Origin of the sequence: Paracoccus sp. SJTW-4 (assembly GCF_047716885.1) — a bacterium.
In the GTDB taxonomy this organism is placed as follows: domain Bacteria; phylum Pseudomonadota; class Alphaproteobacteria; order Rhodobacterales; family Rhodobacteraceae; genus Paracoccus; species Paracoccus solventivorans.
In genome coordinates this window covers 2,874,015-2,927,863 of the sequence record NZ_CP136681.1, presented here as the reverse complement: position 1 = coordinate 2,927,863, position 53,849 = coordinate 2,874,015, and the positions used below count along the sequence as shown (strand labels likewise).

Below are 53,849 nucleotides of genomic sequence, written 5' to 3'. Positions count from 1 at the left end.
GGAAGGCTTGTATGCCGTGGTATACATTTATGCCGCAGCCCGTCGTGGCATGGCCCGTGCAGGCGGGCGGCGCAACCTTGGGCTGCGCCGCCGCCGGTCGTCAGCGGGTGGTCTCGGTCAGCCGCCGCCGCACATAGGCCTGCACCGAATCGATCATCGGCTTCATGTGCGCCTCATCGTCACGGAAGAAATGATCGGCGCCCTCGATGGTCTCGTGGGTGATGGTGATGCCCTTCTGCTCGCGCAGCTTGCCGACCAGCCCCTCGGTGTCCTTGGGGGGCGCCACCCGGTCGGCGGTGCCATGGATGATCAGCCCCGAGGCCGGGCACGGCGCCAGGAAGCTGAAATCATACATGTTCGCCGGCGGCGCCACGCTGATGAACCCGGTGATCTCGGGGCGCCGCATCAGCAGCTGCATCCCGATCCAGGCGCCGAAGCTGAACCCCGCCACCCAGCAGTGTTTCGAGTTCGGGTTCATCGCCTGCAGGTAATCCAGCGCCGAGGCGGCATCGGACAGCTCGCCCACGCCCTGGTCGAATTCCCCCTGGCTGCGGCCCACGCCGCGGAAGTTGAAGCGCAGCACGGTGAAGCCCATGCGGTGAAAGGCATAGTGCAGGTTGTAGACCACCCGGTTGTTCATCGTGCCCCCGAACTGCGGGTGCGGATGCAGCACGATGGCCAGCGGCGCATCGGGCTTGGGTTGCGGATGGTAACGGCCTTCCAGCCGACCCTCGGGACCGGGAAAGATAAGCTCGGGCATGACACTCCTAATCGGCTGGTCGCCGCGTGGACGGGGTGCGATCCGCGACCCGCCCGGTTTCCTTGACGCAGCAGAACGCAATCATTAGACCGCAATCTGGTGTGCGCGACCGGTTTTCGCAAGAAACGGCCCCAAGGGCTTAGCGCAGGCTCCGCGCAGGCGTCAACGCCCGCCCCCGGCCTGCGGCGGGGATCGGTCGGGCGGGGACTGGCAGTCGAGGGGGCGCCGATGAAGCTTTCCACAAAAGGCCGCTATGCCATGGTCGCGCTGGTGGATCTGGCCACCAGCCCGGGTAATCTGACGACCCTGGCCGAGATCTCGCGGCGGCAGAACATCTCGCTGCCCTATCTCGAACAGCTGTTCGTGCGGCTGCGCCGGGCGGGGCTGGTCGAAAGCGTGCGCGGCCCGGGCGGCGGCTACCGGCTGGCGCGCGCGCCTGAATCCATCCGCATCGCCGATGTGCTGGGCGCGGTGGACGAAACCGTCAGCGCGCTGCATGTCGGCGCCGGGGCCTCGGGCGGCAGCAGCGGGACGCGGGCACAATCGCTGAGCAACCGGCTGTGGGAAGGGCTGTCGGCGCATGTCTACGTGTTCCTGCACAGCAACACCCTGGCCGATGTGGCGGGCAACACGCTGCTGCCCTGCCCGGCCGTGCCCGCAATCCTGTCGGTCGAGGACGAGGCCGACGCCCCCGCCTGACCGCGCGCCCGGCCGGGGGTGCAAGGATGCCACGCCCCGGCCGCAAGCGCGCCGGATCACGCAATCCTGCATTTGAAGCCTGGCGCGCAGCCCGATAATCGGGCGGAAGTTTCAAGGACGGATGCACCAAGATGACCAAGCTGACCCTTGCCGCCGGCATCGCGCTGATGATGACGCTGTCGGCCTGCGCCATCGCGCCCCCGCCCCAGATCGGCCCGGACGGCCAGCCGATCCCGACCGCCTATCGCATCACCCCGATGGACCAGGCGCAGATCCCGAACCGGGTGCTGACCCAGATCAACCTGCTGCGCAGCCAGCAGGGGATGCAGCCGCTGACCCTGAACCCGCAGCTGGCCGCCGCCGCCATGGCCCATTCCCGCGACATGTCGGCGCAGAACCGGGCCTGGCATTTCGGCTCGGACGGGTCGTCGCCGCTGGACCGGGTACGGCGGCAGGGCTACGCCGGCTCGTTGCTGGGCGAGGATATTTCCGAGACCTACGAGAACGAGATCGCCACCCTGAACGCCTGGATGCAGACCCGCGACACCCGCGACCTGATCATGGACCCGGCCGCGCGCGAACTGGGGATGGGCTGGTTCCAGGAGCCGTCGAACAAGATCTGGTGGACGATGCTGATCGGGGCCTGAGCCGCCCCGCTTATGGCGGCGCCGGACCCCGGGATATTTGGGCAAGGAAGAAGCGCGAAGCGTCAGGCGTTGCCCTTGCGGCGGCGGGTTTCCCAGCCTTTCTTCGCGGCTTTCGAGCGTTCCTCATGCGTGGACGAGCGGCCCGAGCCGGATTTCTTGCCGCCGCCGTCCTGCTTGTTGACCGTGGCCCAGGCAATCTCCTCGGCCCGTTTCTCGGACGCGCCGCGGTCCTCGTAGCTTTCGGCGATATGCTCGGCCTTGCGCTTCTGCTTGTCGGTATAGGCGTCCTTGTCTCCGCGTGGCATGGATGGTTCCTCCTGCTGCGGGCGGCATCTGCCGCCTGCGGGGGAAACCATCCGCCCGGGGGCGCGGTTCCGGCCTAGATGGTGACGTTCAGCGCGCCGCCGTCCAGCAGCAGGTTCTGCCCCACGATGAACCGCGCCTGCTGCGAACACAGGAAGGCGCAGGCAGCGCCGAAATCCTCGGCCCTTCCATAGTCACGGGTCGGGATGGTGGCCTCGCGCCGGGCACGGGCCTCGGCCGGGGTGATCCCCTGCGCATCGGCCACCCCCTGATCCAGCGAGGTGGCGCGGTCGGTGTCGTGGATGCCGGGCAGCAGGTTGTTCACGCAGACGCCCTTTTCCGCCACCTGCCGCGACATCCCCGCGACAAAGCCGGTCAGCCCGGTGCGCGCGGTGTTCGACAGCCCCAGCTGCCCGATGGGCGAGCGCACCGCGGCCGAGGTGATGTTGACCACCCTGCCCCAGCCGCGATCCATCATCCCCGGCACCAGCGCCTGCATCAGCGCGATCGCCGACAGCATGTTGGCGTCGATGGCGCGGATGAAATCCTCGCGCGACCAGTCGGTCCAGTGGCCGGGCGGCGGGCCGCCGGCGTTGGTCACCAGGATGTCGGCCTGCCTGCCCAGCGCCTCGAGCACCTGCGCGCGGCCCTCGGGGGTGGTGATGTCGGCGGCGACCGGGGTCACTCGCACGCCATGCGCCGCGGCGATCTCCTGCGCGGTGCGGGCCAGGTCCTCGGCGCCGCGGGCGTTGATGACCAGCTCGACCCCCTCGGCCGCCAGCGCCTCGGCGCAGCCGCGGCCCAGCCCCCTGGACGCCGCGCAGACGAGCGCCTTCCTGCCCCTGATCCCCAGATCCATCGCCGGTTCCCCCTTGTTGCGGTCGGTGGCACCCAAGCGCCGCGCCTTGCCGGGGTCAAGCCCCGGGCGGGGGCGGCGTCAGAAACAGAGGATCTCGGCCTCGGCCTCGGCCCGGTGCAGCTCGGCCACCAGCGCCTCCATCACCGGGCTGCCGCGGAACATGGCGCTGCGCTCGCCGGTGGTCTGGCGCATCCGCAGCACGGTTTCCGCCTGCACGTAGGAATCATACGGTAGCACATCGGCAATGGCGTCGATGGCGCAGGAACAGCGGCGCAGCGATTCGGGGGTTTCGCCGTTCACCGCCATGCAGGCCAGCGCGTATTCCACGCGCGTCTCGGTCGGGTAGTCGTTGACCGCCTGCGCGTAGGCGGGCAGCACGGGCCAAAACCCCGGCGCGGCCAGCAGGCAGGCGAAAAGCAGGTTGCGCATCATCATTCCAGCACCATGGCGTGGCGATAGGGGGCGGGGGCGATCGGCTGCGGCGCCATCCCCTCGGGCGGGACCGCGGCGACCGGACCGTCGGTTTCGGCCACCAGCTCGCGGATCGGGTCGGAGGGGTCGTCGCCAAGGCGGAACCGCAGCCGCAGCGTCTCGAACCCCTTCATGCGGTCGCTGGCGGGATCGCCGTCAAAGGGGCGCAGCTCGACCGAGATCCCGTCGTCGCCACTTGTCGGCGGCCCGGCCTTGGCCAGCGCGTCCTTGATGCGGTTGCGGATATAGAACGGGCTGCCCCCGGTCAGCGTCGCCATGTCGCGGGCGGTGTTTTCCAGGAAGATCACCACCACCGGATCGGCCATCGAGACCGGGAACCGCCCCAGCAGCCGCGATTCCTCTCCCGCGGTCTGGCGGACTTCCAGCAGCTTCTGCCCGTCGGCGGGGTCGGTGGTCTCGGCCAGCGTGACCCGCCCGTCGCTGATCTGCTGAAAGGCGGGCGACTCGGGGCCCTGATGGTCCAGCCGCCAGTTCAGCTCTTGCGTGCCCAGCGCCCAGGGGCCGCGGTCGGTAAAGATCAGCTCGGCCGATTCGCCGGCCGCAGCCGGCGTCAGCGGCAGGGCCGCGCCCAGCGCCAGCACCAGCGCCAGCCGCCGGGCAATCCGCAGCGTCCCGCCGGCAATTGGGCCGGATGCGGGAACATTCCGAAGTCGTGTCATCCGCTCTCCTCTCTTTGCGGCAGCATGGGCGGGGCGGCGGCGCCTGCCAACCCCGGGCCGCCCCGCCTCGGCCATCAGGATGAGATGGCGCGCAGCAGGATCGCGCCCAGCTCGTCGGCACGCACCGGCTTTTCGACCAGCGGCACCCCCAGCGCGGCGCTGGCGCGGGCCGGGCCGGGGCCGCGCTGCGCGGTCACCATCACCGCCGGGATATGCTGGCCGGCGGCGGCACGCAGCGCCTCGATGGCGCCGATGCCGGTGTCGCCGTTGTCCAGGTTGTAATCGGCCAGGATCACGTCGGGCGGGTCGTCCTGCCCCATCGCCGCCAGCGCCTCGGCAATGCCGCCGGCAGCGCGCACCACCATGCCCAGCCGGTCGCCCAGCATCAGCTCATACCCCCGCCGCATCGCCGCGTCGTTTTCGACGATCAGCGCCACGCGGGCACGCAGTCCGTGCAGCGCCACCTGGCGAAAGCCGTTCTCGGCCCCGCCCGGCGCCGCCGGGGCCAGCCCGACGCGGAACACCGTACCGCCGCGGGGCCGGGCCGCGACCTCGAGCGGGTGGCCCAGCTTGGCGCAGGCGCGGCGCACGATGGACAGGCCCAGCCCCATCCCCTGCGGCCCGCCCTCGCGCACGGCGCGCTGGAACTCGTCGAAGATACGGGCGCGGTCGGATTCGCCGATGCCGACGCCGCTGTCGTGGATTTCCAGCCAGACCAGCCCGGCACGGCGGCGTACCCCCACCACCACCCCACCGGTCTCGGTATATTTGATCGCGTTCGAGACCAGGTTCTGCGCAATCCGGCGCAGAAAGGTCGGGTCACTGTCCACCACCGCCGAGGTCGGCACAAAGCTCAGCCGCAGCCCCGCGGCCTCGGCCATGGGCGCATATTCCGCGCCCAGCCGCCGGAACAGCGCGTCCAGCTCGACCGGCTTGCGGTGGAACTCGATGCGCTGGCTGTCCAGCCGGCTGATGTCGAGCACCGCGTGCATCAGTTCCTCGACCGATTCGAAGGCGCCGGCCAGCCGCCCGGCCAGTTCCTGCTGCAACGGGTCCAGGTCCGTGTCCGACAGCGCCGACAGGAACAGCCGCGCCGCCGACAGCGGTTGCAGCAGGTCATGGCTGGCCGCGCGCAGGAAGCGGGTCTTCGAGCGGTTGGCCTCTTCAGCGGCGGCGCGGGCCACGGCCAGGTCGCGGTTCTTTTCCGACAGGTCGGCCAGCGCCTGTTCCAGGTCGCGGGTGCGGGCCAGCGCCTCTTGTTCCAGCGCGACGGCGGCCTGGAACATCGACCAGGCCGAGCCGCGCCGTTCTTCCAGCCGGTCCACCCGGTCGATCAGCACCGAGACGATGCGTTCCAGCCTTGCGGCGCGGCGGGCGGGGTCTTCGTCGCGGGTCAGCATCAGGCGGCAGGGTCCGGTTCCATCAGCGCCAGCCCGACGAAGGTCTGGTTCACATGCATCGCGCCCAGCTGCTCGCCGAAGGTGTTGAAGCCGAAAATGCGGTAGCGGTCGAACAGCTCGGCCATGGCGCCGGTCATGCCGGCCTGCTCGACCGCCAGCCGGCGCAGGATGCAGTCGAAGCCCAGCACCATCAGCGGCAGCCGCGGCAGCGCGTCCAGCGTGTCGGCGAAACCGGCGGTCACGTCGCCGGCCTGCCCCAGCGTCAGCACCGCGCCGGTTTCCACCGCCGACATCAGCTGCAGCGCGCCGCCCTGTCCCACGCCGCTGATCGCGCGGACATGGTGGCGGCGCCCCGTCTTCAGCAGAAGCGGATGGCGGGCGAAATCGGCCCGGTCCAGCCGCGCCGGGTCCAGCCCCGCCAGCCGCGCATATTCCTGCGCCGCCGGCTCGGCGTTCAGTTCGTGGATCACCCGCCCGCCGGGGTCGGCGCTGGTGACCACCGCGCGTTTCTCGGTGGGGGTGAAATGGGCAAAGCTGACCTCGGACACCGCGAGGCTGGTTTCCACCAGCACGAAGATCGCGGCGCCGGGGATCACCGCCCCGTCGAGGATCTGGCAGCTCTGCCCGAAATCCACCCCCTCGCCGGCCGAGCCGCCGACCACCGGCACATCCGGCAGCGCAGCATCCAGCGCGGTGACCAGAACATCCTCCTGGCTGGCGCTGCCGTCGGCCAGCAGGATGCCGAATTGCGACCAGCCGGGGCGCGGCGGAAGCTCGTCGCGCAGCTGGCGCAGCTGCGACAGCCAGGCCGACACCGGGATCAGCCGCTGGTTGCGCAGCGCCACCGCGCCCACCCGGAACGAGCTGCGCGGAAACCCGACGGCGACCACGGTGTCGCGCTGATACCCCGCGGCGCCGATCTCTCCGGCCGAGGAACAGCCGGCGATCCGCACCCCCGCCAGCCGGTCGCCCAGCCGCTGCGCAATCGGCCCCAGCGCGGCGCGGGGCGAGCCGAACAGCAGCACCAACGCCGGATCGCATTCCGCCAGCCCCGCGACCAGCGTGTCGGCGCCGGCGGCGTCCTCCGCCGCCACGCTCAGCGCCACCGGCGCCTGCGACCCGCCCGACCCCGCGCCCGGCCCTGCGTCGTCCAACGAGGTTTGCGCCACGTCAGCCCGGCTCGAACAGGCGGGCGCTGTTGGCCAGCAGCACCGCCTGGGTGCGGCGGCGGGCGTTGATCTTGGACATGATCGCGGTGATGTGGGTCTTGACCGTAGCCTCGGCGATGGACAGCTCGTAGCTGATTTCCTTGTTCGCCTTGCCCTGGCAGATCAGCCGCAGGATCTTCATCTGCTGCGGCGTCAGCGTGGCAAAGCGGCGGGCCAGCTCGGCGCGGGCGTCCTCTTCGGAACCGGCGGCCTCGGGCTCGTAGCCCTCGGGGGTAACGCGCTCGCCCTCCCACATGCGGCGCAGGCTGTCGACCAGCGCCTCGCGGCCCAGCGACTTGGCGATATAGCCCTGCGCCCCCGCCGCCATCGCGGCCGAGATCATCGCGTTTTCCAGATCGGCCGAGATCATGGTGATCGGCACGCCCGGCAGCTGCCGGCGCAGGGTCACGATGCCCTCGGCCCCGCGGGCGTCGGGCAGGTTCAGGTCCAGGATCACCGCGTCGGGGGCGCCGTGGGTGCGGATCTGCTCGATCGCGGCGGCCAGGCTGCGGGCGGTGCGCACGGTCTTGCGCCCGAAACTGATCTTGAGCGTCAGCGCCAGCGCGTCGCACATCAGCGGGTGGTCGTCCACGATCAGGATGTCCTGCACCTGATCGGCGGAACGGCGCGGCGCGGCTGGGGTTACGGCGGGCTCGGCGCCTTCGGCCCCGGCCGCCGGTGCCCGGATGGGTGTGGTCATGATGTCGTCCTCCCACCAAAGATGCGACACCGGGCCGCATCCTGGTGCCCCCAGTCTACGACCAAAGCCCCGTCGCGCAAGCCGCTTGCCGGTATAGACTGCCCCGGTGATTGCCAGCCCGGCGGGATGCTGCCACGCTGGTCCCGCCGCCACCCGCCGGAGGTTCCGCCATGATCCCGCTGCGCCGCATCGCCCTGTCCGCCTGCCTGGCCCTGGGGTTTTCGCTGCCCGCCACTGCGCAGGAAACGCTACCCGAACTCACCGTCGGCACGCTGGAAGGCGGCACCGTGACATGGGAGCTGGAAACCATCCGCACCCACGGGCTGGACCGCGCCCACGGGTTTTCGCTGAAGCTGCTGGCGCTGGCGGGGAACCCCGCGACCCATGTGGCGATGCACGGGGGCGAGGTGGACAGCATCGTTTCCGACTGGCTGTGGGTGGCGCAGCAGCGGGCGGCGGGGGCGGATTACGTGTTCCTGCCCTATTCCACCGCGGTCGGCGGGCTGATGGTGCCCGGCGACAGCGCGGTGCAAAGCCTCGCCGATCTCGAAGGCCAGACCATCGGCGTCGGCGGCAGCCCGGTCGACAAGAGCTGGCTGATCCTGCGCGCCTGGTCGATGAGCGAGCACGGCCGGAACGGCGGCCGCGACCTGGCCGACACCACCCGCCAGCTGTTCGGCGCCGCGCCGATCATCCTCAACGCCTTTGAATCGGGCGAGGTCGCGGCGGCGGTGAACCTGTGGCATTTCCAAGCCAAGATGGAGGCGAGGGGCGCGCGCGAACTGGTCGACGTGGTGACCGCGGCCCGCGATCTGGGGCTGGACCCCGACACGCCGCTGCTGGGCTATGTGCTGCGCGAAAGCTGGATTCAGGCGAACCCGCAGGCCGCGCGCGGGCTGGCGGAAGCCTCGGCCGAGGCCAAGCGCATCCTGGCCACCGACGATTCCGCGTGGGAGGCGCTGCGCCCGATCATGAACGCCGAGGGTGACGCCGAGTTTACGGCGCTGCGTGAGCGCTGGCGCGCCGGCATCCCCTCGGGCCGCGGCGTCGACCCCAAGGCGGCGCAGCAGATGTTCGCGGTCATGGCCGAGCTGGGCGGCGAAGAGCTGACCGGCGGGCTGACCGAGCTGCCCGAGGGGCTGTTCTGGACGCCGGACCCTGAGTCTGGGTCTGAGCCCCTGCCCGAACCCGAAGCGAACCCCGACGCCAAGCCTTGAGCGACCGCCCGCCACCTGCCCCGACCGCCCCCGCCCGGCGCCCGCGCTGGGCGGCGCTGGCCCCCGGGCTGGTCTCGGCCGCGCTGGTGCTGGGGCTTTGGGCGGCGCTGGCCGCAATCGGCGACGATCCGCGGCGCCTGCCCTCGCCCATGGTGGTGCTGGAACGGCTGTGGGCGCTGGCCGCCAGCGGCGAGCTGTGGTTCCACACCGGCATGACGCTGGCGCGGGTGCTGGCGGCCTTTGCCGTGGCGATGGTGGCCGGGGGCGCGCTGGGGCTGTGGATGGGACGTTCCGCCACCGCCGACCGCTGGCTGAACCCGACGCTGGTGGTGCTGCTGAACCTGCCGGCGCTGGTGGTGATCGTGCTGTGCTATATCTGGATCGGCCTGAACGAGACCGCCGCGATCCTGTCGGTCGCGCTGAACAAGATCCCGGTGGTGGCGGTGCTGCTGCGCGAGGCCGGGCGGGCGCTGTCGCCCGATCTGGACGACATGGCGCGGGTGTTCGGGATGCGGCCGCTTTCGCGGCTGCGCCATGTGGTGCTGCCGCAGCTGGCCCCTGCCATCGCCGCCGCCGCCCGTTCGGGCATCGCGCTGATCTGGAAGATCGTGCTGGTGGTCGAGTTCCTGGGCCGCTCGAACGGGGTCGGCTTCAAGCTGCACATGCATTTTTCCAATTTCGACGTGGCGCGGGTGCTGGCCTGGGCGCTGGCCTTCGTCGTGGTGATGCTGCTGATCGACCTGATGATCCTGCGCCCCTGGCAGGACAGCGCCAACCGCTGGAGGCAGGATGCGGCTTGAGCTTGCCGGAAAGCAGTTCGACGGCCGCCCGGTGCTGGGGCCGATGACGCTGGAGCTGACGCCCGCGCAGCGGGTGGCTCTGCTGGGGCCATCCGGCGTCGGCAAGACCACGCTCATGCGGATCATCGCCGGGCTGGACACGCGGTTTCAGGGCCGGCGGCAGGTGCCGGAACGGCTGGCGATGGTGTTCCAGGAACCCAACCTGCTGCCCTGGCGCACGGCGCTGCAGAACATCACCCTGCCGACCGGGGCGACGCCCCAGGCCGCGCGGGCGCTGCTTGCGGAAGTGGGTCTGGCCGGGCGCGATGCCGCCTGGCCCCGGCAGCTGTCGCTGGGCCAGCAGCGGCGGCTGGCGCTGGCCCGCGCCTTTGCCACGCGCCCGCAGATCCTGCTGATGGACGAGCCCTTCGCCTCGCTGGATGCGGACACCGCCGGGCGGATGCTGGAGCTGACCGCCCGGCTGCTGGACGACAGCGGCGCCGGGCTGGTGCTGGTCACCCACGACCCGGCCGAGGCCGCGTTCCTGCGCGCGCAGCCACTGCTGCTGCGCGGCAATCCGGCGACGCTGGGCGCGGACGAGGCGGGGACGCCACCCCCGCACCCCCGGGATATTTGAGCACCAAAGACCGGGCATGGCGGCACGGTTTCGCCGCCCGTCGCCGGCGGGTCAGAGCGCGGTCCAGCCGCCGTCCACGGAAATCGTGGTGCCGGTGATCTGGGCAGCGGCCTCCGAGCACAGGAACACCGCGGTGCCGCCGATCTGTTCGACCGTCGCGAACTCGCCCGAGGGCTGGCGCTGCAGCATCACCTTGGCGATGACCTCCTCGCGGCTCATGTTGTGGGTCTTCATCTGGTCGGGGATCTGCTTTTCCACGATCGGGGTCAGCACATAGCCCGGGCAGATGGCGTTGCAGGTGATCGGGTCGGTGGCGGTTTCCAGCGCCGTGACCTTGGTCAGCCCCACCACCCCGTGCTTGGCCGCCACATAGGCGGATTTATAGGGCGAGGCCGTCAGCCCGTGCGCCGAGGCGATGTTGACCACCCGCCCCCAGCCCGCCTGGCGCATCATCGGCAGCGCCACAGCGGTGGTGTGAAACGCGCTGCTGAGGTTGATGGCGATGATGGCGTCCCATTTCTCGGCCGGGAAATCCTCCAGCGGCGCGACATGCTGGATGCCGGCGTTGTTCACCAGGATATCGCAGCGCCCGGCCTGCTCGATCAGACGGCGGCAGTCGGCGGGCTTGCTCATGTCGGCCTGGATATAGCGCACGGCGACGCCGTGGTCGCGGGCCAGGCTTTCGGCCAGCGCGTGATCCTCGGGCGTGTCGGTGAAGCTGTTGATCACCAGATCCGCCCCGGCCGCGGCCAGCGCCTGCGCCACCCCCAGCCCGATGCCGCTGTTCGATCCGGTCACCACCGCCGTCTTGCCGGCCAGGATTTTCTCGGCCATCTGCACGCCCCCTTCGTGTTGCTGCGGGGGCAGGATAGCGCGGCGCCCGCGGCTGCGCCAGAAATCGGCGGGCCTGCGCCTGCGGGCAAAAAAAAGGCGCCCGCACAAGGCGGGCGCAAGTCATGAGGCAGGTTTCATACAGGCAAGAAACCTATCGAGCAGTGCCTTTGGTATACGCCCAAGCCGCCACGAGTCCAAGGGCCGAGTTTGCGTCAGGGTGAACGCATGGGTAGTCTTTTGCGACAGAACCGGGCCTGAACCCGGACGAAGCAGGACAGGCGCCCCCATGCGAATCTTCAAAATCGTTAACGATTCCGCGATTACGACCATGCTGCGCGTGATCTTTCTGGGGGCCGCGACTGTTGCAGGGATGCCGCTGACAAGTGCGGCGGAACCCTCTCATGCCCTTGCAATGTTTGGAAAACCCGCCCTTCCGGCGGACGCGGCACAGCTGCCCTACACCAATCCCGATGCCCCCAAGGGGGGGATGATTCGCTTTGCCGAGCCGGGCAGCTTCGATTCGCTCAAACCCTGGGTGCTCAAGGGCAACCCAGTTTGGGCAGTAGGGGTCCATATTGCCGAACCGCTGATGCTCAGATCGCTCGACGAGCCGTTCACGCTTTATTGTCTGTTGTGCGAATCCGTCGAGACCGACGCGGACCGCAACTGGGTCGCCTTTACCCTGCGGCCCGAGGCGCGGTTTTCCGACGGCACCCCGGTCACGGTCGAAGATGTGATCTGGTCGTTCGAGACACTGGGGACCCAGGGCCACCCCCGCTACGCCGGCGCCTGGGGCAAGGTCGCCTCGATCACCCGGACCGGCGAGCGCGCGCTGCGCATCGAGTTTTCCGAGCCCGACCGCGAGCTGCCGCTGCTGATGGGGCTGCGCCCGGTGCTGAAGAAGGCGCAGTGGGAGGGCAAGGATTTCCGCGCCTCGGGGCTCGAGGTGCCGATCGGCTCCGGCGCCTATGTGGTCGATCGGGTCGACCCCGGCCGCTCGATCAGCTTCCGCCGCAATCCCGATTACTGGGGCCGCGACCTTCCGCTGCTGCGGGGCGTCTATAATTTCGACGTGATCCGCTATGATTATTTCGCTGACACCAACGCCATGTTCCAGGCGTTCAAGGCCGGCGAGGTCGATATCTGGCGCGAGACCAGCGCGGTGAAATGGGCCACCGAATACGATTTCCCGGCCATCACCGCGGGGCGGGTGGTCAAGTCGGAAATCCCGCATCGCCGGCCGTCGGGGATCATGGGGCTGGTGATGAACACCCGCTCGCCGCTGTTTCGCGACTGGCGGGTGCGCGAGGCGATGATCCTCGCCTTCAACCACCAGTTCATCAATGCCACCCTGACCGGTGGCACCGACCCGCGGATCACCAGCTATTTCGCCAACTCGGAGCTGGCGATGCGCCCCGGCCCGGCGACCGGGATCGAGGCCGAGCTGCTGGCCCCCTTTGCCGACCAGCTGCTGCCCGGCACGCTGGACGGCTACGCCCTGCCCGAGGGGGCCGCGAAGATGCTGGACCGCGATTCGCTGCGCCGGGCGGTGGCGCTGCTGGAAGAGGCCGGCTGGACCGTGCAGGAGGGCGTGCTGCGCAACGCCGATGGCGCGGCCTTCGCGCCGGAAATCCTGCTCAACCAGTCCGGAAGCGCCATGCGCGCGGGCAGCGAGATGCAGCAGATCGTCGATATCTATGTGCAGGCGCTGCGGCCGCTGGGGGTGGTGCCGCGGGTGACGGTGCTGGACAGTGCGCAATACGTCCAGCGCACCAACCGCTTTGCCTTTGACATGACCTGGTATGAACGCGGGCTGTCGCTGTCGCCGGGCAACGAACAGGCGCTGTACTGGGGCAGCGCCAGCGCCGGGCAAGAGGGGTCGCGCAACTGGATGGGGGTGCGCGAGCCGGCGGTGGACGCGATGATCGCGGCGGCGGTGAACGCGCCCGATGATCAGACCCATGTCGCGGCAGTGCGGGCGCTGGACCGGCTGCTGACGGCAGGGCGCTATGTGATCCCGGTCAGCTATTCGCCGCTCAGCCGCATCGCCCATTCCGCCAGGCTGCATTACCCCGACACGCCCACCGCCTACGGCGACTGGCCGGGGTTCCTGCCCGATCTGTGGTGGGAGGAGGCGCCGCGCCCCGACTAGACCCGGCCCAGATTGTCGCCGTCGTCGGGATAATCGTCATCATCCCCGAAGCGGGCATCGTCGGCGTATTCGTCCTCGCCCTCGGAGACGTATTTCCCCGACAGCGCGATCGAGTGGTTGTCATGCGCCGGGTCCATCACGACATCGGCGGGGATCTCGCCGGCGAGCCATTCCTTGATCTCGTCGCGGGCCTCCGAGATGTCCTGCTCGGTCACTTCGGCGATATAGCGGACAAAGGCGCGCTGGTCGCCGTCGATCTCGTCCAGCATCGCCTCGTCGACATCTTCCCATTTTTCCTGGATCGCCTCGTAGAAGGCGCTCCAGTTCGCCTGGACATGTGACCATTTCATGTTGCCGTCTCCTGCATCGCGAGCCTCTGGCCTATTCTACTGCCTCAAGCGACCGGCAGGGAACAGGGTTCCGATGACGCAGGCGACTTCGGCGGGCTTGCGTCAGACCGGCCGGATCAGCTTGCGCTCCAGCACGCGCAGCACCACCGCCAGATCATGGCCGCGGCGCAGGATCTGCCCGTCCATGCCGACCACCGCATACATGCCCTGCGCATTGCGCAGCCGCGGCCGCTTTTCGATGCGGTAGAGCGGATGTTCCGCCGCGCGGCGGAACACCGAAAACACCGCCATGTCGCGCAGAAAGGACATGCCGTAGTCGCGCCACTCTCCGGCCGCGACCATGCGCCCGTAAAGCGACAGGATCACCGCCAACTCGCGCCGGTCGAAGGCGACGACATCGGGGGCGGGAAACGGCGGGGCGGCGGGCTGGATCGTCATGGGGCCAGCGTGACACCAGCCAGGCGCCCGATCAACGGGCAAAACGCAGAGATGGGGACGCCGCCCCCGCCGCGCTGCGCGCGGCTCCCCCGGGGTATTTTCCAGAAAGAAGCGCGCCCGCGGAACGCTGCGTGGGGGCTTCTTTCTGGTCCAAATACCCATGCGGCAGCGACGCCGGGCGGGCGCGGGCAGTTCATGCGCCGCCCGGAAGCGGGTCGATCAGTAGCAGGCGACCCGGGCGATATTGCCGTCGGCGCCGATCTCGATGTTCAGCCGGTCGCGGCGCAGGTCGCGGGCCACCGGATCGCCGGGGTTGATGATCCGCGTGCCCGCCGGCAACTGCATGGTTCTGGCGACCTCGGCCGGCTGGCCGACCAGACCCGCCAGCGCCGCGGCGCCACAGAGATCCTCATCGTCGGCGGCCGGCGCGGGCGCCGTCTCGATACAGGCGGCCAGCGCCAGCATGGGCAGGGCGCGCAGCGCAACTCGGGGAAGCTTGGTCATGGGGCGGTCCTTGGTCCGGCGGGCCCGCGCCTTCCCGAGCCTTGCCGGGAAGGGGCGCGGGAATCGCGTCAGTAGCAGCCGATCTTGGCGATGCGGCCGTCGGTGCCGATCTCGATGTTCATCCGGTCGGGGCGGAAATCCATCGTCACCGCGTCGCCGGGGTTGATCACCCTTGTGCCCGCGGGCAGCAGCATCGTCTTCAGCACGGTCGAGGGCTGCCCGATCAGCCCCGACAGGGACGAGGCGTTGCAGGCATCGGCGTCGGGCGCCGGGGTCACCGGCTCGGGCTGGACGCAGGCGGTCAGCGCCACCAGCGGCAGCGCGGCCAGGGCGAGTTTCGCAGAGATGGTCATGGCAGGCGGTCCCTTTCGATCAGCCGCAGTCGATGTTCTGGATGTTGCCCGCCGCATCCAGCCGGAACACGATCCGCAGCGGGTCGTATTCCTGCGGCTCGATTCCGCGGTATTCCACCACGCGATAGTCCCGCGTCACGCCCAGCGAGGGGATGACCGTGCCCGGCTGCCCCAGCGCGTGGCGATAGCTGCCGGCGTGGCAGGCGTCCGGCTCCCGCGACTGCAACCCGGCGATGCCGGTCACCTGCGCCGGCGCCGGATCGAACACCGGGGCGGCGGCGGTCTGCGCCACGGGCGCGGTCTGCAGCGGGATCGCCATGCAGGCGCCAAGCGCCAGCGTGGACAGGGCAAGTGCGGTCAGTCTGATCATCGGGCAACCGTTCTTGAATCGAATGTCCTTCAGCGGGCACGGGGTTCCGCGCGCCTGAACTGGCCGCATCATAGGCCCGGCCGGCGCGCACGGAAAGCCGTCGCCGCATTGAAGCGCAAGCCCGGGGAAATGTCACCGCGCCACGGGCGCCCCGGCGATCACGTTCCCGCCAAGCCGCTGAAACCCCGCGACTTGTCCGGGTGCAGCAGCCCCTCGCTCGCGATCAGCGCAGGATCGGGACCGGCATGTCCTTGCGCGACCGCGGGCGCGGCGCGGCGGGCGCATCCTCGGCCGGGGCTTCCGGCGCGTGTTCCCAGGCCGCCATCGGCTGCATCCCCAGCCGCGCCAGCAGCTGCATGTCCCGGTCCTCCGAGGGGTTGGCCGCGGTCAGCAGCGTATCGCCCATGAAGATCGAGTTCGCGCCGGCAAAGAAGCACAGCGCCTGCATCTCGTCCGACATCCCGGTGCGGCCCGCCGACAGCCGCACATGGCTTTGCGGCATCATGATCCGGGCCAGCGCGATGGTGCGCACGAAGTCGATGGGATCGACCGGGGCCGCCCCTTCCAGCGGGGTGCCGGGAATCGCGATCAGCATGTTGATCGGCACGGAATCGGGCGGCTCGGGCAGATTGGCCAGCGTCACCAGCATCTCGACCCGGTCCTGCTGCCCCTCGCCCAGCCCCAGGATGCCGCCGGAACAGACCTTGATGCCGCTGCCCCGCACCACCGCCAGCGTGTCCAGCCGGTCGGCATAGCTGCGCGTGGTCACGACGCTGGAATAATGCGATTCCGAGGTGTCGACGTTGTGGTTGTAGTAGTCCAGCCCCGCGTCCTTCAGCCGCCGCGCCTGCCCCGCGTCCAGCATCCCCAGCGTCATGCAGGTTTCCATGCCCAGCGCCTTGACGCCCTCGACCATGGCGATCACCGCGTCCATGTCGCGTTCCTTCGGGCTGCGCCAGGCGGCGCCCATGCAATAGCGGGTGGCCCCGGCCTCCTTGGCCTTTTTCGCCTCGGCGATCACCCGCTCGACTTCCAGCAGCTTCGAGGCCGACAGGCCCGAGCCATAACGGGCGGACTGGCTGCAATAGCTGCAATCCTCGGGGCAGCCGCCGGTCTTGATCGACAGCAGCCGCGACAGCTGGATGCGGTTGGGGTCGAAGTTCTGCCGGTGCACCGACTGCGCCAGATACAGCAGCTCCATGAACGGCAGTTCCATCACCTTGCGGGCCTCGTCGGCGGTCCAGCGGATGCGGCCGGTCGCGGCGGCAGGGTCGAGGTCTTTCATGGCGGTCTCTCAGCTCAGGATGTTGCCGGGCGAGTTTGCAACGGCGGTTAGCAGCGTTGCAACCGCCTGTCCACGCACGGCCCCGGCGCCGCCCGCCCGGCCGGGCCGCACTTGGGCGGCAAATACCCGCCCTTTCCGGCAATCCGCCGCGCAAACCGGGCAAACCCGCAAAATCTTGTGGTTTGCCGTGACATTGCCCGGGCGGCGCTCTATATGATGCGCATCAATCGCAGGATACCAAGACGTATGAGCGCAGCCACCGCGCAGCCGGTCGAATACGGCGCCGACTCCATCAAGGTTCTCAAGGGCCTCGAAGCCGTCCGCAAGCGGCCCGGTATGTATATCGGCGACACCGACGACGGATCGGGTCTGCACCACATGGTGTATGAGGTCGTGGACAACGGCATCGACGAGGCGCTGGCCGGTCATGCCGATTACGTCCGCGTCACCATCCATTCCGACAGCAGCGTCTCGGTGCGCGACAACGGCCGCGGCATCCCGGTGGACATGCACCCGACCGAGGGCGTGTCCGCGGCCGAGGTCATCATGACCCAGCTGCATGCGGGCGGAAAGTTCGATTCCAACAGCTACAAGGTCTCGGGCGGTCTGCACGGGGTCGGGGTGTCGGTGGTCAACGCGCTCAGCGACTGGCTCGAGCTGCGGATCTGGCGCAACGGCAAGGAACATTTCGTCCGCTTCGAAGGCGGCGAGACGGTCGAGCATCTGCGCGTGGTCGGCGACGCCGAGCCGGGCGAAAAGGGCACCGAGGTGCGGTTCCTGGCCTCGAGCCGCGCCGATGGCGGCACGGGGACGTTTTCGAACCTCGACTATCAGTTCAAGACGCTGGAAAACCGGCTGCGCGAGCTGGCGTTCCTGAACTCGGGCGTGCGCATCCTGCTCGAGGACGAGCGCCATGCCGAGCCGCTGCGCACCGAGCTGTTCTACGAAGGCGGGGTGCGCGAGTTCGTGCGCTTCCTCGACCGCTCGAAATCGGCGCTGATCCCCGAGCCGATCTTCATGACCGGCGAACGCGGCGGCATCGGGGTCGAGGTCGCGATGTGGTGGAACGACAGCTACCATGAAAACGTGCTGCCGTTCACCAACAACATCCCGCAGCGCGACGGCGGCACCCATCTGGCCGGCTTCCGCGGCGCGCTGACCCGCGTGATCACCAAATACGCGCAGGACAGCGGCATCGCCAAAAAGGAAAAGGTCGATTTCACCGGCGACGACGCGCGCGAGGGGCTGACCTGCGTGCTGTCGGTCAAGGTGCCGGACCCCAAGTTCTCCAGCCAGACCAAGGACAAGCTGGTGTCCAGCGAAGTCCGCCCGGCGGTGGAAAACCTGGTGGGCGAGAAGCTGGCCGAGTGGTTCGAGGAAAACCCGGCCGAGGCAAGGATCATCGTCGGCAAGATCGTCGAGGCGGCGCTGGCGCGCGAGGCCGCGCGCAAGGCCCGCGAGCTGACCCGCCGCAAGACCGCGATGGACGTGGCCTCGCTGCCCGGCAAGCTGGCGGATTGCCAGGAAAAGGACCCGGCGCTGGCCGAGCTGTTCATCGTCGAGGGTGATTCGGCCGGCGGCTCTGCCAAGCAGGGGCGGGCGCGGCAGAACCAGGCGGTGCTGCCGCTGCGCGGCAAGATCCTGAACGTGGAACGCGCGCGTTTCGACCGGATGCTGTCCTCGGACATGATCGGCACGCTGATCACCGCGCTGGGGACCGGCATCGGGCGGGACGAGTTCAACCTGTCGAAGCTGCGCTACCACAAGATCATCATCATGACCGATGCCGACGTGGACGGCGCGCATATCCGCACGCTGCTGCTGACCTTCTTCTTCCGTCAGATGCCGGATCTGATCGAGGCCGGGCATCTCTATATCGCGCAGCCGCCGCTGTACAAGGTCGCGCGCGGGCGCTCCGAGGTCTATCTCAAGGACCAGGCCGCGCTTGAGGACTACCTGATCCAGCAAGGGGTCGAGGGCACCACGCTGCGGCTCGGCTCGGGCGAAGAGATCACCGGCGCCGACCTGGCCCGGGTGGTGGAAGAGGCGCGGCTGGCCCGGCGCATCATCCAAGCCTATCCCACCCATTACCCGCCCCATATCACCGAACAGGCGGCGATCGCCGGGGCGCTGCTTCCCGGTGCCGTCGATGCCGATGCGGCCGGGGTCGGTGCGGCGGTGGCGCAGCGGCTGGACCTGATCGCCGCGGAATACGAACGCGGCTGGACCGCCCGCCCCACCCAGGACGGCGGCATCCGCCTGTCGCGGGTGCTGCGCGGGGTCGAGGAATCGCGGCTGCTGGACGGGCCGATGCTGCGGTCGGCCGAAAGCCGGCGGCTTGGGCAGATGACCGACGCCCTGCGCGAAATCTATGCCGGCCGCACCCTGCTAGTGCGCCGCGACCGCGAACAGCCGGTCTCGGGCCCGCTGGCGCTGCTGGAGGCGATCTTTGCCGAGGGCGAAAAGGGCCTGTCGCTGCAGCGCTACAAGGGCCTGGGCGAGATGAACCCCGAACAGCTGTGGGAAACCACGCTGGACCCCGATGCCCGCACCCTGCTGCAGGTCAGGGTCGAGGATGTGGCCGAGGCCGACGACATCTTCACCAAGCTGATGGGCGACGTGGTGGAACCGCGCCGCGACTTCATCCAGCAGAACGCGCTGAGCGTCGAAAACCTCGACGCGTGACATTCCGGCAACAGGAACGTTTCCGCGGATAAGGGAAATTTACCTGCGGAAAATCAATCTGTTGCCGGAAATCGCGCGACTATTTCCCCTTGAAGCCGGCCAAACGCCCGCTCCTGACCGTCTTGTCCGCAAGGCGGGCGGCGGCTTTGTCGCCGCATGTGCGCCGCCGCCGTTGTGAAATCGCGATTTCTGTGCAATTTTATATTTGTTAACAGGCAGAAGCCTGAAAACACCTGCATTTCTCGACTCGAGGTCCAACGTGCGTATCCAGTTCATCGCAGCCGCTGCCGCTGCCACCGTTTTCACGATTTCCGCGGCCCATGCCGGCGGCTATGTCGCCCCGATGATCGAGGTCGAGCCGCTGGTCACCGCCGCCCCCTCTTGGCAGGGCGCCTATGTCGGCGCGACGCTGGGCTATGCGTTCGGCGGCGACGACCGCATCGGCAACCGCCCGCCGGGCGCGGATCTGGGCAAGGCCGAGCTGTCGGGCGCCAATCTCGGGCTGCGGCTGGGCTATGCCTGGCAGCGCGGCCGCTGGGTCTACGGGCCGGAACTGGGCATCACTGGCGGCAGCATCAAGGATTCCTTCGATTTCGGCAGCTACCGCTTTGAATCCAAGGTCAACCACATGCTCGCGCTGCGGCTCAAGGCCGGCTATCTGGTTCAGGACGACCTGCTGGTTTACGGGATCGCCGGCTGGCAGCGGGGCGATTTCACCTATGATGTCGGCGGAACCGACGTCGATTACGACGCCGACGGCTATGTCATCGGGCTGGGCGTGGAAAAGCGCCTGTCCGAGCGCTGGTCGGTCACCGGCGAATATGAATACGCCAATTTTGGCAAGACCGACGTGACTCTGCCCACGACGACCGTGCCCTCTGGCGGGGTCTCGGTTGCGACGCCCGAGCATTCCAACATCAAGCTGGGCATGAACTACCGCTTCTGACGCGGGCTGTCCGCGTTGCCATGGGCCGTCGGGACCATTCCGGCGGCCCGTTTCGCGTCCGGGTTCAGCCGCCGGAGGTCACCGGAATAGCCTCGGTCCGCGGCACCCGCGCCAGCTGCACCATCAGGATCCCCGCCGCCACCACGGCCGAGCCGATCACGTCCGACCAGCCGAAGCTTTCCCCCAGCCACAGCGCCGCGATGGCGACGCCCAGCGGCGGCGACAGGAAATGGAACGCCGCCGCCCGCACCGCCCCGATGCGGGTGACCAGCCGGAACCAGATGAAGGTGGCGAAAATCCCCGGCACCAGCACCGAATAGGCCAGCGCACCGATCAGCCGCCCGCTCCATTCCCACGGCCGGCCCCATTCCAGCACGGCCGAGGGCAGCGCCAGCGCCGCCGCCCCCACCGCCATCTGCAGCCCCACGATCATCAGCACATTCGCGCCGCCGCCGGCGTTGCGCACCGCCATCGTGGCCACCGCCAGCGCCACCACCGCCGCCAGGCACATCAGCAGCCCGACCAGATGCATCCCCTGCGACAGCCGCACGCTCATGATGATGACGACGCCGATCACGCCGACCACCAGCCCCAGCGCCGCCTGCCGGCGCAGCGGCTCGCCCAGCACCGCCCAGCCGGCAAAGGCCACCATCAGCGGCATCATCGAGGCGATGATCGAGGCGGCCGAGGCCTCGACCCACTGCATCGCGGTCCAGTTGAGCCCCAGATAAAGCGCGTTCTGGCACAGGCCGAACACGATCACCGTGCGCCACTCGGCCCGGCTCAGCCGCAGCGACTGCCCCATCGCCCAGGCCAGCCCCATCGCGATCACGGCCGAGGCGCCGAAGCGGATCACCAGCGCCAGCAGCGGCGGCATCTCGATCACCGCGATCCGCGTCGAGGTGAAGGCCGAGGCCCAGATCGCCGCAAAGCCCAGGCCCATCAGGGCGGATTTCAGGTCCATCACCGGGCTTTCGTCATCAATTTGGGGTCACGGTGTGCCCGCCAGCATCGCACGGGCGGTTTCCAGATCGGCGGGGGTGTTGATGTTGAAGAACGGGTCCGCGCCGTCGGGTTCCGCCGGGAACTCGACCCGCGCCGCGCCCTGCACGTCCATCCAACCGCGCATCCGCCGCGTCCCCGCCAGCAGCGCCGCGCGCAGATCCTCGCGCAGGTTCACGTCCCAGGCGGCAAAGGCGGGGTGGTCCTGCCCGCCGCAGGTCGCCATCGCCACCGGCGCCTGCGTCCCCGCCAGCCGCGCGGCCAGGTCGGGCGGGAAAAACGGCGTGTCGGCGGCGGCGGTGACGATGCGCGCGATGCCCCGCGCCGCCGCCCAGTCCATCCCCGCCAGCACCCCGGCCAGCGGCCCGGGCCAGTCCGCGATGCTGTCGGGCAGCACCGCAAGCCCGAACCCCGCATAGCGCGCCGGATCGCCATTGGCGCTGATTGCCCGCGCGCAGCCCAGACGCGCGATCACGTGGCCGATCAGCGGCTGCCCGCCAAGGTCCAGCAGCCCCTTGTCGCCGCCGCCCATCCGGCGCGACTGCCCCCCGGCCAGCACGATTCCCGCAATATTCCCGTCCATGCGCGGCACTCTGCGCCGGGGCCGCGGGGGCTGCAAGCGGCTGCGGCCTCGCGTCCGCTTGCCGTGCCGCCGGGCGGGCCGTAGGATCGCCGCCATGCTGGGCTATGTGATCCATGACGAGACCGACGGCAGCGACCGCATGGCCGCTCTTGCCCGCCTGCTGGCCGCGCGCGGGCTGCGGCTGGGCGGCGCGGTGCAGGTCAACAGCGGCACCGGCGACTGCACCTGCGACATGGAGCTGTCGGTGATGGGCGCGGAGACGGCCCCGATCCGCATCTCGCAGGCGCTGGGGCCGGGGTCGCGCGGCTGCCGGCTGGACCCGGACGCGCTGGAACGCGCGGTCGCACTGGCGCTGTCGGCGCTGGCGGGCGCGGATCTGGTGCTGGTCAACAAGTTCGGCAAGCAGGAATCGCTGGGCCGCGGCTTTCGCGAGCTGATCGCCGAATCGCTGGGCCAGGGCATCCCGGTGCTGACCGCGGTTGCCCCCGACTACCTGCCCGCCTTCCTTGAGTTCACCGGCGGCGAGGCCACCCTGCTCGACTGGGACACCGCCGCCGACTGGTGCCTGCGCCCCCGCGACGCGGCGGCCTGAGCCCCCATGCCCGCCCCTGATCCTGTGACGACCCCCGGACCGGTGGCCGAGATCGACGCCCGCCACCTGCTCTGCCCGCTGCCGGTGCTGCGGCTGCGCCGGGCGCTGCAAGGCGCCGCCCCGGGCGCAGTGGTGGCGCTTGAGGCGACCGACCCGGCGGCGGTGCTGGACGTGCCGCATTTCTGCGCCGAAGCAGGGCACCAGCTGCTGTCCTCGGCCCCCCTGCCCGACGGCGCCCGCCGCTATCTGGTCCGCCGCGGCTGATCTTGCACCCGCGCGCGGGGAATGGTTCTGTGCGCCACCAAGTGACGGCCGAGGCGAAGGAGGGAACGCCATGCTGGCGATCTTTCTGCAGACCCTGCCGTTCTTTGCGCTGATCGGCACCGGCTGGGCCGCGGGCCGGATCGGGATGTTTTCCGAACCCGCCACCGCGGCGCTGACCCGTTTCGTGTTCTATTTCGCGCTGTCGGCGATGCTGTTCGGCTTTGCCGCGCAGCTGGACATCGCGGCGCTGTTCGACCTGCGATTCGCGCTGGCCTATGTGGGCGGCTCGGCCGCGGTGTGGCTGCTGGTGGCGGCGATCGCCCGCAACCGCGGTGCGGGCCCGGCGGAATCGGCGATGCTGGCCCATACCGGGATGATCGGGAACACCGGCTTTCTGGGGGTGCCGATGCTGGTGGTGCTGCTGGGGCCGGCGGCGGTCGGGCCGGTGCTGATGGTGCTGACGCTGGACCTGGTGGTGTTCTCGACCCTCATCACCCTGATCGTCGCCGTCGCGCGGCACGGGCGGATCGGGGTGGGGATGCTGCTGCCGGTGCTGCGCGGCATCGCCGGCAACCCGATGATCGTGGCGATGGCGGCGGGGCTGGCCTGGTCGGGGCTGCGCCTGCCGCTGCCAGAGCCGGCGGCGCAATACATGTCGCTGCTGGGGGCGGCGGCGACGCCGGGGGCGCTGTTCGCCATCGGCGCCTCGCTCGCGCATCGCCCGGCGCGGCGGGTCGGCCCGGCCGCGTGGCTCAGCGCCGCCAAGCTGGTGCTGCACCCGGTCATGGTGGCTCTGGCCGCCTGGGCGCTGGCGGTGGATCCGATCGCCGCGGGGGTGATGGTCGCCGCCGCCGCGCTGCCGGTGGCGGGCAACGTCTATATCCTCGCCCATCACTTCCAGCTGGCCGAGCAGCGGGTCTCGGCCGCGATCCTGATCTCGACCGCGGTCAGCATCCTGACCATTCCCTATGTCATCCACCTGATTCCGAAAGGCTGAAACCATGCGCAACCTGTCCGATCTCAAGCTTGAAAACCTGGCTGTCGCGGTGGACGACGACGGTATCGCCACGGTGTCGCTGAACCGCCCGACCAAGCGCAACGCCCTGGACGCCGCCACCATCGAGGAACTGGTGGACGTGTTCTCGCTGCTGCCCCGCGCCGGGGTGCGCGCCTGCGTGCTGCGCGGCGAGGGCACGCATTTCAGCGCCGGGCTGGATCTGGTGGAACACTACCACGCCGACCGCAGCGCCGCGGATTTCATGCATGTCTGCATGCGCTGGCACGAGGCATTCAACAAGATGGAATACGGCGGCGTGCCGGTGATCGCGGCGCTCAAGGGCGCGGTCGTCGGCGGCGGGCTGGAACTGGCGTCCTCGGCCCATATCCGGGTCGCGGACCAGACCACCTATTTCGGCCTGCCCGAGGGCCAGCGCGGGCTGTTCACCGGCGGCGGCGCCACCATCCGCGTGGCCGACCTGATCGGCAAGGCAAGGATGATCGACATGATGCTGTCGGGCCGGCTCTACCGCGGGCAAGAGGCGGTGGACGTGGGCCTTGCGCAATATCTGGTCGAGGATTCCGAGGCGAAAGCCTATGAGATCGCCCGCGCCGCCGCCCAGAACCCGCCGCTGTCAAACTTTGCCATCTGCTCGGCCATCAGCCACATGCAGAACATGAGCGCGCTGGACGCCGCCTATGCCGAGGCCGTGGTCGCGGGCGTGGTCAACACGCAAGAGGCCGCCAAGGCCCGGCTGGAGGCATTCGCCAAGGGCACCGCCGCCAAGGTCAAGCCGGAATGAGCGGCCGCGAACCCGGCGTCGCGCAGATCGCCGACTGGGACGACGCCTATGCCAATATCGCCCATATCGCGGGCGGCGCGGGGTTTCCCGATGCCTGGGCGCAGGCGGCCGCGGATTTCCGGGAACGGCAGCGTGGAACCGGGGGCCAGCCCCCGGGCCCCCGGGATATTTTCGGACAGAAGAAAGAGCATCGTGATGCCGAGTTCTACCTGCCCGCCGGCCAGCCGCGCGGGCTGATGGTGTTCGTCCATGGCGGCTACTGGATGAAGTTCGGCCCCTCGTGGTTTTCGCATCTGGCGGCAGGCGCGCTGGCGCTTGGCTGGGCGGTGCTGCTGCCCTCTTATCCGCTGGCGCCCGGCGCCGGCCTGCGCGAGATGCGCGACCGCATCGCCGCGCAGGTGGCGGCAGCGGCGGGCGAGGTTTCCGGGCCCATCGCGCTTTGCGGCCACTCCGCGGGCGGGCATCTGGCGGCGCGGCTGGTCTGCGACGACAGCCCCCTGCCGGCGCCGGTTCTGGCGCGGGTGGCGCGCTGCCTGCCGATTTCCGGGCTGTTCGATCTGCGCCCCCTGCAGCTGACCGCGATGCGCGGCGATCTGGGGTTGGATGATGCGGTGGTCCGCACGGAAAGCCCGCTGTTCCACCTGCCGGCTGCGGGGTGCGAACTGCATCTGTGGGTCGGCGGCGATGAGCGGCCGGTGTTCATCCGGCAGTCGCAGCTGCTGCAGGCCGCATGGGCCGGGATTCCCCGCCGAACGACCCTGACCGTCGAGCCCGGGCGCCACCATCTGGACGTGATCGCCGGGCTGGCCGACCCCGCACATCCGCTGACCGAGGCGCTGCTGGGCGGGTTGTGATCGGGGGCGCCACGGCGCCCCCCTTTTCGCCCCTGGCTTAGCCGCGGGCGGCGCGGATCGAATCTTCGAGAATCCCCAGCGCCTCGTCGAACACCGCGTCGGGCACGGTCAGCGGCGGCAGAAAGCGGATGACGTTGCCGTAGACCCCGCAGGTCAGCAGGATCAGCCCCCGCTCAAGCGCCTCTTCCCGCACCCGGTTGGTCATCTCGGGGTTCGGGCGGTCGCTGCCGGCCACATTGAACTCGACCGCGTTCATCAGCCCCGGGCCGCGGATGTCCACGATTTCCGGCACGTCGTCGCGCAAGCTCGCCAGCCGCTGCTTGAGCCGCTGGCCCAGCCGCTCGGCCCGGTCGCACAGGCCCTCCTCCTCGATGATGTCCAGCACCGCATGGGCCGCGGCCACCCCCAGCGGGTTGCCGGCATAGGTGCCGCCCAGCCCCCCGGGGTTCGGTGCGTCCATGATCTCGGCCCGCCCGGTCACCGCCGAGATCGGCAGCCCGCCGCCCAGCCCCTTGGCCATGGTGGTGATGTCGGCGGCCACGCCGTGCAGCTCCATCGCGAACAGCCGGCCGGTGCGGGCAAAGCCGGTCTGCACCTCGTCGGCGATCAGCAGGATGCCGTTGTCGTCGCAAAGCGCCCGCAGCTTCTGCATGAAGCCCGAGGGCACCGGATAGAACCCGCCCTCGCCCTGCACCGGCTCGACGATGATCGCGGCGACGCGGGCGGGGTCGACATCGGCCTTGAACAGCTTGTCGAGCGCCGCCAGCGCGTCGTCCTGGCTGACGCCGTGCAGCTCGTTGGGGAACGGCAGGTGGAACACGTCGGGCATCATCGCCCCGAAGCCCGCCTTGTAGGGCTGGACCTTGCCGGTCAGCGTCATCCCCATGAAGGTGCGGCCGTGGAACGCGCCGGTAAAGGCGATGATCGCGCTGCGCCCGGTGGCAAAGCGCGCGATCTTGACCGCGTTTTCCACCGCCTCGGCGCCGGTGGTGGCGAAGATGGTCTTTTTCTCGAAATCGCCGGGGACCAGATCGTTCAGCCGCTCGGCCAGGGCCACGTAGTTTTCATAGGGCACGACCTGGTGGCAGGTGTGGGTAAAGCGGTCGAGCTGGTCCTTGACCGCCTGCACCACCTTGGGATGGCGGTGGCCGGTGTTCACCACCGCGATCCCGGCGGCAAAGTCGATGTAGCGCCGGCCCTCGCGGTCCCAGATCTCGGCGTTTTCGGCGCGTTCGGCATAGATCTGGGTGGTCATTCCCACCCCCCGCGAAATCGCGGCGTTCTTGCGGTCGGTCATGGTGGTCATGGCGGCTCGGCCCTCCTCCGGCTGGGGTTCACGCGCCATGTGTAGAACACCTGCCGGGTTGCACAACAGCCCCGTGCCGTGACACTCAGGCGCAGCGCCGCCCGGACCCCGCAGCACCATGTTCCCGATCCGCGACCACAACCCTTCGCAAACCCGGCCGGTGGTCACCATCGCGCTGATCCTGGCGAATGTCGCGATATTCCTGCTGACCCTGCCGCTGGACGAGGCCGGGGCCCGGCTGTGGACCCAGCTGGCGCTTTACCCCGCCGCGGTCGCGCAGGGAGAGCTGCTGTGGGGGCTGCTGACCCATATGTTCCTGCACGCCGGGCTGCTGCACCTGGCCGGGAACATGCTGTTCCTGTGGATCTTCGGCGACAATCTCGAGGATCAGTTCGGACGGCTGGGGTTCCTGCTGTTCTATCTTGCCTGCGGGCTGGCGGCGGCAGCGGCGCAGATCGCGGCCGAGCCCGATCCCGGCGTGCCGATGGTCGGCGCCTCGGGGGCGATTGCCGGGGTGATGGGCGGCTATCTGCTGCTGTTTCCGCGGGCGCGGGTGGATGTGCTGGTCATCGTGGTGGTGCTGGTGCGGGTGGTCACCCTGCCCGCCTGGCTGATGCTGGGCATGTGGTTCCTGCTGCAGCTGGCCTCGGGCTATGCCATGGCCGGGGTGGGACCGGGCGTCGCCTATTGGGCCCATGCCGGCGGGTTCGCCGCCGGGGTGGCGCTGACGCTGGCGCGGTTCCTGTGGCTGGGCGGCCCGGGCTACTGGCGCCGCACCCACGGGCACCCGCCGCATCCGCCCAGCCAGTTCGCGCCCAGCCGCATTCCGCCGGTGCGCCGCCCCTAGCGCAGGATGCCGCGGCTCATGTGGCGCTTGCCGGCAAAGCCGGGGCTGCGCGCAACCTCGAACCCCGCGGCCGCCAGCGCCCGGCGGACATGGCCGGCGGCGGTATAGGTTGCGAAACTGCCGCCCGGCGCGGTGTGGCGGCCGATTTCGGCCAGCAGCGCATCCGACCACAGCTCGGGGTTGCGGGCGGGCGAGAACCCGTCAAGGAACCACGCATCGGCACGCCCCGGCCACGCAGGCAGGGTTTCGCGCGCATCGCCCAGGATAACCTCGGCCGTGACCTGCCCGACCTGCAGCCCCGCCGCACCCCAGCCGGCACGCAGCCGCGCCGACAGCCCGGCAAGCTCGGGGAAGGCCGCATGGGCACGGGCCAGCTCCTCCACCCCCAGCGGAAAGGCCTCGAAACTGGTGAAGCGCACCGGCACCTCGGCCACCTGCGCCAGCGCCAGCAGGTTCAGCCCGGTGCCGAAGCCGGTCTCGGCCACGTGGAACCCCGGGCGCAGCCGCTGCGGCAGATCGTTGCCGGCCAGGAACACATGCCGCGTTTCCGCCAGCCCCCCGGCCAGGCTGAAATACGGGTCGTCGAAGCGGTTCGAGACCGGGACCGCGCCCCGCCATTCGATCCCGCTTTCACGGGGCATCTTTTCGTCGCCGCCCATAAGCGTTACCCCCTCGTGCCGACAAATCCTGATGACGGGGGACGACGGCCATGGCAAGACATCTGACGGTGGTCGGCGCCGGCATCTTCGGGCTGTGCTGCGGCTGGGAACTGGCGCGGCGCGGGGCGCGGGTGACGGTGATCGAGGCCGAGCGTATCGGCGCGGGCCCCAGCGGCGGCACGGTCGGCGCGCTGGCCCCCCATGCGCCGGGGGCGTGGAACCCCAAGAAGCAGACCCAACTGGACGCACTGATCGCGGCGGAAAGCTGGTGGCAGTCGGTGGGCGATGCCGGCGGCGCCGATCCCGGCTATGCCCGCAACGGACGGCTGCAACCCGTGGCCCCGGGCGCCGAGGATCAGGCACGCGCCCGTGTTGAGGCGGCGGCGCAGGACTGGCCCGCGCCCTTCCGCATGACGCTGACCGATGCACCGACGGGGGCGCTGGTGCCCGACAGTGCCTCGGGGCTGTGGCTTGCCGACAACCTCACCGCCCGGCTGTCGCCCCGCGCGGCCGGCGCTGCGCTGGCTGCCGCGATCCGCGCCAGCGGTGGCGAGATCATCGAATCCGCCGGCCGCCAGCGCCCCGAGGATCTGCCGCAGGGCGCGATCTGGGCCACCGGCGTGCAAGGGCTGGCGGATCTGGGCCGCGACCTCGGTCACAAGGCCGGCGACGGGGTCAAGGGCCAGTCGGCGCTGCTTGCCCACGCCGCCCCCGACGCGCCGCAGGTGTTCGCCGAGGGGCTGCATGTGGTCCCGCACGCCGACGGCACCACCGCCATCGGCTCGACCAGCGAGCCGGGGCGCGAGGATACCGCCACCGACGAGCAGCTGGATACGCTGATCGCCCGCGCCCGCGCGCTGTGCCCGCAACTGGCGGGGGCCGAGGTGCTGGAACGCTGGGCCGGCATCCGCCCCCGCGCCGCCAGCCGCGCGCCGCTGGTCGGCCCCTGGCCCGGCCGCCCCGGTCATTTCGTCGCCAACGGAGGCTTCAAGATCGGCTTCGCCATGGCCCCTGCCGTTGCCGCGATGCTGGCCGATCTCATCCTCGACGGCACCGACCGCATCCCGACAGGCTTCCGCCCCGGCTGATCCGGCAAGGGCTTCTTTCTGGCCCAAATACCCGACTTGGGGCACCGCACGGGCCGCCCGGCACCACCGCCGGGCCCCCGCACGAATGGGCCTCACATCGCCCGCAACTGCTCCAGCGCCGCGCGGGTGCGGGCGATTTCCTCGTCCAGCGCCGCCAGCTTGCCGCGGGTTTCCTCGATCACCTCGGCGTCGGCGTTTTCCACGAAACGCGGATTGTCCAGACGACCGCGCAGGCCGCCGGCGTCCTTTTCGCTGCGCGCCAGCGATTTTTCCAGCCGCGCCGCCTCGGCCGCGACGTCGATCACCTCGCCGATGGGCAGCGCAAAGGACGCGCCCGGCGCCGCCACCGCGATCATCCCGCGCCCGGCCGTGCCGTCCACGGGCGCATTCACCCGCGCCAGCCGCTCGATCAGCGGCGCGTTCGCCGCCAGCGCCTCGCGCGCGGCCGCATCCGCCTGGGTCACGATCAGGTCGAGCCGTGCCGCCGCCGGAACCCCCATCTGCGCGCGGGCCGAGCGGATGTCCTCGATCAGCCCGATCACCCAGTTCATCTGCCGGTCGGCACCGGCGTCGATCAGCTCGGCGCCGTATTCGGGCCAGTCGCCATGCACCAGCATCCGGTCGCGGGTGCCGGTCAGCGCCCAGATTTCCTCGGTCACGAACGGCATCACCGGATGCGCCATGGTGATTGCCTGCTCGATTACCCAGCGCATGGTGGCACGGGTTTCCTCGGCATGGTCGCCGTCGAACAGGGGCTTCGCGAACTCGACATACCAGTCGCAGAGCTTGCCCCAGATGAAGCCGTAAAGCCCCTGCGCCGCCTCATTGAAGCGATAGCCCGCCAGCGCGTCGTCCAGCGCGATCCGCGCCCGCGCGGTCTCGCCGATGATCCAGCGGTTCACGGTATGGGCGGGCTGCGGCTGGCCTGCGGGCGCGGCGAACACCCCGTTCATTTCCGCAAACCGCACCGCGTTCCAGATCTTGGTGACGAAGTTGCGGTTCGCCTCGACGTGTTTCGGGCCCAGCTTGGGGTCGCGGCCCATCGCCGCCATGCTGGTCAGGGTAAAGCGCAGCGCGTCGGCGCCATAGGCGTCGATCAGCTCCAGCGGGTCGATGACGTTGCCCTTGGACTTGGACATCTTGGCGCCTTTTTCGTCGCGCACAAGCCCGTGGACATAGACGGTGCGGAAGGGCACCTCGCCCACCACCGCCAGCTGCATCATCATCATCCGCGCCACCCAGAAGAAGATGATGTCGAAGCCGGTGATCAGCGTGTCGGTCGGAAAATATTTCCGCAGCTCTTCGGTATCCTCGGGCCAGCCCAGCGTCCCGATCGGCCACAGCCCCGAGGAAAACCACGTGTCCAGCACATCCGGGTCGCGCCAGACCGGATAGACCAGCCGCGTCGGGTCCTGCGTCAGGTTATAGTCGGCCAGCGCCTGCGCGAAGGCATCCACCGCGGCCTCGCGGTCAGCGACCTCGATCACGCGGCAGACCTGCAGGGGGTGCGGCAGCCCGGCGATATCGGCGCGGAAGGCCTCGACCAGATCCTCGAAATGGGCGGCGGCGTGATGCAGGTCGCCCGCCCTCACCAGCTGGTCGTCGTTGAGCAGCCGCAGCAGCTCGATCGGGCTCAGCGCGTCGTCGCCTTCGTCGTCGGTAAAGCTGTCGGCGGCCAGGTTCAGCCCATACCAGACCGGGATCTGGTGCCCCCACCACAGCTGGCGAGAGATGGTCCACGGCTCGATATTCTCCAGCCAGTGGAAATACACCTTTTCATGCTGTTCCGGCAGGATGCGGGTGCGGCCGTCGCGCACGGCGTCGATGGCGGGCTGCACGATGGCGGCGGTGTCGACGAACCACTGGTCGGTCAGCATCGGCTCGATCACCACGCCCGAGCGGTCGCCAAAGGGCTGCATGATCTTCTTGCGCTCGACATAGGGGGTGCCGTCGGCATCGGTGACCGCCAGCCCCTCGGCGTTGATGGCGGCGACCACGCGGGCGCGGGCCTCCAGCCGGTCCAGCCCGCGCAGATCCTCGGGGACGAGGTTGACCGCGGACACGTCGCCCACATCCACCCCGGCCGCGGCGCGGGTCGCGATGGCGGCGGAATCGGCATAAGGCAGCCCGTCGCTGCGCATCCGCGCCCGCCCGTCCATCAGCGCATACAGCGGGATGCCGTTGCGCAGCGCGACGCCATAGTCGTTGAAATCATGCGCCCCGGTGATCTTGACCGCGCCCGAGCCGAAATCGGGGTCGGGGTAATCGTCGGTGATGATCGGGATCAGGCGGCGATGCGCCTGCGGCCCCACCGGAATCTCGCACAGCTTGCCGACGATGGGGGCATAGCGGGCGTCATCCGGATGCACCGCGACCGCGCCGTCGCCCAGCATGGTTTCCGGGCGGGTGGTGGCGATACTGATATAGTCCCGGGTCTCGCGCAGGGTCACGTTGCCGTCGGCGTCGCGTTCCACGTATTCATAGGTCTCGCCCCCGGCCAGCGGGTATTTGAAATGCCACATCTGGCCGTCGACCTCGCGGCTTTCGACCTCGAGGTCCGAAATCGCGGTCTCGAAATGCGGGTCCCAGTTGACCAGCCGCTTGCCGCGATAGATCAGCCCCTTGTCGTACATGTCGACAAAGACCCGGATCACCGCGTCGTGGAAATTGCCCTGTTCGCCCGCTGGCGCGCCGGGGGCGCCCGACATGGTGAAGGCATTGCGCGACCAGTCGAGGCTGGCGCCCAGCCGCTTGAGCTGGCCGATGATGGTGCCGCCGGACTGCGCCTTCCAGTCCCAGACGCGGCGCAGGAACTCCTCGCGCCCCATCTCGGCGCGGGTGGGGTTGGCGGGGTCTTTCGCCAGCTCGCGTTCGACCACCATCTGGGTCGCGATGCCGGCGTGGTCCTGCCCGGGCTGCCACAGCACGTCGAAACCGCGCATCCGGTGCCAGCGGGCCAGGATGTCCTGCAGCGTGTTGTTCAGCGCGTGGCCGATATGCAGGCTGCCGGTGACGTTCGGCGGCGGGATCACCATGGAAAACGCGGGCTGCCCCGGCCTGGCGTTGGCACCGGCGGCAAAGGCGCCGCCATCCTCCCACGCTGCCGCGATGCGGGCCTCGGCGGTGGCGGCGTCGAAGGTCTTTTCCATGCTCATGCGTCAGGTCCCCTTGCTTGGTCCCCGCAATAGCGCGCGCGCGGGCCGAGGCCAAGGGATCAGGGCAGGTCCGCGGCCGGCGGAATCGGGTGCAGATGCCGCCAGGGCCGGGCCTCGTCCACCGCCCGCGCGACCGAGGGCCGCGCCATCAGCCGGCGGAAATATCCGGCCAGCACCGGCAGGCCCGCAGGGATCGGCTGCAGCCAATGCGCATAGAACAGCGCCGGGGCGGCGGCGCAGTCGGCCATGGAAAACCCCGCCCCCGCCGCCCAGTCGCGCCCGGCCAGGCGGGTGTCCAGCCAGCGATAGCTGGTCGCCAGATCCTGCCGTCCGCGTTCGACCCGCGCCGGGCTGCGCTGGTCGGGCGGAGCCAGCGCGTCGGCGACCGCCGCCTGCATGGGCCCCTGCACCCACAGGTCGAACACCCGGTCCATGAACCGCAGTTCCAGCGCGTCCGGCGGCACCAGCGGCGCCGGTCCGGGATGGGCGCGGTCCAGATACTCGATGATGATCGAGGATTCCGCGATCACCCGGTCCCCGTCCTGCAGCACCGGGAACCGCGCCAGCGGCCACAGCTCGGCCAGCGCCGCGCGCTCTTCGGGCAGTTCCAGCCGCACCAGCCGCGGCTGGAACGCGGTGCCGTTTTCGTAAAGCGCGATCAGCACCTTCTGGCAGAAGGACGAAAACGGATGCATCCACAGGGTGAGGGTCATTCAGCCGCCTCGTCGCGGGCAGCGAAATGCGCCATCTGGGCGGCGTGGGCGCGGGCGAATGCCGGTCGTGCCGTCGCCCGCGCCACATAGGCCGCCAGCGCCGGGACCTCGGCCAGCGCGCCCGCGTCGTTCACGATGCGCAGCACGTCGGCCATGATCAGGTCGGCGGCGCTGAAGCCTTCGTCCAGCAGCCAGTCGCGGCCGGCCAGAACCGCCTGCATCTGCCCCAGCCGCGCGTTCATCTGCGGGACCGCCTTGCCGGTAGCGGCCTCGTCACGCTGGAAACGCGCGATCAGCCACGGAAAGATCCAGCTCTCGACCGAGTTCAGCGCCGCAATCACCCATTGCGTGACCTCGGGTCCGCGGCCGGGCGGCATCAGCGCCGCCGAGCGCCCGGCCAGATACAGCACGATGGCGCCGCTTTCGAACAGCACACGCCCGCCGTCGCGCAGGATCGGCACCTGCGCAAAGGGCTGGCGCGCGACATGATCGGGCGTGCGCGGGTCCAGCGGCACGGTCTCGACGCGATAGTCCAGCCCGGCTTCCTCGCAGGCCCAGCGGACCCGCAGGTCGCGGACATAGCCGCGCGCCGCCTGCGGCACGCGGTCAAAGGTGGTGATGGTCAGCATCCCGCCGCCTCAGCGTGGCCCGACCACGGCGAACCATGCGCCCTGCGGGTCGGTCGCCACCGCGATGAAGGCGCCGCCGGGGACTTCTTGCGGGCCATGGGCCACCCGCCCGCCCGCGGCGGTGATGCGGGCGATGGCGGCATCCACGCCGTCGACGCCGAAATAGGGCAGCCACGCCGGCTGCGGCGACTCGCCCAGGCCCATCACCGCGCCGATGTCGGTGCCGCCGCGGCGGAACAGCTGGTAGATGCCCATCTCGCCCATGTCCATCGCCTGCCCCTTGGTCCAGCCGAACAGGGAGGAATAGAACTCGAACCCCGCCTCGGGGTCCCGGGACATCAGCTCGATCCAGTTGCCGTGCCCGGCCTTGCGCTGGTTGAAGGCGCCGCCTTCGCGGGCCTTGCGCAGCTCGGCCTCGGACATGCTGCTCATGTCGGGTTGCAGGATGCCGAACACCGCGCCCTGCGGATCAGAGGCCACGGCAAAGCGGCCGGTGCCGGGGATATCGGCCGGCCCTTTCAGCACCGTGCCGCCGGCCGCGGTGATCAGCTCTGCGCTCTGGTCGCAGTCGTCGACGGCAAGGTAGATGGTCCAGTTCGGCGGCGGCGCGCCCGCCTGCCGCTCCAGCGCCATCATCCCGGCCACCATGTCGCCATCGGCCTGCGCTAGCAGATAGGTGAAGCCCTCCATCCCCGCATCGGCGACCTGCCAGCCCAGCACCTCGGCGTAAAAGCGCCGGGCGCCGTCCAGATCGCCGGTGCCCAGTTCGAACCAGCAGGGGTTTCCGTGGAAATCCGTCATGGTGCCCCCCTCAGCCGCGGTCGCTGTCGAAGATCGGGGCGAAGCCGCCCCACATCATCCGCTGCCCGTCAAAGGGCATGTCGGGCATCTCCTGCCCCTGCATGGAGGCCTCCATCGCCTTGCCCGCAGCCTCGTAGGTGGCACGATCGGGCCAGGCGGTCCAGGAAAACACCACCACCTCGCCGTCCTCGGCCTCGACGGCGCGATACATGTCGGTCAGCTTGCCGCGGGGCACGTCCTCGCCCCAGTTCTCGAATGTGCCCATGCAGCCGTTGGGGGCGAACATCTCCTCGTGCGCCTCGCGGGCCAGCTTGGCATAGGCGTCGCGCTTGTCGGCAGGCACCGCCAGCAGGAAGCCCTGGAACCAGCCCGCGCCGCGGTCGGTGCCGTCGGCGGTCAGCGGCGCGAAGCCGCCCAAGATCATGCGCTTGCCGTCGAAGGGCACCTCGCCCATCCGCTCGGGGAAGCTCTCGTCCGCCATCATCCGCTGGAATGCCGCGTCGCAGGTGGCGCGGTCGGGCCATTCCATCCAGGAAAACACCGGCACCTCGCCCTCTTGCGCCTGCACGGCGCGATAGAAATCGGTGCGCTTGCCGTGGGGGACGTCCTCGCCCCAGGTCTCGACCATCCTGGTGACGCCCTGCTCGCGCATGAGCGGCCATGCGCGGCGGACATGTTCCAGATAGGCGTCGCGGTTCGCGGCCGGAACCGCAGCGACCGAGCCGCTGTAATAGGTCATGGCTGATCCTCCCTTTGTCTTTCTACGCTGCCACAGTGCTTGCATTTTGCAAGCAAGAAATTGTAAAGCAGAACAAGAGAGAAAGGGGACCGGCAGGAAATGGCTGACCGCAAGACCTATGGCGAAGGCTGCCTGGCCGCCCATGCGCTGGACCTGATCGGCGACCGCTGGGCGCTGCTGATCGCGCGCGAGCTGATGCTGGGCCCCAAGCGATTCGGCCTGATCCGCGCCAGGCTGCCGGGCATCGCCACCAACATGCTGGCCCGCCGGCTGGAAGAGATGGAAGCGGCCGGGCTGCTGACCCACCGCACCCTGCCCGCCCCCGCCAACGCCCCGGTCTATGAGCTGACCGCCCACGGGCTGGGGCTGCGCCCGGTGCTGCTGGCGCTGTGCCAGTGGGGGGTGGCGGTGCCGGGCCACGACCACCGGCTGCCGATCAGCCCGACCTCGCTGATGCTGTCGATGGAATCGATGCTGCGGCCCGGGTCGGGGGACGTGCTGCACGCCGGGTTCGACATGGGCGCCGAGATCTTCTCGACCACGCTGACGGGCGCCGGGATGCACACCCGCCGCAGCGACCGCCCCGAGGGCGATGCGATCTTTCGCGGCCCCGCCAACGCCATGGCCATCGCCGTCTATGGCCCGGCGCCGCTGGCGCAGCTGGTGGCGCAGGGGCTGATCGGTTTCGACGGCAACGAAGCACTGGGGCAGGCGGTCGTCGACCGTTTCCGGCTGGGTCCACCGGGCTAGTGCGCTAAAGCGCCCGGTCCAGCTTGGTCGACAGATGCACCAGGCTTTCCGACGAACGCACCCCGGGCAGATTGCCGATCCGGTCCAGCACCTCGTCCAGTTCCGTGGTCGAGGCGCAGCCCAGTTGCAGCAGCAGGTCCACCCGGCCGCTGGTGGTGTGCACCCGCTCGACCGCCGGCATCGCCCGCAGCCGCGCCAGAATCGCCGGCTGGGCGCGCGGCTCGATCGTCAACATGCAGGTGGCGCGGATGCGGGTGACGCGCGCGGCCTCGCCCAGGCGCAGCGTATAGCCGGCGATGGCGCCCGAGCTTTCCAGCCGCTCCAGCCGCGCCTGCACGGTGGAACGCGCCAGTTTCAGCCGCCGCGCCAGCACCGCCACCGACATGCGCGCATCCTGTCCAAGCTGCGCAATAATCGCGCGGTCGGTGTCATCCATGGTTTTTGTCGTCTTTTCGCCGGTGGTTCCGGTCATTTTAACCGAGCCCACGCGACAATCCATCCTTTCAATCGCAATATTTGCGCCCCATAGGGCGCGTCTCGCGTTGTGCGGTGGTATACCCCGGTCAGGGAACGAAAGGATTGCGCATGGGACTGAGCGAAGGCCAGCTGGCCGTGACCGTCTGGGACAACCCCGCCGAGATCATCGGCAGCCTACAACCGGAAAACCCGGTGCTGGTCTTTGCCCCCAGCGTGCTGCAGCAGCGCGCGAGAGAGTTCATCGCCGGCTTCCCCGGGCTGGTGACCTATGCGGTCAAGTCGAACCCCGACGCGGCGGTGATCCGCAATCTGGTCGCCGCGGGGATCACCGGCTTCGACGTGGCCTCGCCGTTCGAGATCGACCTGATCGGGCGGCTCGCCCCCCATGCCGCGCGGCATTACCACAACCCGGTGCGTTCCCGCGCCGAAATCGCCCATGCGGTCGCCGCCGGCATCAAGGCGTGGTCGGTGGACAGCCGCAGCGAGCTGGACAAGCTGTTCGAGCAGGTCCCCCCCGAGGGCTGCGAGATCTCGCCCCGCTTCAAGCTGCCGGTGCCGGGCGCGGCCTATGACTTCGGCTCCAAGTTCGGGGCGACGCCGGAACTGGCGGCCGAGCTGCTGCGCGAGGTGGCGGCGCGCGGCTATGTGCCGTCGCTGACCTTCCACCCCGGCACGCAATGCACCGACCCGGCGGCCTGGGAACAATATATCCGCACCGCGGCCGAGATCGCCGCCATGGCGGGCGTGGCCCCGCGGCGGCTGAACGTCGGCGGCGGGTTTCCGTCCTGGCGGGTGCACGGGGTGGAACCCGACCTGCGCGCGATCTTCGACCTGATCCGGCGCACCACGGCGCAGGCCTTTGGCCATGACGCGCCCACGCTGGTGTGCGAGCCCGGCCGCGGCATCTGCGCCGACGCCTTTGCCATCATCACCCGCGTCAAGGCGGTGCGCGACGGGCAGGCGGTGTTCCTGAACGATGGCGTCTATGGCGCGATGAACGAGCTGCCGGTGATCGGCAACCTCGACCGCATCGAGGTGCTGACGCCCGAGGGCGAGCCGCGTGGCGAGAACGGCCCCGGCCGGGTGGTCTTTGGCCCGACCTGCGATTCGGTGGACCGGCTGCCGGGCGAGGTCTCGCTGCCCGAAAACATCGCCGAGGGGGACTATGTCATCTTCCACGGCGCCGGCGCCTATTCGGTGGTGACCAACACCCGCTTCAACGGCTTCGGCGAGCTTGCCCAGATGACGGTGCGCCGCTTCTACTAGGGCGCCCGGAATTGCCGCTCGGGTAAACCGAATCGCAACATTCCGGGTTGATGATGGGATCATGCCGCTGCACCGCCCGCCCATCGCCCATGTCGTCCTGCTGGACGGAACCCTCGCCTCGCGCCGCGGGCGGCGGGCGACGCATATCGCCACGATCCGGCGGCTGGTGCTGCGGGCCGGGTCGCAGCGCGGGCCGGGCGGGCGGATGCCGGTGCGGGTGCACTACGGGCGCGGGCTGCAATGGGACGACTGGCGGTCGGTGATGACCGGCCGGGGGATCGAGGATCGCATCGCCACCGCCTATGGCTGGCTGGCCAGCAGCTGGCGGCCGGGCGACCCGATCTTCGTCTTCGGCTATTCGCGGGGCGCGTTCGCGGCACGGTCGCTGGCCGGGATGATCGCCCGGGTGGGGCTGCTGCGCCCCCGCCATGCGACGGAACGCAACATCCGCGTCGCCTGGCGCATCTATCGCGACGGGGCCTCGGAGGCGGTGCGCGCCGGGCTGCGCCGGCGCTGCCACCCGCAGGTGCCCATCGACATGCTGGGGCTGTTCGACACGGTGGCGGCGCTGGGGGTGCGGCTACCGGTGCTGTGGATGCTGACCGAGGGCAGCTACCGCTTTCACAGCCACGGGCTGGCGCCGCATGTCCGCTTTGGCGCCCATGCGCTGGCGCTGGACGAAACCAGGGCGGCGTTCTTTCCGATCCTCTGGGCCGACCATCCTAAAGGGCGGGTCGAGCAGCGCTGGTTCCGCGGCTCTCATGCCGATATCGGCGGCCAGCTGGACGGGTGCGAGGAATGCCGGCCGCTGGCCAATATCCCGCTGGTCTGGATGCTGGACAAGGCTGCGGCGCAGGGCCTGCCGCTGCCGCCGGACTGGCGCGAGGGGCTGGCGACGGACGTCACCGCGCCCTCGATGGGGACCTGGTATCGCTGGGGGCGGGTGTTCCTGCTGCGCGCGCCGCGCACGGTGGGCACCGCAGGCGACCGGCTGCACGAATCGGTGCCGCTGCCCTATGGCGGCCCGGCGCTGGTCATCGACCCCGAGCGGATCCGCCGCAGCCCGCGCGGCGCGCCCGAGCGCGCGCGAACCCGCTTCGGCAGCCGGCTGCGGGCGATGCGGCACCGGCTGCGGCGCCGGTCCGGGGCAAAATCGGCAGAGACCGCCGCGCCCTCGCCCGATCAGGCGACCTGAGCCTGCCGCGCCTCGATCCCCAGCGCCTTGCAGACCGCCAGCGTCATGTCGGGGCGGTTGACGGTGTAGAAATGCAGCCGCTCCACCCCGCCCTCGATCAGCCGCTGGCACAGGCCCGCCGCCATGTCGATGGCCAGCGCCCGCTCGCCCTCCGGTCCGGCGGCGGCAAAAGCCTCGTCCGCCCATTGCGGGACCGAGGCGCCGCAGCGCGCGGCAAAGCGCTTGGCGCCCGCCCAGCTTTGCACCGGCAGGATGCCCGGGAGGATCGGCGCCGCGATCCCCGCCGCGTCGCAGGCGTCGCGAAAGCGGAAATACACGTCGGCGTCAAAGAAGAACTGGGTAATGGCGCTGCTGGCGCCCGCGTCGATCTTGCGCTTCAGCCAAGTCACGTCGGCGGCGGTATCCGGGCTTTCGGGATGCGGCTCGGGGTAGGCGCCGCAGCGGATGGTGAAGCCGCCGCGCGCGGCGATGGCGCCGATCAGCTCGACCGAATCCGCAAAACCATCGGGATGCGGGCGGAAACGCTCGGCACCCTGCGGCGGGTCGCCCCGCAGCGCCACGATTTCCGTCACACCCGCAGCGGCATAGTCGTCGACGATCTGCATGGTCTCGGCCCGGGTCGCCTCGACGCAGGTCAGATGCGCCGCCACGTTCAGCCCGTAATTGGCGGCCAGCGCCGTCACCGCCTCATGCGTCAGCTGCCTTGTGGTGCCGCCCGCGCCATAGGTGACCGACACGAAACCCGGCCCCAGCGGCGCCAGCGCATTCGCGGTTTCCCACAGCTTGAAGGACTGGTCGAGGTTCTTCGGCGGGAAGAACTCGAAGCTGATGCGGGGGACGGTAATGGTCATGGGCGGGCTTCCTTTCGCGGCCCTTGTGCCACGCGCCGATGCGTGAGACAAATTCAACTTACACAAGTTTCACATGAATCCCATGCATCTTGAACTGCGCCACCTGCGGACGATCCGCGCCATCCACGACCAGGGCGGGCTGGCCCGCGCCGCCGAGGTGCTGAACATCACCCAATCGGCGCTGTCCCATCAGGTCCGCGCGCTCGAGGAACAGGCCGGCACCACGCTGTTTCTGCGCCAAAGCAAGCCGATGCGCCTGTCCCCCGCGGGGCTGCGGCTGCTGGCGCTGGCCCGGCAGGTGCTGCCGATGGTCGAGGCCGCCGAGGCCGAGATCCGCGGCGTGACCCAGGGCCGCGTCGGCCGGCTGCATATCGCCATGGAATGCCACGCCTGTTTCAACTGGCTGCTGCCGGCGCTGGACGCGTTCCGGCACGGCTGGCCGCAGGTCGACATCGACGTGCGCGCCGGGCTGGCCTTCACCGCGCTGCCGGCGCTGGTCCGGGGCGAGGCCGATCTGGTGATTTCCTCGGACCCCGAGGAATTGCCGGGGGTGATCTTCGAGCCGCTGTTCGACTATCAGCCGCTGTTGGCGGTGGCCGCCGCCCATCCGCTCGCCGGGCGCGACTTCGCCGAGCCCGCCGATCTGGCGACCGAGACCCTGATCACCTATCCGATGGACCGGGCGCGGCTGGACGTGTTTTCCCATTTCCTCGGCCCCGCCGGGGTGCAGCCGGCGGCGGTGCGCGAGATCGAGCTGACCGACGTGATCCTGCTGCTGGTCGCCTCGGGCCGCGGCGTGGCGGTGCTGCCCGACTGGGTGATGCAGCGCGAGGCCGACAACCCCGACCTGGCCACCCTGCGCCTGGGCCGGCACGGCGTCACCCGCCGGCTTTATGCCGCCATCCGCGAGGAAGACCGCGACCAGCCCTTCATGCAGGACATGCTGCGACTGGCGCGAGGCGCCCGGGCGGAGGCGTAGCACCGGGGGTTTTCCACCCCCGGGCCACTGCCGTGGCCTTCCTCGCTGAAAACAGTCCACCGGACTGTTTTCCGGGCGCTCGGAAGCCCGGAGGATATTTCCAGACAGAAGATTTCGAAGGTGAGAACGCGGCTGCCCGCGGCCCCGCTTCACTTCCCCCCCGCTTCGGACTAAAGGGGCCTGCCCCAGATAGGACCGGACCGATGGCCAGCGCCAACCTCAACGTCATGATCAAGGCCGCGCGCAAGGCCGGCCGCAGCCTCGTCAAGGATTTCCGCGAGGTCGAGAACCTGCAGGTCTCCTCCAAGGGCCCGGGCGATTTCGTCAGCCGCGCCGACCGCGAGGCCGAGCGCATCATCAAGGAAGAGCTGCGCGGCGCCCGCCCGAACTACGGCTGGCTGGGCGAGGAAACCGGGATGGAGGCGGGCGAGGATCCCACCCGCCGCTGGATCGTCGATCCGCTGGACGGCACCACCAATTTCCTGCACGGGCTACCGCATTGGGCGGTGTCGATCGCGCTGGAGCACAAGGGCGAGATCGTCGCCGCCGTGGTCTATGACCCCGCCAAGGACGAGCTGTTCACCGCCGAAAAGGGCGACGGCGCCTTTGTCAACGACCAGCGGCTGCGGGTGTCGGGGCGGCGCGACATGGCCGGCGCCATCTTTGCGACCGGCGTTCCCTTTGGCGCCGGCAAGACCCTGCCCGCCACGCTGAAGGACCTGGCGCGGCTGATGCCGGTCTGCGCCGGGGTGCGGCGCTGGGGCTCGGCGGCGCTCGACATGGCCTATGTCGCGGCCGGGCGCTACGATGGCTATTGGGAACGCGGCATCCGCGCCTGGGACGTGGGCGCCGGCATCCTGCTGGTGCGCGAGGCCGGCGGCTTCGTCGAGCCGCTGCGCCCCTTCGACGGCCCCATCGCCGACGCCGGCAACATCGTCTGCGCCAACCCCGCCCTGTTCGAGGGCTTCGTCGGAATCGTCCGCAGCCGCGACTGAGCGGGGGCTGCGCCGGGGCGCTTGGCGCCGATGGGCGACGGTCGTTGCGCTGCCGCTGTGGGACTCGACTGCCAGAGAGCGTCGAGGCGGCCCGCCCGGTTCTGTTCCAATGTAGGCGGTTTCTCCGCATCGACTGCGGATAGTTGAACGCCGCAAGACGCGACTGCCGGAGGGCGTCAAGGCGGGCTCGCCCGGTTCCGTTTCAAAGCAGACGGCTTCTCCGCACCGACTGCGGCTCGTTAAGCGCCGCGGGGCGCGGCTGCCCGGAAGCCGTCGAGTTGATCTCGCCTCGGTGCCGTTCCAATGTGGGCGACTTCCCCCGTTCCATCTCCAATGCGGACGATTTCTCTGCACTGACTGTGGATCGTCAGGCGCCGCGGGGCGCGACTGCCCGAGGGGCGTCGAGGCGGCCCCCGCCTCGGCTCTGTTCCAAAGCGGGCCGTTTCTCCGTACCGACTGCGGATAGTTGGACGCTGCGGGACTCGGCTGCCGAAGCGTCGAGGCAGGCTCGCCCGGTTCCGTTTCAAAGCGGGCGGCCTCTCCGCACCGACTGCGGCTCGTCAAGCGCCGCGAGGCTCGACTGCCCGGGAGCTGTCGAGACGGTCCCCGCCCGGTTCCGCCCATGTGGGCGGTTTCTCCGTACCGACTGCGGATCATCGAACGCTGCGGGACTCGATTGCCGGAAGCTGTCGAGGCGTCGCGCCCTGTTCCGTTCAATGCGGGCGCCTCCCCGGGCAGACTGCCGCGCAGAACCCGCCGCAGCTCGCCCCCGGTACCCGGCCAACACCACCGCGCCCGCGTTGTGCGGCGCGCAACCGGGCGCAGAGTTGCACGACTTCGGTCGTAACTGCCGCAATCGAGCTTGACACCCCTCCGGCGCGGGGCGAGTCGCTGGGCGTGCGCCCGGATTCGTCCCGGCCAGTCCCCCCTGTCCCGCGGTGGTTCCAGATGCCTCACTCCGCCTCTTTTCCGCCTGCCGCCGTGCCGGCCCCGGCCGCGGTCTCGCCTGCGGCGCGTAGGGGCGACCGGCCGGCGCTGGCGATCCTGCTGATGATCCTGGTCAGCCTGATCTTTTCACTGCAGGACGCGCTGTCGCGGTATCTGGGGTCGAATTATCCGCCGGTGCTGGTGGTGATGCTGCGCTACTGGTTCTTTGCGCTGTTCGCGATCGCGCTGGCGGCGCGGCAGCCGGGCGGGCTGCGCGCCGCGGTCCGCACCCGCCACCCGTGGTTGCAGATCGCGCGCGGGCTGCTGCTGGTGACGGAAATCCTGGTGATGCTGGTCGCCTTCGTCAAGCTGGGGCTGATCGAGTCCCACGCCGTCTTCATCGCCCATCCGCTGATCATCGTCGCCCTGTCCGGCCCGGTGCTGGGCGAGCGGATCGGCTGGCGCCGCTGGGCGGCGGTGGCGGTGGGGTTCGTCGGGATCCTGATCATCCTGCAGCCGGGGGTGCGGGTGTTTTCGCCCTGGGCGGCGCTGCCGCTGCTGTCGGCGCTGATGTTCGCGGTCTATGTGCTTCTGACCCGGATGGTCTCGGCCAAGGACGACGCCACCACCAGCCTGTTCTGGACCGGCATCGCCGGGGTGGCGGGGATCACCGTGGCCGGGCTGGGGCAGATGCAGCCGCTGGCGCCGGCCGACTGGCTGCCGATGGCGACGCTGTGCGTGACCGGGGTGGCGGGGCATTACCTGCTGATCCGCGCCTATTCGCTGGCCGAGGCGTCCAGCCTGCAGCCCTATTCCTATACGCAGCTGATCTGGGTGTCGCTGATCGGGCTGCTGTTCCTGGGTGAGACGGTCGGGGCGAACGTCGTGATCGGGATGATCATCATCGTCGCCGCCGGGCTGTTCACCTGGTGGCGAGAGCGCCAGAAGCGCGCGCAGCTTCCGCCGGCCTGAGCCGGTCCGGGACCGGCAGGATCCCCTCTGGCCGCAAGGGCGCGGCGGGGGATTGCGCTTCCGCTGGCGGGGCTCCGGTCGGGGCGACGGCAGAGGGCGGCGAGGTGGGAGCGGCAGTCGCGGCAGGTCCGGCCTCGACAGCAGCGGCTCCGGCAGTTCCGACGCGAGTAGCGGCACCCCCGGCAGCGGTTGTGTCGGCGCCAGCATTGGCAGGCTCGGCCCCGGCGGTCATGGCGGTCTCGCCGTCAGCAGCTGTCCCGGCAGCGTCGGAAGCGGCGGTTTCAGCCTCGGCAGCAGCGGGCTCGGCAGTAGCGGCCGCGTCAGTTCCGACGCGAACGGACGCACCCCCGGCAACAGCAGCCTCGGCGCCAGCGGTGGCAGGCGCTGTCCCTGCGGTCACCGCCGCCTCGCCGCCAGCGGCTGTTCCGGCAGCGTCGGGAGCGGCGGTTTCCGCCTCGGCAGCGGCGGGCCCGGCAGACTCGATGCCAGCAGCGGCGGCGGGAACAGCAGCGTCCTCCCCGGCGGTCACGGCAGTCCCTGTGCCAGCAGCGGTCCCGGCCGCGGCCACATCGGCAACAGCCCCCACCGCCCCCGCAGCAGCCTCGCCCTCACCCGACCGCGCGGGACGGCTGGGCGGCGCGGTCGAGGCCGTGATCGCGGGCGGGCCGATGGCGCGGGCGATCTCGGCGATTTGGGGGCCGGGCCGGGGGGCGGCCTCGTCCGGGGTGCCCGCGGCCTCGACCAGCCGGGCGATCCCCGCCGCATCCCCGTTCAGCGCCAGCTGCACCGCCTGCGCAAAGGCGCCGGTCACCCAGTCGGGCGCCGGACGCGGGGGCGCCGATTGCGCCAGTTGCAGCGGCCCGGGGCTGACCTGCGGGGCGGAAACCCCGCCGCTGAGGTCCCAGCTGGGGACAAAGGGCACGCTGTGCCCGGCGATGCGGGCGCGATAGATCGGCAGCGCCTCGGCCACGCGCATCACGTAGTTGCGGGTCTCGTCGAACGGAATCATCTCGACCCAATCCACCGGGTCGGGGCCACCCTCGGCCCGTAGGTCGCCGAAATCGCGCAGCCAGCGCGAGGACCGCCCCGGCCCGGCATTGTATCCCGCCGCCACCAGCGCGATCGAGTTGCCGAAGCGGTTGCGCAGCCCCGCCAGATAGGCCGCGCCCAGCCGGGCGTTATAGGCGGCATCGCGGGTCAGCCGGGGCAGCTCGAAGGCCTCGCCGATCTCGCCGGCCATCTGGCGGGCGGTGTCGGGCATCACCTGCATCAGCCCGCGCGCGCCGACGCGGGACATGACGGTGTGGTTGAACTCGCTTTCCTGCCGGGCGATCGCCATCACCAACTCGGGCGGCAGGCCGAAGCTGCCGCGCTCCAGCCCGGTCAGCGGGTAATGCAGTGCCGGGTGGACCAGCCCCTTGGCGGCGGCGGCCTTGGACAGGCGCAGCGCGTCCCAGGGACGGTGCATTTCCGCCATCAAGCGGCCCATGCGCAGGATGTCCTGCGGTTCGGCGGTCTGGGCCAGATGCAGGAAGAACCGCTGCGCCTGCGTGCCGTCGCCCGCCGCCAGCAGCCACAGCCCGGCCTGGAACAGCCGGTTGCCCAGCAGCGCCGAGCCGCGCCAGTCGGGCAGCGTCTCGGCCCCCGCCAGCACCAGCGCCGGGTCCATGGGGGCGCCGATCCGCTCGGCCGCGAGCTGGCCGTAATAGGTGGCCTGATGGGCGGCAGCGCGAGCGTAAGCGGCCGTGGCGGCGGCGCGGTCGCCCTGCGCCTCGGCGGCGCGGCCCTGCCAGTAATGGCTGCGCGACAGGGTGATCCCGGAACGCCCCTCGACCGGCAGCCGGGCGAAATACGCGGCCGCACGGTCGGCGGCCCCCGCCCGCAGCGCCGCATAACCGGCCAGCCAGTCCAGATCGACGGCATCCGCATGGCCCTCGGGCAGGAAGTGGTTGGCGGCCAAACGCTCGGCCAGCGCCCAGTCGCCGGCGCGCAGCGCCGCGCGGGCATGATCGCGCCGCGCCCCCACCCAGGCGGCGGGGTCGCGCAGCGCCTCGGCCGAGGTCGAGCGTTCCAGCATCAGCGCCCGCGCCAGGTCGCCCTGTTTCGCCGCCACCCGCCAGCGGAACCGGTCCAGCGCCAGCCCGGCGTCGTCACGCTGCGGCTGCGGCAGCGCCAGGATCAGCGCGTCCACTCCCGGGCGCTTGGCCTGCACCGCGATGCGGGCACGGGCCAGATCGGCGTCCGGGCCCGGGGGAATGCGCGGCAGCATCCGCTCGGCCGCGGCCCATTCGCCGGCGTCGAGCAGCGCGGCCAGCCGCGCCGCATGATGGGAGGCCAACGCCTTGCCATGAGCGGCGAGGAACGAAGTTTCAGAGGTTTCGTCCAGCGGCAGGGGCTGGGTCCAGAACCGCACCGCGGCGGCGGCACGCTGCTTGCGCGGCTGCGCGGCGATCCATGCCTGCGCGGCGGCGAGGGTTTCGGGCAGACGCGCGCCAAACCACGCCAGCACTTCGGCCGCGGGGGCGTCGGGGGGCAGTGCGGCTTCGCCCCGGCGATACAGCAGCTCCATCCCCGGCCAGTCGGAATTGCGCCGGGCAAAGTCGAGATATTCCGCCCACACCCCCTGCCCGGCCCGCAGCCGCTGCCAGGTCACCAGATCGAGGGCCAGCGCGCCGGACTGCCGGGCACTCGCCTCGGCGGCCACCCAGTCCTGCGCCCCGGCCGCGGCCAGCGCCCGCGCAACCGCGGCGCCATCCTCGGCCCGTGCACCGGGCAGCGGCACGGTCACGCCGGCGACCGCCAGCGCCAGCACGGCCAGTCTGAATCTCGTGCGGTCCATGGCGGCCAATCTGGGGGGATGGCCGCGGCATGGCAACTCACATCCGCGGCAGCCCTGCTTGGCATTGCCTGCGCGCGGTTGTATGCCGCAGGCAAACAGCATCGTCAGGATCGAGTCATGTTCCAAGGATCTCTCCCCGCCATGGTCACGCCGCTGACCGACAAGGGGGCAGTCGATTGGTCGGCGCTCGAGCAACTGGTGGACTGGCTGATCGAGCAGGGCAGCAACGGACTTGTCCCCGTCGGAACCACCGGCGAAAGCCCGACCCTGACCCATGACGAACACCGCGAAGTGGTCGAGGCCGTGGTCCGCCACGCCGCCGGCCGGGTGCCGGTGATCGCCGGCGCCGGGTCGAACAACACGCAAGAGGCGATCGAGCTGGCCCGCCACGCCTGCGAGGTCGGGGCCGACGGGCTGCTGATCGTGACGCCCTATTACAACAAGCCGACCCAGGCCGGGCTGATCGCGCATTTCACCGCCGTGCACGACGCCACCGACCGTCCGATCATCATCTACAACATCCCCGGCCGCTCGGTCGTGGACATGACACCCGAGACGATGGGCGAGCTGGCGAAGCTGCCGCGCATCGCCGGCGTCAAGGACGCCACCGGCCGGCTGGAACGCGTCAGCTGCCAGCGCATCACCTGCGGGCCGGATTTCATCCAGCTGTCGGGCGAGGATGCGACCGCGCACGGCTTCAACGCGCAAGGCGGCGTCGGCTGCATCTCGGTCACCGCCAATGTGGCGCCGGCGCTCTGCGCGCAGATGCAGGCGGCCTGTCGCGCCGGCGACTATGCCGAGGCGCTGCGGCTGCAGGACCTGCTGATGCCGCTGCATATCGCGATCTTCCTGGAACCGGGGCTGGTCGGGGCGAAATACGCGCTGTCGCGGCTGGGGCGCTGCGGGGAAACCGTGCGGCTGCCGCTGGTGCCGCTGACCGATGCCACCCGCGCCCGCATCGATGCCGCCATGGCCCACGCCGGGCTGGTCTGAGGCACGTCATGGGTTATCCGGTCCTGCTGGTCGCGATCGTGCTCGAGGTGATCGGAACGTCGTTCCTGATGGCCTCGCAGCAGTTCACCCGGCTGGTTCCGACCGCGATCATGGCGCTGGCCTATCTGGCCTCGTTCTATTTCCTGTCGCAGGCGTTGCGCTACATGCCGCTGGGCATCGCCTATGCGATCTGGAGCGGGCTGGGAGTCGTCCTGACGGTGGCCATCGGCATGGTGGTGTTCCGGCAGGTGCCGGACTGGCCCGCCGTGGCTGGGGTGTCGCTGATCATCCTGGGCGTGGTGGTCATCAACGGGTTTTCCAGCGTCGCCGGGCATTGAGGGATGGTGCGTGCAAAGCACGCACCCTACGGCGCCGCATCGTTTGCCCTGACGCGCAGGGTGCGTGCTCTGCACGTACCGCTCACCCAAGCGCGCAGGCGAGCGCCTCGGCAAAGGCATCGAGTTCGCCATCGGGGCCGCAGCTGACCCGGATGCAGCGGTTCTGCGGCGCGACCCAGGGCATCCGCACGAACACCCCGCGCGCAGCCAGCCCCTCGACGATCCGGCGGGCGAAATCCCCGTCGCCGCCGCAATCGACCGCCACGAAATTGGTGGCCGATGGCAGCGCCGCCAGCCCGTTCGCCGCGGCGATCTCCGCGATCCGCGCCCGTGCCGCGGCGACCTGCGCCCTTGTGGCGTCCAGATGGGCAGGATCGCCCAGCGCCGCCAGCGCTCCCGCCTGCGCGACGCTGTTGACCCCGAAATGGTTGCGCACCCGGTCGAAGGCCGCGACCAGCGAGGGCGCGCCGATGGCATAGCCGATCCGCGCCCCCGCCATGCCGTATGCCTTGGAAAAGGTGCGCATCCGCAGCACCCTCGGGTCGGCCGGGTCGATCCGCGGCAGCGCCGGGGCGAACTCGACATAGGCCTCGTCGAGGATCATCAGCATGTCGGCGGGCAGCGCGGCCACCGCGGCCTCGATCACCTCGGGCGGATGCCAGCCGCCCATGGGGTTGTCGGGATTGCACAGATAAACCATGCGCGCGCCGGCGCTGGCCGCGCGCGCCACCAGCGCCGCAGGGTCCTGCATGTCGTCGCGATAGGGCACCCGCAGCAGCTGCCCGCCAAAGCCGGTGACGTGGAAATCGAAGGTCGGATAGCCGCCGCCCGAGGTCACCACCGCATCGCCCGCGTCGACCAGCAGCCGCACCGCCAGCCCCAGCAGCCCGTCGATCCCCTCGCCGACCACGATATTTTCGGCCGCGCAGCCGCAATGCCGCGCCAGCGCCTGTTTCAGGTCGTGATTCGTCGGGTCGCCATATTTCCAGACCTCGGCCGCCGCCGCCCGCATCGCCGCGATGGCCTGGGGCGAGGGGCCAAAGCCGTTCTCGTTCGCACCCAGCCGGGCGCGGAACGGCGCGCCGCGACGGCGCTCAAGCGTCTCGGGGCCGACGAAGGGGACCGAATCGGGCAGGCTGGCGGGGATGGGGGCAAGGCGCGGTGTCATGGTGGCAGGGAAAGCCGAAAGCCGCCGCTGCCGCAAGCCCCGCCCACAGGACGTCGCCGCCGCGATGGCGGCAGGGTTGCATGGGTATTTGAGCCAGAAAGAAACCCCCGCCGCTTCTTTCTGGCCCAAATACCCCGGGGTGAGCGCCGCAGGCGCGAGGGGCAGCGCCCCTCCCTGCCGCGCCGCCCCGGCCGCCGCTTTACACCGGGCGCGGCTCTGCCTATCTCTCGCCGATCATGGCCCAGGCAAAATCCGATCCGAACTACAAGGTGATCGCCGAGAACCGGCGCGCGCGTTTCGATTACTTCATCGAAAGCGATCTCGAAGTCGGGATCGTGCTGACCGGATCCGAGGTCAAGGCGCTGCGCACCGGCCAGTCCAACATCGCCGACAGCTATGCCAGCGTCGAGAACGGCGAGCTGTGGCTGATCAACTCCTACATCGCCGCCTACAAGCAGGCGGGTGTCTTCGGGCATGAAGAGCGGCGCCACCGCAAGCTGCTGGTCAGCCGGCGCGAGCTGGCGCGGCTGTGGCAGGCGGTCGGGCGCGAGGGGATGACGCTGGTGCCGCTGGTGATGTATTTCAACCACAAGGGCCGGGTGAAGCTGAAGCTGGGCATCGCCAAGGGCAAGAAGGCCCACGACAAGCGCGCGACCGAGGCCAAGCGCGACTGGGGCCGCGAAAAGCAGCGTCTGCTGAAACAGGGCTGAGTCCCGGCGCGGGAGGGCCGCGGCGGGACCACAGGGCTGCGCGTGGCGCGTTGCAGGCCCGTGCTGGGCGCGTTAAGGCATCAGGCAGACAGGCGGGCCAGCATACGGAGGAAGCCGTGACCGACGATTCCAGAACGGACGATCCCAGGACGCTGGTGTCCACCGACTGGCTGGCCGCGCATCTGCACGACCCCGACCTGCGCATCATCGACGGCAGCTGGCACATGGAGGCCACCGGCCGGGACGCCCATGCCGAATACATGGCCGCCCACATCTCCGGCGCGCGGTTCTTCGACATCGACGCCATCGCCGACACCCGCAGCCCCCTGCCCCACATGGCGCCGCAGCCGGAAATGTTCGTCAGCCGCCTGCGCGCCATGGGCATCGGCGACGGGCATCAGGTGGTGGTCTACGACAACTCGGACGTCCGTTCGGCGGCGCGGGTGTGGTGGACCTTCCGGCTGATGGGCAAGACCGACGTGGCGGTCCTGGACGGCGGTTTCGCAAAATGGCGGGCCGAGGGGCGCGAGGTCGAGGACCTGCCCCCGATCACCCGCGACCGGCACATGACCGTGCAGCGGCAGGCAGCGCGGGTGCGCGATGTGACCCAGGTCGCCGCCGCCGCCAAGCTGGGCGATCATGTGATCATCGACGCCCGCGGCCCCGGCCGTTTCCGCGGCGACGAGCCCGAGCCGCGCCCGGGGCTGCGCCAGGGCCACATCCCCGGCTCGCGCAACGTCCCCTTCACCCTGCTTTACAATGACGACGGCACCATGAAATCCGTGCCCGAGCTGCGCGCCGTGTTCGAGGCCGCCGGCGTCGACCTGTTGCGCCCCGCGATCACCACCTGCGGCTCTGGCATCACCGCCGCCAGCCTTGCGCTCGCGCTCGAGCGGCTGGGCAAGCGCGACTGGTCCGTCTACGACGGCAGCTGGACCGAGTGGGGCAGCTACCCCGACCTCAAGATCGAAACCGGAGACGCCTGAATGTTCGGCACCCTCAAGCCCCAAGCCCCTGACAAGATCCTGGCCCTGATGGGCGAGTTCCGCGCCGACCCGCGGCAGGGCAAGATCGACCTTGGCGTGGGCGTCTACAAGGACCCGACCGGGCTGACCCCGGTCATGCGCGCCGTCAAGGAAGCCGAGCGCCGGATCTGGGAAGCCGAGACCACGAAAAGCTATACCGCGCTGTCGGGCGAGCCTGCGTATCTGGAGGCGCTGTCGGCGATGGTGCTGGGCGGCGTGCGCGACAGCGCCCGCACCGCGATGCTGTCCACCGTCGGCGGCACCGGCGCGATCCGGCAGGCGTTCGAGATGGCGCGGATGGGCAACCCCGAGGTGACCGTGCATGTGTCGGACCCGACCTGGCCGAACCATGTCTCGATGCTCAAGTTCATGGGGCTGCCCTTCGTCGAGTACCGCTATTTCGACGGCGCCACCCGCGGCGTCGATTTCGAGGGGATGAAGGCCGATCTCGCCCGCGCGAAAAAGGGCGATCTGGTGCTGCTGCACGGCTGCTGCCACAACCCCACCGGCGCCAACCTGACGCTGGAGCAATGGTCCGAGGTGGTGGCGATCCTGGAACGCACCGGCGCCGTGCCGCTGGTGGACCTGGCCTATCAGGGCTTCGGCGACGGGCTGGACGAGGATGCGGCCGGCACGCGGCTGGTGGTGTCCTCGCTGCCCGACGCGCTGGTGGCGGCCTCGTGTTCCAAGAACTTCGGCATCTACCGGGAACGCGCCGGGCTGCTGATGGTGCAGGTGGCCGATCCGGCACAGCGCGACCTGGCGCAGGGGGCGCTGGCCTTCCTGGGGCGGCAGACCTATTCCTTCCCGCCCGACCACGGCGCGCGGATCGTGCAGACCATCCTCGAGGACGGGGCGCTGGCCGCCGACTGGCGGGCCGAGTTGGAACAGGTGCGGCTGGGGATGCTGTCGCTGCGCCAGCAGCTGGCGGCCGAGCTGCGCAGCCTGACCGGCAGCGACCGCTTCGACTTCATCGAGCGGCACCGCGGCATGTTCTCGCGCCTGGGCGCCACGCCCGAGCAGGTGCAGAAGATCAAGGACGACAACGCCATCTATCTGGTCGGCGATTCGCGGCTGAACATCGCCGGGCTGAACCGCGACAGCGTGCCGGTGCTGGCCCGCGCCATCGTCGAGGCCGGCGTCTGAACAGGCTGGAACGGCAAGGGCCGGGCCGGGGATCATCCCCGCGCCCGGCCCTTCGCCCCCGGCAGCTGCCTTGGGCCTTCATGGCCCCTGCAACCCGCCTGCCGTCCCGGCACCGGGCCGGATGCAGGCATGAAAAAACCGGGGCTCGCACTGCAACCGCGCAGGCGCACCCCGGCTTTTCTGGTTATGCGTGGATCGGCTTAGAGGCCGCGGGCCACGCGCTCGATATCCCCGCGGGTCAGGCCGATATCGCGCAGTTCGCGATCGGTCAGGCGGTTGAGCTCGTTGCGGGTCGCGCGGACATCCGCCCAGTAGCGGAGGGTCGCGGCGATGTTTTCGATGATCCCGGCGGGACGGTTGGCCGGAATGACGCGGATGGTGTCGATGGCCGACATTTTCTTGGAACCTGCCTTATTGTAGCCCGCATCTCAGCGGGCGGGGTACGGAAGTGACTGTGATATAGGCAGGAACTCCGGAAGCGACTACGGATAGGGTCAGGATGCTGCTATGCAGCAATCGCATGACACCGGGGCTCCGGGGCGGTGCTGGCACAGCTCGCAACCGCGTGAGGCTGCGAATATTCGCGCGTCGCTCCCACGCTGCACCGCAGAATATCTCGGCACCCGGCCGTTGCAGGACAGAATCTGTCACAACCCCGGCTTGGGGCGCGACAAGTGCGGTCACTTGTCGCGGGGCGGGTTCCAGTCGCCCAGCACCGCCTGCCACATGGTCAGCGCCGCCACAGCCGCAGAATCAGCCCGCAAGACCCTTGGCCCCAGGCTGATCCGCTGCACGAAATCGAGCCCCCCGAGTCGCTGACGCTCCGCCTCTGACCAGCCGCCCTCGGGGCCGATCAGGATCGCCCACGGCCCCCGCGGCAGCCCTTGCAGCATCTGGACCGGCGCCGCGGGTGCCCCCGCCAGCGCCTCGTCCGCCCACAGGATGCGGCGCGCGGGGTCCCAGCCGGCCAGCAGCCGCGGCAGCGCCACCAGATCCGCCACCGGCGGCACGAAGGTGCCGCCGCATTGCTCGGCCGCCTCGACCGCATGGGCCTGCAGGCGCTCGCGCGCGATGCGCTCGGTGTTGCTGTGGTCGGTCTGCACCGGCTGGATGCGAGCCGCGCCCAGCTCGGCGGCCTTTTCCACAATGAAATCGGTGCGCGCCTTCTTGATCGGCGCGAACAGCAGCCAGACATCGGGCGGGTCCACCTGCGGGGCGGTGGAGGCGATCAGCCCCAGCTCTCCGCCGCGCTTGCCCAGCGATTGCAGGCGCGCCGACCATTCCCCGTCGCGGCCGTTGAACACCGCGATCTCGGCCCCGACCGTCTGGCGCATGACGCCGCCCAGGTAATGCGCCTGCGCCGCATCCAGCGGCACGGGTTGTCCCGGGGCAAAGCCGTGATCTATGTAAAGCCTGATCTTTCCCATGCTGGCGGACCTTATGCAGTCTGACGATCCCACGCCACCGGTTACGCCATCGGCCGCGGGCGGAACAGCCCGCCCCGCCGCCGCCACGGTCGCCGACGCGCCCGGTGGCAACTGGGTCGACCGCCATGCGCCCCCGGCATGGCGCCCATGGCTGCGGCTGAGCCGCGCCGACCGCCCCATCGGCACCTGGCTGCTGCTGCTGCCCTGCTGGTGGGGGACGGGGCTGGCGATGATCGCCGACCGGCCGCGCTGGGTGGACCTGTGGGTGGTGATCGCCTGCGGCATCGGCGCGCTGGTGATGCGCGGCGCCGGCTGCACCTGGAACGACATCACCGACCGCGACATCGACGCCTCGGTGGCCCGGACCCGCTCGCGCCCGCTGCCCTCGGGGCAGGTGACGCTGCGGGGGACCTATCTGTGGCTGGCCGCGCAGCTGGCGCTGGGGGCGCTGATCCTGCTGACCATGAACGGGGCGGCGATCGC

Annotated in this window: 57 protein-coding genes (1 of these 57 only partly in view); 27 read left to right on the top strand and 30 right to left on the bottom strand. The window is 70.1% G+C overall.

Annotated features, from left to right (window positions below; all coding sequences use genetic code 11):
• Nucleotides 1-100: 100 nt before the first annotated feature.
• Nucleotides 101-760, bottom strand: a complete 660-nt coding sequence (locus RSP45_RS14335) for an alpha/beta hydrolase (protein ID WP_073067520.1) — start codon at nt 758-760, stop codon at nt 101-103.
• A 228-nt stretch (nt 761-988) separates the two neighbouring features.
• On the opposite strand from RSP45_RS14335, the gene RSP45_RS14330 reads away from it, so the two are divergent.
• Together RSP45_RS14330 and RSP45_RS14325 are read left to right on the top strand one after the other, a co-directional pair.
• A complete protein-coding gene (locus RSP45_RS14330; RefSeq protein WP_415392447.1) occupies nt 989-1,459 on the top strand; it encodes an Rrf2 family transcriptional regulator in 471 nt (156 codons plus the stop codon).
• Between the two features lie 131 nt (nt 1,460-1,590).
• Nucleotides 1,591-2,106 carry a CAP domain-containing protein gene (locus RSP45_RS14325; RefSeq protein ID WP_073067516.1) on the top strand — a complete coding sequence of 172 codons (516 nt, stop codon included), beginning with the start codon at nt 1,591-1,593 and terminating at the stop codon, nt 2,104-2,106.
• A 62-nt stretch (nt 2,107-2,168) separates the two neighbouring features.
• Here RSP45_RS14325 and RSP45_RS14320 read toward each other — a convergent pair whose 3' ends face one another.
• From RSP45_RS14320 to RSP45_RS14290, 7 genes are all read right to left on the bottom strand, one after another.
• The gene (locus RSP45_RS14320) at nt 2,169-2,411 is read right to left on the bottom strand and encodes a plasmid stabilization protein (protein WP_073067513.1); all 243 of its coding nucleotides are present in this window, start codon (nt 2,409-2,411) and stop codon (nt 2,169-2,171) included.
• Nucleotides 2,412-2,485: 74 nt separating this feature from the next.
• The gene (locus tag RSP45_RS14315) at nt 2,486-3,268 is read right to left on the bottom strand and encodes an SDR family oxidoreductase (RefSeq protein WP_415394081.1); all 783 of its coding nucleotides are present in this window, start codon (nt 3,266-3,268) and stop codon (nt 2,486-2,488) included.
• Nucleotides 3,269-3,346: 78 nt separating this feature from the next.
• Nucleotides 3,347-3,703 (bottom strand): hypothetical protein, encoded by a 357-nt coding sequence (locus RSP45_RS14310; protein WP_415392446.1) that lies wholly within the window; start codon nt 3,701-3,703, stop codon nt 3,347-3,349.
• The gene (locus RSP45_RS14305) at nt 3,700-4,419 is read right to left on the bottom strand and encodes a hypothetical protein (RefSeq protein ID WP_415392445.1); all 720 of its coding nucleotides are present in this window, start codon (nt 4,417-4,419) and stop codon (nt 3,700-3,702) included. Before RSP45_RS14305 ends, RSP45_RS14310 begins: the two co-directional genes overlap by 4 nt.
• A gap of 74 nt (nt 4,420-4,493) precedes the next feature.
• Nucleotides 4,494-5,819, bottom strand: coding sequence for a hybrid sensor histidine kinase/response regulator (locus RSP45_RS14300; protein WP_415392444.1), 1,326 nt, complete (start codon nt 5,817-5,819; stop codon nt 4,494-4,496).
• Complete coding sequence (locus RSP45_RS14295; protein WP_415392443.1) at nt 5,819-6,988, bottom strand: FIST N-terminal domain-containing protein; 1,170 nt, start codon at nt 6,986-6,988, stop codon at nt 5,819-5,821. Before RSP45_RS14295 ends, RSP45_RS14300 begins: the two co-directional genes overlap by 1 nt.
• Before the next feature lies 1 nt (nt 6,989).
• Nucleotides 6,990-7,727 (bottom strand): response regulator transcription factor, encoded by a 738-nt coding sequence (locus RSP45_RS14290; RefSeq protein WP_084732132.1) that lies wholly within the window; start codon nt 7,725-7,727, stop codon nt 6,990-6,992.
• A gap of 170 nt (nt 7,728-7,897) precedes the next feature.
• On the opposite strand from RSP45_RS14290, the gene RSP45_RS14285 reads away from it, so the two are divergent.
• From RSP45_RS14285 to RSP45_RS14275, 3 genes are read left to right on the top strand one after another with little or no spacing between them, the layout of a single operon-like run.
• Nucleotides 7,898-8,944, top strand: a complete 1,047-nt coding sequence (locus RSP45_RS14285) for an ABC transporter substrate-binding protein (protein ID WP_415392442.1) — start codon at nt 7,898-7,900, stop codon at nt 8,942-8,944.
• Nucleotides 8,941-9,744 (top strand): ABC transporter permease, encoded by an 804-nt coding sequence (locus RSP45_RS14280; protein ID WP_234952073.1) that lies wholly within the window; start codon nt 8,941-8,943, stop codon nt 9,742-9,744. The genes RSP45_RS14285 and RSP45_RS14280 overlap by 4 nt, the downstream gene beginning before the upstream one ends.
• The gene (locus tag RSP45_RS14275; RefSeq protein WP_415392441.1) at nt 9,734-10,360 is read left to right on the top strand and encodes an ABC transporter ATP-binding protein; all 627 of its coding nucleotides are present in this window, start codon (nt 9,734-9,736) and stop codon (nt 10,358-10,360) included. Before RSP45_RS14280 ends, RSP45_RS14275 begins: the two co-directional genes overlap by 11 nt.
• A gap of 51 nt (nt 10,361-10,411) precedes the next feature.
• On the opposite strand, the gene RSP45_RS14270 is transcribed toward RSP45_RS14275, so the two are convergent.
• On the bottom strand, nt 10,412-11,194 hold the full coding sequence (locus RSP45_RS14270) for a 3-hydroxybutyrate dehydrogenase (protein WP_415392440.1): 783 nt from the start codon (nt 11,192-11,194) through the stop codon (nt 10,412-10,414).
• Between the two features lie 286 nt (nt 11,195-11,480).
• Here RSP45_RS14270 and RSP45_RS14265 point away from each other — a divergent pair, with 286 nt between their 5' ends.
• The gene (locus RSP45_RS14265) at nt 11,481-13,346 is read left to right on the top strand and encodes an extracellular solute-binding protein (protein WP_415392439.1); all 1,866 of its coding nucleotides are present in this window, start codon (nt 11,481-11,483) and stop codon (nt 13,344-13,346) included.
• On the opposite strand, the gene RSP45_RS14260 is transcribed toward RSP45_RS14265, so the two are convergent.
• The 6 genes from RSP45_RS14260 to bioB form a co-directional block, all read right to left on the bottom strand.
• Complete coding sequence (locus RSP45_RS14260) at nt 13,343-13,696, bottom strand: hypothetical protein (RefSeq protein WP_415392438.1); 354 nt, start codon at nt 13,694-13,696, stop codon at nt 13,343-13,345. The two genes, RSP45_RS14265 and RSP45_RS14260, sit on opposite strands and share 4 nt — an antisense overlap.
• Before the next feature lie 102 nt (nt 13,697-13,798).
• A complete protein-coding gene (locus RSP45_RS14255) occupies nt 13,799-14,134 on the bottom strand; it encodes a DUF2794 domain-containing protein (protein ID WP_415392437.1) in 336 nt (111 codons plus the stop codon).
• Between the two features lie 219 nt (nt 14,135-14,353).
• Entirely contained in the window at nt 14,354-14,638 is a 285-nt protein-coding gene (locus RSP45_RS14250; RefSeq protein WP_415392436.1) for an I78 family peptidase inhibitor, read from the bottom strand.
• 68 nt (nt 14,639-14,706) lie between these two features.
• Nucleotides 14,707-14,991 carry an I78 family peptidase inhibitor gene (locus RSP45_RS14245; RefSeq protein WP_073067491.1) on the bottom strand — a complete coding sequence of 95 codons (285 nt, stop codon included), beginning with the start codon at nt 14,989-14,991 and terminating at the stop codon, nt 14,707-14,709.
• A 19-nt stretch (nt 14,992-15,010) separates the two neighbouring features.
• A complete protein-coding gene (locus RSP45_RS14240) occupies nt 15,011-15,361 on the bottom strand; it encodes a hypothetical protein (RefSeq protein ID WP_415392435.1) in 351 nt (116 codons plus the stop codon).
• 223 nt (nt 15,362-15,584) lie between these two features.
• Nucleotides 15,585-16,646, bottom strand: a complete 1,062-nt coding sequence (bioB, locus tag RSP45_RS14235; protein WP_415392434.1) for a biotin synthase BioB — start codon at nt 16,644-16,646, stop codon at nt 15,585-15,587.
• Between the two features lie 246 nt (nt 16,647-16,892).
• On the opposite strand from bioB, the gene gyrB reads away from it, so the two are divergent.
• Both gyrB and RSP45_RS14225 read left to right on the top strand, forming a co-directional pair.
• Nucleotides 16,893-19,331, top strand: a complete 2,439-nt coding sequence (gyrB, locus tag RSP45_RS14230) for a DNA topoisomerase (ATP-hydrolyzing) subunit B (RefSeq protein ID WP_415392433.1) — start codon at nt 16,893-16,895, stop codon at nt 19,329-19,331.
• 259 nt (nt 19,332-19,590) lie between these two features.
• Complete coding sequence (locus tag RSP45_RS14225; RefSeq protein ID WP_415392432.1) at nt 19,591-20,277, top strand: outer membrane protein; 687 nt, start codon at nt 19,591-19,593, stop codon at nt 20,275-20,277.
• A gap of 64 nt (nt 20,278-20,341) precedes the next feature.
• Here the strand turns inward: RSP45_RS14225 and RSP45_RS14220 are convergent, their stop codons facing one another.
• Nucleotides 20,342-21,241, bottom strand: a complete 900-nt coding sequence (locus RSP45_RS14220) for a DMT family transporter (protein ID WP_415392431.1) — start codon at nt 21,239-21,241, stop codon at nt 20,342-20,344.
• Nucleotides 21,242-21,268: 27 nt separating this feature from the next.
• Entirely contained in the window at nt 21,269-21,862 is a 594-nt protein-coding gene (gene mobA, locus RSP45_RS14215) for a molybdenum cofactor guanylyltransferase MobA (protein WP_415392430.1), read from the bottom strand.
• Nucleotides 21,863-21,956: 94 nt separating this feature from the next.
• Between mobA and RSP45_RS14210 the strand changes: the two genes are divergently transcribed.
• The 5 genes from RSP45_RS14210 (at nt 21,957) to RSP45_RS14190 (ending at nt 25,371) form a co-directional block, all read left to right on the top strand.
• Nucleotides 21,957-22,454 (top strand): DUF2478 domain-containing protein, encoded by a 498-nt coding sequence (locus RSP45_RS14210; RefSeq protein ID WP_415392429.1) that lies wholly within the window; start codon nt 21,957-21,959, stop codon nt 22,452-22,454.
• A gap of 24 nt (nt 22,455-22,478) precedes the next feature.
• Nucleotides 22,479-22,718: a sulfurtransferase TusA family protein gene (locus tag RSP45_RS14205; protein WP_415392428.1), complete on the top strand. Its 240-nt coding sequence runs from the start codon at nt 22,479-22,481 to the stop codon at nt 22,716-22,718.
• A gap of 70 nt (nt 22,719-22,788) precedes the next feature.
• Nucleotides 22,789-23,715 (top strand): AEC family transporter, encoded by a 927-nt coding sequence (locus RSP45_RS14200; RefSeq protein WP_073067476.1) that lies wholly within the window; start codon nt 22,789-22,791, stop codon nt 23,713-23,715.
• Between the two features lie 4 nt (nt 23,716-23,719).
• Nucleotides 23,720-24,517, top strand: a complete 798-nt coding sequence (locus RSP45_RS14195) for a crotonase/enoyl-CoA hydratase family protein (protein ID WP_415392427.1) — start codon at nt 23,720-23,722, stop codon at nt 24,515-24,517.
• Nucleotides 24,514-25,371, top strand: coding sequence for an alpha/beta hydrolase (locus RSP45_RS14190; RefSeq protein WP_415392426.1), 858 nt, complete (start codon nt 24,514-24,516; stop codon nt 25,369-25,371). Before RSP45_RS14195 ends, RSP45_RS14190 begins: the two co-directional genes overlap by 4 nt.
• Before the next feature lie 37 nt (nt 25,372-25,408).
• On the opposite strand, the gene RSP45_RS14185 is transcribed toward RSP45_RS14190, so the two are convergent.
• Nucleotides 25,409-26,677, bottom strand: coding sequence for a 4-aminobutyrate--2-oxoglutarate transaminase (locus RSP45_RS14185; RefSeq protein ID WP_415392425.1), 1,269 nt, complete (start codon nt 26,675-26,677; stop codon nt 25,409-25,411).
• A gap of 118 nt (nt 26,678-26,795) precedes the next feature.
• Here RSP45_RS14185 and RSP45_RS14180 point away from each other — a divergent pair, with 118 nt between their 5' ends.
• A complete protein-coding gene (locus tag RSP45_RS14180) occupies nt 26,796-27,524 on the top strand; it encodes a rhomboid family intramembrane serine protease (protein ID WP_415392424.1) in 729 nt (242 codons plus the stop codon).
• Here RSP45_RS14180 and mnmD read toward each other — a convergent pair.
• Nucleotides 27,521-28,165 carry a tRNA (5-methylaminomethyl-2-thiouridine)(34)-methyltransferase MnmD gene (gene mnmD / locus RSP45_RS14175; RefSeq protein WP_415392423.1) on the bottom strand — a complete coding sequence of 215 codons (645 nt, stop codon included), beginning with the start codon at nt 28,163-28,165 and terminating at the stop codon, nt 27,521-27,523. The genes RSP45_RS14180 and mnmD overlap by 4 nt on opposite strands.
• Nucleotides 28,166-28,233: 68 nt before the next feature.
• Here mnmD and RSP45_RS14170 point away from each other — a divergent pair, with 68 nt between their 5' ends.
• Nucleotides 28,234-29,271 (top strand): NAD(P)/FAD-dependent oxidoreductase, encoded by a 1,038-nt coding sequence (locus tag RSP45_RS14170; protein WP_415392422.1) that lies wholly within the window; start codon nt 28,234-28,236, stop codon nt 29,269-29,271.
• A 92-nt stretch (nt 29,272-29,363) separates the two neighbouring features.
• On the opposite strand, the gene RSP45_RS14165 is transcribed toward RSP45_RS14170, so the two are convergent.
• The 5 genes from RSP45_RS14165 to RSP45_RS14145 are packed head-to-tail and all read right to left on the bottom strand — an operon-like array spanning nt 29,364 to nt 35,308.
• Nucleotides 29,364-32,426 carry a valine--tRNA ligase gene (locus RSP45_RS14165; protein ID WP_415392421.1) on the bottom strand — a complete coding sequence of 1,021 codons (3,063 nt, stop codon included), beginning with the start codon at nt 32,424-32,426 and terminating at the stop codon, nt 29,364-29,366.
• Between the two features lie 59 nt (nt 32,427-32,485).
• Nucleotides 32,486-33,139: a glutathione S-transferase family protein gene (locus RSP45_RS14160; RefSeq protein ID WP_415392420.1), complete on the bottom strand. Its 654-nt coding sequence runs from the start codon at nt 33,137-33,139 to the stop codon at nt 32,486-32,488.
• On the bottom strand, nt 33,136-33,768 hold the full coding sequence (locus tag RSP45_RS14155) for a glutathione S-transferase family protein (RefSeq protein WP_415392419.1): 633 nt from the start codon (nt 33,766-33,768) through the stop codon (nt 33,136-33,138). The genes RSP45_RS14160 and RSP45_RS14155 overlap by 4 nt, the downstream gene beginning before the upstream one ends.
• A 9-nt stretch (nt 33,769-33,777) precedes the next feature.
• The gene (locus RSP45_RS14150; protein WP_415392418.1) at nt 33,778-34,569 is read right to left on the bottom strand and encodes a VOC family protein; all 792 of its coding nucleotides are present in this window, start codon (nt 34,567-34,569) and stop codon (nt 33,778-33,780) included.
• Between the two features lie 10 nt (nt 34,570-34,579).
• Complete coding sequence (locus RSP45_RS14145) at nt 34,580-35,308, bottom strand: DUF1428 domain-containing protein (protein WP_415392417.1); 729 nt, start codon at nt 35,306-35,308, stop codon at nt 34,580-34,582.
• Between the two features lie 99 nt (nt 35,309-35,407).
• On the opposite strand from RSP45_RS14145, the gene RSP45_RS14140 reads away from it, so the two are divergent.
• On the top strand, nt 35,408-36,058 hold the full coding sequence (locus RSP45_RS14140) for a winged helix-turn-helix transcriptional regulator (RefSeq protein WP_415392416.1): 651 nt from the start codon (nt 35,408-35,410) through the stop codon (nt 36,056-36,058).
• Nucleotides 36,059-36,062: 4 nt separating this feature from the next.
• Here RSP45_RS14140 and RSP45_RS14135 read toward each other — a convergent pair whose 3' ends face one another.
• A complete protein-coding gene (locus tag RSP45_RS14135) occupies nt 36,063-36,494 on the bottom strand; it encodes an Lrp/AsnC family transcriptional regulator (protein ID WP_073067584.1) in 432 nt (143 codons plus the stop codon).
• 149 nt (nt 36,495-36,643) lie between these two features.
• Here RSP45_RS14135 and RSP45_RS14130 point away from each other — a divergent pair, with 149 nt between their 5' ends.
• Together RSP45_RS14130 and RSP45_RS14125 are read left to right on the top strand one after the other, a co-directional pair.
• A complete protein-coding gene (locus tag RSP45_RS14130; RefSeq protein WP_415392415.1) occupies nt 36,644-37,801 on the top strand; it encodes a type III PLP-dependent enzyme in 1,158 nt (385 codons plus the stop codon).
• A 61-nt stretch (nt 37,802-37,862) separates the two neighbouring features.
• Nucleotides 37,863-38,996 carry a DUF2235 domain-containing protein gene (locus RSP45_RS14125; protein WP_415392414.1) on the top strand — a complete coding sequence of 378 codons (1,134 nt, stop codon included), beginning with the start codon at nt 37,863-37,865 and terminating at the stop codon, nt 38,994-38,996.
• On the opposite strand, the gene metF is transcribed toward RSP45_RS14125, so the two are convergent.
• On the bottom strand, nt 38,984-39,841 hold the full coding sequence (gene metF, locus RSP45_RS14120; protein WP_415394080.1) for a methylenetetrahydrofolate reductase [NAD(P)H]: 858 nt from the start codon (nt 39,839-39,841) through the stop codon (nt 38,984-38,986). The genes RSP45_RS14125 and metF overlap by 13 nt on opposite strands.
• Before the next feature lie 88 nt (nt 39,842-39,929).
• Here metF and RSP45_RS14115 point away from each other — a divergent pair, with 88 nt between their 5' ends.
• The 3 genes from RSP45_RS14115 to RSP45_RS14105 all read left to right on the top strand — a co-directional run bounded on the left by RSP45_RS14115 (nt 39,930) and on the right by RSP45_RS14105 (nt 43,720).
• Nucleotides 39,930-40,826 carry a LysR substrate-binding domain-containing protein gene (locus RSP45_RS14115; protein ID WP_415394079.1) on the top strand — a complete coding sequence of 299 codons (897 nt, stop codon included), beginning with the start codon at nt 39,930-39,932 and terminating at the stop codon, nt 40,824-40,826.
• A 203-nt stretch (nt 40,827-41,029) separates the two neighbouring features.
• On the top strand, nt 41,030-41,821 hold the full coding sequence (locus tag RSP45_RS14110; RefSeq protein ID WP_415392413.1) for an inositol monophosphatase family protein: 792 nt from the start codon (nt 41,030-41,032) through the stop codon (nt 41,819-41,821).
• Nucleotides 41,822-42,769: 948 nt separating this feature from the next.
• Complete coding sequence (locus tag RSP45_RS14105; RefSeq protein WP_415392412.1) at nt 42,770-43,720, top strand: DMT family transporter; 951 nt, start codon at nt 42,770-42,772, stop codon at nt 43,718-43,720.
• Here RSP45_RS14105 and RSP45_RS14100 read toward each other — a convergent pair.
• Nucleotides 43,671-46,559 carry a transglycosylase SLT domain-containing protein gene (locus RSP45_RS14100; protein WP_415392411.1) on the bottom strand — a complete coding sequence of 963 codons (2,889 nt, stop codon included), beginning with the start codon at nt 46,557-46,559 and terminating at the stop codon, nt 43,671-43,673. The two genes, RSP45_RS14105 and RSP45_RS14100, sit on opposite strands and share 50 nt — an antisense overlap.
• 117 nt (nt 46,560-46,676) lie before the next feature.
• On the opposite strand from RSP45_RS14100, the gene dapA reads away from it, so the two are divergent.
• A complete protein-coding gene (dapA, locus tag RSP45_RS14095; RefSeq protein ID WP_415392410.1) occupies nt 46,677-47,552 on the top strand; it encodes a 4-hydroxy-tetrahydrodipicolinate synthase in 876 nt (291 codons plus the stop codon).
• A gap of 8 nt (nt 47,553-47,560) precedes the next feature.
• Nucleotides 47,561-47,890, top strand: coding sequence for a DMT family transporter (locus RSP45_RS14090; protein ID WP_415392409.1), 330 nt, complete (start codon nt 47,561-47,563; stop codon nt 47,888-47,890).
• Between the two features lie 82 nt (nt 47,891-47,972).
• On the opposite strand, the gene RSP45_RS14085 is transcribed toward RSP45_RS14090, so the two are convergent.
• Nucleotides 47,973-49,058 carry a pyridoxal phosphate-dependent aminotransferase gene (locus tag RSP45_RS14085; RefSeq protein ID WP_415392408.1) on the bottom strand — a complete coding sequence of 362 codons (1,086 nt, stop codon included), beginning with the start codon at nt 49,056-49,058 and terminating at the stop codon, nt 47,973-47,975.
• Between the two features lie 236 nt (nt 49,059-49,294).
• Here RSP45_RS14085 and smpB point away from each other — a divergent pair, with 236 nt between their 5' ends.
• From smpB to RSP45_RS14070, 3 genes are all read left to right on the top strand, one after another.
• The gene (gene smpB / locus RSP45_RS14080; protein WP_073067437.1) at nt 49,295-49,768 is read left to right on the top strand and encodes an SsrA-binding protein SmpB; all 474 of its coding nucleotides are present in this window, start codon (nt 49,295-49,297) and stop codon (nt 49,766-49,768) included.
• A gap of 116 nt (nt 49,769-49,884) precedes the next feature.
• Nucleotides 49,885-50,754, top strand: coding sequence for a 3-mercaptopyruvate sulfurtransferase (sseA, locus tag RSP45_RS14075; protein WP_415392407.1), 870 nt, complete (start codon nt 49,885-49,887; stop codon nt 50,752-50,754).
• Nucleotides 50,755-51,939: an aromatic amino acid transaminase gene (locus RSP45_RS14070; protein ID WP_415392406.1), complete on the top strand. Its 1,185-nt coding sequence runs from the start codon at nt 50,755-50,757 to the stop codon at nt 51,937-51,939.
• 200 nt (nt 51,940-52,139) lie between these two features.
• Here RSP45_RS14070 and RSP45_RS14065 read toward each other — a convergent pair whose 3' ends face one another.
• Together RSP45_RS14065 and RSP45_RS14060 are read right to left on the bottom strand one after the other, a co-directional pair.
• A complete protein-coding gene (locus tag RSP45_RS14065) occupies nt 52,140-52,334 on the bottom strand; it encodes a DUF1127 domain-containing protein (protein WP_073067431.1) in 195 nt (64 codons plus the stop codon).
• A gap of 285 nt (nt 52,335-52,619) precedes the next feature.
• Nucleotides 52,620-53,366, bottom strand: a complete 747-nt coding sequence (locus tag RSP45_RS14060) for a 16S rRNA (uracil(1498)-N(3))-methyltransferase (RefSeq protein WP_415392405.1) — start codon at nt 53,364-53,366, stop codon at nt 52,620-52,622.
• A gap of 13 nt (nt 53,367-53,379) precedes the next feature.
• On the opposite strand from RSP45_RS14060, the gene ubiA reads away from it, so the two are divergent.
• Nucleotides 53,380-53,849, top strand: partial view of a 4-hydroxybenzoate octaprenyltransferase gene (ubiA, locus tag RSP45_RS14055; RefSeq protein ID WP_415392404.1) — the start only. The gene runs 529 nt beyond the window's last position; 470 of the gene's 999 nt are visible here — the first part of the coding sequence; it begins with the start codon at nt 53,380-53,382; the stop codon falls past the right edge of the window.

What these genes read in the sequence shown, in the direction of transcription:
- RSP45_RS14335 (WP_073067520.1), bottom strand. Translation starts at nt 760, where the DNA reads ATGCCCGAGCTTATCTTTCCCGGTCCCGAGGGTCGGCTGGAAGGCCGT.
- RSP45_RS14330 (WP_415392447.1), top strand. Translation starts at nt 989, where the DNA reads ATGAAGCTTTCCACAAAAGGCCGCTATGCCATGGTCGCGCTGGTGGAT.
- RSP45_RS14325 (WP_073067516.1), top strand. Translation starts at nt 1,591, where the DNA reads ATGACCAAGCTGACCCTTGCCGCCGGCATCGCGCTGATGATGACGCTG.
- RSP45_RS14320 (WP_073067513.1), bottom strand. Translation starts at nt 2,411, where the DNA reads ATGCCACGCGGAGACAAGGACGCCTATACCGACAAGCAGAAGCGCAAG.
- RSP45_RS14315 (WP_415394081.1), bottom strand. Translation starts at nt 3,268, where the DNA reads ATGGATCTGGGGATCAGGGGCAGGAAGGCGCTCGTCTGCGCGGCGTCC.
- RSP45_RS14310 (WP_415392446.1), bottom strand. Translation starts at nt 3,703, where the DNA reads ATGATGATGCGCAACCTGCTTTTCGCCTGCCTGCTGGCCGCGCCGGGG.
- RSP45_RS14305 (WP_415392445.1), bottom strand. Translation starts at nt 4,419, where the DNA reads ATGACACGACTTCGGAATGTTCCCGCATCCGGCCCAATTGCCGGCGGG.
- RSP45_RS14300 (WP_415392444.1), bottom strand. Translation starts at nt 5,819, where the DNA reads ATGCTGACCCGCGACGAAGACCCCGCCCGCCGCGCCGCAAGGCTGGAA.
- RSP45_RS14290 (WP_084732132.1), bottom strand. Translation starts at nt 7,727, where the DNA reads ATGACCACACCCATCCGGGCACCGGCGGCCGGGGCCGAAGGCGCCGAG.
- RSP45_RS14285 (WP_415392442.1), top strand. Translation starts at nt 7,898, where the DNA reads ATGATCCCGCTGCGCCGCATCGCCCTGTCCGCCTGCCTGGCCCTGGGG.
- RSP45_RS14275 (WP_415392441.1), top strand. Translation starts at nt 9,734, where the DNA reads ATGCGGCTTGAGCTTGCCGGAAAGCAGTTCGACGGCCGCCCGGTGCTG.
- RSP45_RS14270 (WP_415392440.1), bottom strand. Translation starts at nt 11,194, where the DNA reads ATGGCCGAGAAAATCCTGGCCGGCAAGACGGCGGTGGTGACCGGATCG.
- RSP45_RS14265 (WP_415392439.1), top strand. Translation starts at nt 11,481, where the DNA reads ATGCGAATCTTCAAAATCGTTAACGATTCCGCGATTACGACCATGCTG.
- RSP45_RS14260 (WP_415392438.1), bottom strand. Translation starts at nt 13,696, where the DNA reads ATGAAATGGTCACATGTCCAGGCGAACTGGAGCGCCTTCTACGAGGCG.
- RSP45_RS14255 (WP_415392437.1), bottom strand. Translation starts at nt 14,134, where the DNA reads ATGACGATCCAGCCCGCCGCCCCGCCGTTTCCCGCCCCCGATGTCGTC.
- RSP45_RS14250 (WP_415392436.1), bottom strand. Translation starts at nt 14,638, where the DNA reads ATGACCAAGCTTCCCCGAGTTGCGCTGCGCGCCCTGCCCATGCTGGCG.
- RSP45_RS14245 (WP_073067491.1), bottom strand. Translation starts at nt 14,991, where the DNA reads ATGACCATCTCTGCGAAACTCGCCCTGGCCGCGCTGCCGCTGGTGGCG.
- RSP45_RS14240 (WP_415392435.1), bottom strand. Translation starts at nt 15,361, where the DNA reads ATGATCAGACTGACCGCACTTGCCCTGTCCACGCTGGCGCTTGGCGCC.
- bioB (WP_415392434.1), bottom strand. Translation starts at nt 16,646, where the DNA reads ATGAAAGACCTCGACCCTGCCGCCGCGACCGGCCGCATCCGCTGGACC.
- gyrB (WP_415392433.1), top strand. Translation starts at nt 16,893, where the DNA reads ATGAGCGCAGCCACCGCGCAGCCGGTCGAATACGGCGCCGACTCCATC.
- RSP45_RS14220 (WP_415392431.1), bottom strand. Translation starts at nt 21,241, where the DNA reads ATGGACCTGAAATCCGCCCTGATGGGCCTGGGCTTTGCGGCGATCTGG.
- mobA (WP_415392430.1), bottom strand. Translation starts at nt 21,862, where the DNA reads ATGGACGGGAATATTGCGGGAATCGTGCTGGCCGGGGGGCAGTCGCGC.
- RSP45_RS14210 (WP_415392429.1), top strand. Translation starts at nt 21,957, where the DNA reads ATGCTGGGCTATGTGATCCATGACGAGACCGACGGCAGCGACCGCATG.
- RSP45_RS14200 (WP_073067476.1), top strand. Translation starts at nt 22,789, where the DNA reads ATGCTGGCGATCTTTCTGCAGACCCTGCCGTTCTTTGCGCTGATCGGC.
- RSP45_RS14195 (WP_415392427.1), top strand. Translation starts at nt 23,720, where the DNA reads ATGCGCAACCTGTCCGATCTCAAGCTTGAAAACCTGGCTGTCGCGGTG.
- RSP45_RS14190 (WP_415392426.1), top strand. Translation starts at nt 24,514, where the DNA reads ATGAGCGGCCGCGAACCCGGCGTCGCGCAGATCGCCGACTGGGACGAC.
- RSP45_RS14185 (WP_415392425.1), bottom strand. Translation starts at nt 26,677, where the DNA reads ATGACCACCATGACCGACCGCAAGAACGCCGCGATTTCGCGGGGGGTG.
- RSP45_RS14180 (WP_415392424.1), top strand. Translation starts at nt 26,796, where the DNA reads ATGTTCCCGATCCGCGACCACAACCCTTCGCAAACCCGGCCGGTGGTC.
- mnmD (WP_415392423.1), bottom strand. Translation starts at nt 28,165, where the DNA reads ATGCCCCGTGAAAGCGGGATCGAATGGCGGGGCGCGGTCCCGGTCTCG.
- RSP45_RS14170 (WP_415392422.1), top strand. Translation starts at nt 28,234, where the DNA reads ATGGCAAGACATCTGACGGTGGTCGGCGCCGGCATCTTCGGGCTGTGC.
- RSP45_RS14165 (WP_415392421.1), bottom strand. Translation starts at nt 32,426, where the DNA reads ATGAGCATGGAAAAGACCTTCGACGCCGCCACCGCCGAGGCCCGCATC.
- RSP45_RS14160 (WP_415392420.1), bottom strand. Translation starts at nt 33,139, where the DNA reads ATGACCCTCACCCTGTGGATGCATCCGTTTTCGTCCTTCTGCCAGAAG.
- RSP45_RS14155 (WP_415392419.1), bottom strand. Translation starts at nt 33,768, where the DNA reads ATGCTGACCATCACCACCTTTGACCGCGTGCCGCAGGCGGCGCGCGGC.
- RSP45_RS14150 (WP_415392418.1), bottom strand. Translation starts at nt 34,569, where the DNA reads ATGACGGATTTCCACGGAAACCCCTGCTGGTTCGAACTGGGCACCGGC.
- RSP45_RS14145 (WP_415392417.1), bottom strand. Translation starts at nt 35,308, where the DNA reads ATGACCTATTACAGCGGCTCGGTCGCTGCGGTTCCGGCCGCGAACCGC.
- RSP45_RS14140 (WP_415392416.1), top strand. Translation starts at nt 35,408, where the DNA reads ATGGCTGACCGCAAGACCTATGGCGAAGGCTGCCTGGCCGCCCATGCG.
- RSP45_RS14135 (WP_073067584.1), bottom strand. Translation starts at nt 36,494, where the DNA reads ATGGATGACACCGACCGCGCGATTATTGCGCAGCTTGGACAGGATGCG.
- RSP45_RS14130 (WP_415392415.1), top strand. Translation starts at nt 36,644, where the DNA reads ATGGGACTGAGCGAAGGCCAGCTGGCCGTGACCGTCTGGGACAACCCC.
- RSP45_RS14125 (WP_415392414.1), top strand. Translation starts at nt 37,863, where the DNA reads ATGCCGCTGCACCGCCCGCCCATCGCCCATGTCGTCCTGCTGGACGGA.
- RSP45_RS14115 (WP_415394079.1), top strand. Translation starts at nt 39,930, where the DNA reads ATGCATCTTGAACTGCGCCACCTGCGGACGATCCGCGCCATCCACGAC.
- RSP45_RS14110 (WP_415392413.1), top strand. Translation starts at nt 41,030, where the DNA reads ATGGCCAGCGCCAACCTCAACGTCATGATCAAGGCCGCGCGCAAGGCC.
- RSP45_RS14105 (WP_415392412.1), top strand. Translation starts at nt 42,770, where the DNA reads ATGCCTCACTCCGCCTCTTTTCCGCCTGCCGCCGTGCCGGCCCCGGCC.
- RSP45_RS14100 (WP_415392411.1), bottom strand. Translation starts at nt 46,559, where the DNA reads ATGGACCGCACGAGATTCAGACTGGCCGTGCTGGCGCTGGCGGTCGCC.
- dapA (WP_415392410.1), top strand. Translation starts at nt 46,677, where the DNA reads ATGTTCCAAGGATCTCTCCCCGCCATGGTCACGCCGCTGACCGACAAG.
- RSP45_RS14090 (WP_415392409.1), top strand. Translation starts at nt 47,561, where the DNA reads ATGGGTTATCCGGTCCTGCTGGTCGCGATCGTGCTCGAGGTGATCGGA.
- RSP45_RS14085 (WP_415392408.1), bottom strand. Translation starts at nt 49,058, where the DNA reads ATGACACCGCGCCTTGCCCCCATCCCCGCCAGCCTGCCCGATTCGGTC.
- smpB (WP_073067437.1), top strand. Translation starts at nt 49,295, where the DNA reads ATGGCCCAGGCAAAATCCGATCCGAACTACAAGGTGATCGCCGAGAAC.
- RSP45_RS14070 (WP_415392406.1), top strand. Translation starts at nt 50,755, where the DNA reads ATGTTCGGCACCCTCAAGCCCCAAGCCCCTGACAAGATCCTGGCCCTG.
- RSP45_RS14065 (WP_073067431.1), bottom strand. Translation starts at nt 52,334, where the DNA reads ATGTCGGCCATCGACACCATCCGCGTCATTCCGGCCAACCGTCCCGCC.
- RSP45_RS14060 (WP_415392405.1), bottom strand. Translation starts at nt 53,366, where the DNA reads ATGGGAAAGATCAGGCTTTACATAGATCACGGCTTTGCCCCGGGACAA.